Source organism: Synergistaceae bacterium, assembly GCA_017444345.1.
Classification (GTDB): Bacteria; Synergistota; Synergistia; order Synergistales; family Aminobacteriaceae; genus JAFUXM01.
Genome location: JAFSWW010000080.1, coordinates 1 through 57,671, shown reverse-complemented (window position 1 = coordinate 57,671; position 57,671 = coordinate 1). Strand labels below are relative to the sequence as shown.

Genomic DNA, 57,671 nt, shown 5'->3' with positions numbered 1-57,671 from the left:
GCGTGAAATTTTCTGATAAATATTTTCTTAGTGCAGGCAATGAAATATCTTTCACGGATTTATAGCCCGACTCAGCCTCGCCCCTGATTCCTGTTATATTATAGTCAATAAAAATTTTCTCCCCTTTAGTGAGTTCATTTCGTGATTTCTTTCTTGATTCCGCAAAATCTCTCGCGCATAATCCCTCGCAAATCTTCCCGGCCAAGCTCATGACCGAGTCAGAGTCTATATTTTCATTCATTCCCGATAAATAACCGGCCGCCGCGCTTAAGACTCCCAGTGAAAAAATTTCTCCCTTGTGAGTGTTCACGCCTTGAGTCGCTCTAAACATGTCATTTTCTGCAATTATGCCGATTCTACGCAGTTCCGGAAATAGCAAAACGGGTAATAATTTTTCTTGACCTGCAATGACTCCAGCCTGTGCAAAATCTTCAAAGCATGAATTAAGACTCGCCGCACTCTTCATAAAAGTAAAGAAGCCCATATCTCTATGAGCTCCTGAATTATTACGGTCAATTAATCCCGGCTTGGGAGTTACTGACACTTCTATTAACATTGACTCAAGTGCCAGACTCCCTAAATTTTTGCTTGCTTTACTCGTCCTCATCGTCGTCGTCGTCATCGTCTGAGTCTGATTCAGCATCATTAATATTTTTGCCCCTTATCCTTGCCCATAAGTGCCGGACTTGCCAGACACATTTATAAGCAGCAGGAATTGACAACATCGCGAGCATACCTCCGGCGATAAGTCCTCCTATAGCAACAACTGCGATCGGGCGTTTCATTTCCGAGCCTCTGCCGGTCGACAACAACGGAACGAGCGACACAACAGAAGTAACTACGGCCATTAACAGCGATTTAAATCTAACGTGGCAAGCCTCCTCGACTGCCTGATATGGATTTGTGCCCTTGAGCCTCAAGACTTCCGCATAATCTATAACGACTATTGCATTATTTACGACCATTCCGACAAGCATAATCATGCCGATTAAAGCAAATATCGAAATATTTACGCCACTGATTAACATCGCAGGGACGACTCCAATTGCCGCCATAGGAACAGTAGCGAGAATTATAATACTATATGTCCAGCTCTCAAGAATTGCAGCAACGACTAAATATGTAACTACAATTGCAATAATTAACGTGCGCAGTAACTCCGTGAAGTTCTCGGCCATGTCTTCCTGTTCACCGCCGAAATTTACACTTACACCCTCAGGAAGAGTCATACTGTCGACGACCTGACGCATTAAAGCATTGCCCTCGCCTGCTGTGATATAACGTACTCGTCCGGTTACAACTACAGCGCGTTGACGTTCGACTCGTCTAATTTCAGTAGGTGAGTCGCTCCATGATATATCGGACATCTCATCAAGCGGGACAAGTCCGTAACTCGTCATAATTGGCAGTTCATGAGCGTTAAAAATATCGCTTGCTTTCTCGCGTTCGATTCTTGCCATTATGTCATATTCATAACCGCCCTGTCTGAATTTGCCCGCCTCACGTCCTATTAAGTAGCCTCGTACAATGCTCGCTAAATCTGAAATATTTAATCCTAATGGAGATAAACGCCATCTGATAGGCGCAACTTGTAATTCAGGCTTACCCATTTCCATTTCTATTTTCAGGTCTCGGACTCCGGGAACTTTTCGGCCTCTTGCTCTGACTTCTTCAGCAATTGTATATAATTGATTCAGGTCTTGACCCTTAATTTGAATCTCTATGGGATTCCCGAATCCTGAACGAGTCGCAGCAATGGAAATATCAACGCCCGGCAATCTCTCAAGCCATGGACGAATTTTATCGGCTAAATCTTCAGTTGAAGGCCTGTCAGGGTCATTATTTAAATACAGCGCGATTTGTGCCTCACTGATTGATTGACTTCTCATTGAGCTTGCAACAGTTGAGACTACATTTTTTATATATTTTCTGTCTGATAAAGTATTAATATAATCTTCGACCTTGTAAACTAAATCAGCAGTCCTATAAATCGACGAGTTATTATCAAGCGTGAGAGTTATTCTTACTGTTCCGTCATCAGTTGAGGGCGTGAATTGAGTTCCGAGAAAGCCGCCCAGTTTCAGAGATCCATATGTCGCTAAAATAGTTAATAACACTGTAGTAAATGGGAATCTCATAGCTAAGTGCAGAATTATAAAGAATAAATCTCTGAATCCGTCAAATATCCAGTTCCACCAGCCTGTTAAAATTTTGCCGATTAATGGCAGCTCGGCCGAGTCCCCTTTTTGTTTCTTGATTCTTGCTGCTAAACAGGGAGTAACGGCCATTGTTACCCATAATGAAAACGCAGTAGCATATACAATTGTAATAGCATAGGGCTTCAAAAATTGTCCTGCTATAGTGCTCATTAAAGCAACGGGCATGAAGACTCCCAAATTTGTTAAGACTCCTGCAAGAACTGACATAGAAATTTCGACCGTGCCTTCTTCTGCGGCCTCAAAAGGTTCGTAGCCCATATCACGGAATCTATAAATATTCTGAATTATTAATATAGCGTTCATTACAAGAGTTCCCATTGAAAGCGCGAGTCCCAGTGTACTCATTAAATTTAACGTGTAGCCGTGAACCTGCAACGGGACAAATGTAGCCGCAAAAGCAACCGGCATTGAGAACGCGACTATAAACGTAGCTGAGAATCTGCCAAGAAATAAATATATAACAAGTGCAGTGAGTGCGATTCCTATTGCTGTATCACGAATAATATTTTTTACGGCTGACTCGACAAATCCCGTGTCATCATAAGTGTATTCATATTTGAAATCGGGATAATCTCTCATAGTTCGAGCCATTAATCTTTTAATTTGCCGGCCTGCTTCGACAACATCAGCATTTGAACGCGGGCTGATTCTTAACTGTACAACCGGCTGACCATCTGCACGCGCCATACTTCTTTGATCTTTTTCGCCGTCTGTAACTGTTCCCAGCATTGACAATCTCACAGGCTGCCCGTTCGGAGTAGGAATTAATATATCTTCTAACTGTTCGACTTGATTAAATTCTCCCATTAAGCGCAAAGAGACTTCATCTTTTGTCTGAGTGATATAACCTGAAGGCGTTGTTTGATTGTTAGCTGCTACGACATTGCAGACTTGCATATAATTAATCCCGTAATCGCTCAAAGCAGCAGGATCTAAATTTATATGAATCTCTCTATCTCTTCCGCCTGTTACGTCAACGCGCCCGACTCCTTCAACTCTTGCTACAACGGGTTGTATTCTGTCTTCGATCATTTTCTTGGCAGTCTTCTCCGGCATCTCTGAAGTGAACGAGACAATCAAGAAAGGCTGTGCATTAATATCAAATTTACTCGCAACTGGTTCGTCAGCATCATCGGGCAAATCTGGAATCTTAGCTTTGACTTTATTATTTACGTCAACAAGTGCTAAATCGGGATTAGTGCCTGACTCCATTTCTACGGCGACCATTGATATACCTTCAATTGAATACGTATTAATTGAGTGTAAATTTTCGAGGTCTGCTAATGCGTCTTCAAGCGGCTTGCTTATTAACTGCTCGATTTCGTTAGGGCCTGCTCCTGTATAAGTCGTGCGGACTAAGACAAACGGCAATTCTACATTTGGATAAAGAGTAACTCCGAGTGTGAAATAACTTGAGATTCCCAGCAAAATCCATATAACAACAGAACACCCAGTAAAGACTGGGTGCGTGATACAAAATCTTATAAATCCTCTCATGAAATATTAACCCTCGTTAGAATTCTTGTTTGTAGTAGTGCCTGCTAGATCGCGTTGATTTATTATATTAGCTCCGTCATAAAGTACTCTATTTCCGCTAGTGATTAAATTTTCGCCCGGTTTGAGTCCTGAAGTAACGACGACCCGGCCTTCCCGTCCTTCACCTGTAGTAATATTTCTGATTTTAGCTGTATCATCTTCTGCGATATAAACTGATTGAGTATTTCCGCGATATAACACGACATTTGAAGGAATTACAACGACATTTTTTTGACTGCTGACCATAAAGCGGCCTTCTACATAAGTTCCCGGCAAAATTCCCGAATTCTCCGGCAGTCCTACAACAACAGGATATAAGCCTGAACCTTTTTGAGCTTCGGGGCTGATTCTTTTGACTCGTCCGATATGTTTTGAGCCGTCTACGTAAATTTCAACGGGTGTTCTTGTGTTAATTTTCGTGATGTCCTTCTTTGAGACCATTAACTCGGCTTCCATTTCTTTAGGGTCAACTATTGCTAATAAGACTGCTCCGGCCTCTGCTACTTCTCCGGGCTCAACATTGCGGGCTGATACGATACCGTTAATGCTGGCTTTGAGACTCGTGCGCTGTAAAGTTGACTGCGATGATCTTAATGATGCCTCAGCTGATTTAAGTCTTGAATATGCTGCGTCTACTTCACTTTGAGAAATTCCGCCCTTCTTGTGTAACTGCCTGAGTCTCTCATAATTTAATTTTGCCTCGTCATAAGCTGTCTTGCCTGATTGAACCTGCGCGCCCCTTGCTGCTGCCTGAAGAGTTATTACCGTCTGACCAGCTTTAACAGGGCTTCCCACGTCAACAGTTACATTTTTTACTATTTCGCGCTCAAAAGTTGTAATATTTTGTGTATGTGCGCTCTTTGCCTGACCGTAATAGCTCCGCCAAGTGTTCCAATCTGAAGTAGTTACATTTTCTGTCTCAACGGGATATACTGTTACTGTTTGAGTTTCGAGCGAACGTAAATTTGCTTCAGCCTGAGCCAGTTTTGCACGTACTTGAGTGCTGACAAGAAAGCCGACCCCGACTAAAGCTAACATCCATAAAAGAATTCTTACACGCGTAAAAAATTTAAGCATTAAGTGAATCACCTCATATAAAAATCATTAATTCATGTGATTTTGCATTATATCATAGTGATTCATAACATATCAGTATGAATAATTTGTGAATGAATCATAAATGCCGGCATAAAATCGAGTCTCTTATTGCAAGGAGGTCATATATACGGTAAAAAATAAATTCTCTAACTTTACTTTTTACAGCTAATAAAGGTTCTCTTATAATTTTGGGAAGGAATGATAATGATTTAAAGCTCTTAGTTGAGTTATTGCAAGGAGTCCCCCCCCCTAGCTAAATTAACGTTAAATAATTCACTTTTTGAGCGCACAGTAATCTTATTTTCAAATGGCATGTTATCTAAAGGTACATAAAGATAAGCCGGAGTAAGAATTCTAAAATTACGATTTTCAAGTACATATCTGTTAAAGTATGATTCGTCGTCAATTTTAGCAATTATTTTATTATGTAAATCTCTATTAATTCTAGCTTGCAGAATTTCTGACATCTGCAAAAATTTATCTGTACGTCCGCAGAAAAGAGCCGCCATTATATAACGTCCTTCTATGTTATAAGGAACATATGCAGTTGATTTCTTGTCGCGTTCATATGCGAAATAATATCTAGCTTTTGTATTCCATGCCCAAGGACATATAACTGCAGAGATCTCTTGTTCTTCACTGGGCAAAAATTCTTCCTCTGTAACTATTTGCGAACATGCCAGATTAGAATTAGCAAACATTAAATAGTCATTATTCTCTATTTCTTTTCTGAATCTAGTAAAAACGTGGAATCTCAGCAAAGTAACTAAAGGCCAAGGCAAATGATCTATATAATAAACTTTTACGCGCTCATCTTCGGGGATATTTTCAACTTGATCTGTGAATACGTAATAATTCTTTATTGTATTGGGCAAAAAATTTTTCTCAAAAGATTCGTGAAAACCTTTCCAGCATAAATAATAATCGCCTGTACATAGATATAATATTCCTATACTTTTTTTGTTCATGCGAGAATCTCCTAAAATAAAATATATAATTTAATCGCATTATAACATGTTTGAGTGAGAAATTATTAACTATGCTAGAATATATAACAGTTCCGGCGGTAGTGGAACAGGATGACCCCGAGCGATAATGCCGGGGGTTGTTGCAAGGGTAGAAAATTACTCCCCCGGCTAGTTTGGGGGTGAGATTATGAAAGGTTTGGCCGATTTTATTCGAGCCGTTGCTATGCTTGTAAAAGCTGTTGCAGACCTCATAAACTCGTTAAAAAAGTAAGCATCTTCGATTTGGTATAAGTCCGATTGAGGGTGTACAGCCCTTAAGTCGGCAGCCAATTTTCTTCTAGTCCGCGTCATCCCGGACTCCTCGTATATATTATAGCATTACGAAAATTTTATATCTCCCCTGTTAATTATAATTTCATAGCCTATTTTTTGCATTCGGTTATTCAGGCAATTTTTACACTGTGCGCTCTCTTCACCGGTGCAAATTTTATTGTCATAAAGCATGTATTTTTTCCTTACACTGACAGGCGATAAATTAGGCATAACGACATTTGCACCCGATAAAATGCCCTTCTCGCGTCCTAATGGGTCAATAGTTCCCAGTGCAGTCGTAGCAGGCAGCAATACAGGCGGATAAATTAATCTTATAATCGCAAGCAAGTAACAAGTAAGCTCAAGACTCCCGGCCTGAAAATTTCTAAACGGTGTATCTTTATGCGGAATGAACGGCCCGATCCCGCACATGTCAGGCTTGAATGTCTCAATAAACTTTAAATCTTTTGCCAGAGTCTCACTCGTCTGAAATGGAGAACCTACCATAAAGCCGCAGCCAACTTGATAATTTAATTCACGCAAAATTTTTAGACACTCCATGCGATTTATAAATGAAAGATTTTCAGGGTGGAGTCGTGAATAATGACTCGAGTCTGCTGTCTCATGCCTGAGTAAATATCTATCTGCTCCGGCTTCACGGAGAAATTTATAACTTTCTCGCGTCCTTTCTCCCATTGAAAGAGTTACAGCGCAGTCGGGATAACTTGATTTAATTTCGCGAATAATCCCGCCTAAAACTTTATCACTAAAATATAAATCTTCTCCGCCCTGTAATACAAACGTCCTGAAGCCGAGTTTATAACCTTCATTACAGCATGAAAGAATCTCATCAGGAGTCAATCTATAACGTTCGCAAAAATTATTACTCTTTCTGATTCCGCAGTAAAAACAATCATTCCTGCAAATATTAGTAATCTCGATTAAGCCCCTGACGTAAATATAATTTGAATAAATTTTCTCCCTGACTTCAACGGCCAAATCGCGAGAAAGTTTTATAGAGTCCTCGTTCCTGTCATTTATGAGTCTCTCATATTCAGAAAGAGTCAAAGAATGAGTCTCAGCAAGTTTGTAAATTAATTCGCGCAAAATTAATTATCTTTCGAGAATGCAGTTTTTACGCTGACTCCTTCAAGATTGCCGATTTTTCCGGATAATGCAGAAATAATATCTTGAGGCGCGTCAAGTGCGATGCTGATAATATTTATTTTCTTAGGTCGATAAGGCAGACCCATGCGGCCGATTATATAATCCCGGTATTCATGCAAGATATTATTTAGAGTCTCTATTTTTGTAGTGTCTTCTACGATAATGCTCATAACGGCGACCCTTGTTTCCATTTTTATAATGCCTCCTGATAAAATTTTTTATTCATGAATTATATAATATTTTACATTGATTCAATGGAAATATCAGAAATTTTTATACGCATAAATTATCGAATTAAGACAAAATTTTTTATCGCAAATTAATAACAGCAAGAAAATTTTTTCACTGACTCACAAATTTTTACACACGCAAAAATAATCGCATTCAAGCAAAAATTTTTCTATGAATCATCGCGCAAAAAATTAACAACATACAAAAATTTTTATACTCGTAAATCATTGCAGGGGAATAAATTAGATTAATTTTTTGTAGCTGTAAATGTAGCTGTAAAAATCGCTTTCTCATAATAAAATAATTAAGTAATTATTATAATATTCACGGTAAAATTTTCCTCATAAATTCGCGCAAAACTCCGAGATTTATACGAGACAAATATAAAACTGGTAGAATATAATTTATTAATTCACTAGCTTATATTTTATATATTTATGGAGGGAGAAATTTTTATCATGGTAAGTCTTAACAGTTACGACAAACTCGGGCAAAACGGACTCGCTTTAATGCAGAATTCTTTAAACACAGCCAATGCAGCAAGCGCAAAAGTTCTCGAAAGCGGCGCAGACCCTATGAGCATAGCACAAGCATCTATGGACTTGAGTCAAGCAAAAGTTCAAATGGCTATGGGAGCATTTCTCGTTAAATCGCAAAATGAATTAATGGAGTCAGCTCTGCAAATTTTCGGAATAGGCACAAAGCACAGCGGGTTATATTAAATGCAGTCTCAGCAGGAAAGAATTTCACTCGTAAACGGCCGGATTCATACACCGCTGAATACTGCTACAAATATCACGTTTGAGCATGGCCGCATAGTTTCAATTGATGACGACGCAAGCAGCCTAACAGGGAAGATAATAGATCTTCACGGGCGGACAGTTTTGCCGGGATTCTGCGACTCTGGACTAAATTTTTTGTCATGGGCAGAAGGTCAGGAGCGTTTGAGTCTCGGCAGCGTCAAAAATGTTAAAGAATTCAGCGACTCACTCAAAGCCTACACAAATGCGAATCCTAAGCCGTTAAGAGGCTGGTATATTGCTTATGACTTCCCGGAAAATATAATTATTTCGCGTGATGAGCTTGACTCGATTGTTCCTTCAATGCCCTGCGCCATAATTACCCGGGCAAATAATCAGGCCGTATTAAATTCTCAAGCAATGAACGCTTTTAATATGCCGCAGAATAATGTCGAGCTTGACGAATTCACTCAGCATTTACCGGCACTAAGCGACGAAGATATTTTGTATCTTGTGAAGACTTATGCGCCCAAAATTAACGCACTGGGAATTACTGAATTATGGATGAATTTTCACGATGAAGCAGAAAGACTCTGGGAGATTTTCTCGACTCAAGCTTATTATATGCTCACATTTAGATTGCGTTGTAATTTCGGCTTTGATGATGTCAATAATCTAAATGAATTTCTTGCAACGGGACTAAGAACAGGGGACGGCCTCCCATTTTGTAAAGTCGGAGGGATTCTAATTCGCGGGCAGCTTGATCAGACCGAACAGAACAAGATGATTTATTCGGCTCATTTATCGGGCTGTCAGGTCATAAGCGATAACAATAAATCCTGCGTCAATGCTTTAGAACGGGTAATCAAGAGAACGCGCAAGAACTCCCGGCACTTGTTAAATAATTTCAGCGGGAATATTTTAGACCGTATGAATTTATTAGGACTGGGCGGCATTGTTTCTCTGAATCCAAGCAATGAACAAGAAAATAATTATATTCATGAGGCATTCCAAAATGGTATAGTGATTTCAGGTTCGAGCGGAGAAAATTTAATAGCTCCAGTAAAAATTATGAGCTCGCTAATATCAGGGGGCTTGAATACTGCTGAGGCTTTGAGCGTCTGCACGTGGGCTTCATCATGGAACGGCGGAAATGAATCAAGGCGCGGAGAAATTGCGGTCGGGAATGATGCGGATTTTGTGATTCTCGAACAAGACCCGTTTTTAGTCAGTCCCGAAGAAATTGCAAGCATTGATGTAACTATGACATTTTGTGCGGGTTGTGCTGTGTATAACTCAGGCGCAATATAAACGAGTATTTATATAATGAAAGGTGTTAATTATTTATGAGCAATAAAAAACGTTCAGCGGGAATTTTACTCCCTATAACTGCACTGCCCTCGCAATATGGTATAGGAGATTTCGGCCCTGAAGCTGTGAAATTTGCTAAATTCCTTCATTCGGCGGGTCAATCAAAGTGGCAGGTTTTGCCGCTCACTACAATAGATCCGGGCTGCGGGAATTCGCCTTATAGTCCGACAAGTGCATTTGCAGGAAATTATTTACTTGTGAGTCCTGATTTATTAGTCGAGCAGAATTTAATCACTCGTGAAAATTTACGCAAATTATCAGCAAAATATGATTTCACAAAGACTCCCGAACACGTAGACTATGAACAGGCGCGTGCGTTCAAAATTGAAGTCCTTAATGCTGCATACTCTGAATATGTTAAGGGCGACACCAGCAAATTTGAAGATTTCAGGCAAAAAACGGACTGGCTCGAAGGTTTTGCGATGTTCAGCGTAATTAAAGCAGCAAATAACGGGCTGGCTTGGTACGAATGGCCGGAAGATTTGAGACATAGGGACTCGAACGCACTCAAAAAATTTAAATCTTCACATGAGAACGAGATAATTTTGCAGGAATTCTACCAGTTTATTTTTTTCGAGCAGGCCAAGAATTTACGCAAGACTCTTAATGACTTAAAAATTGAATTAATCGGCGACATTCCATTGTATGTAACACGAGATTGCGCGGACGTTTGGCTATATCCGGAATATTTTGATTTAGACGATGATTTGAATCCTGTAACAGTCGCAGGAGTCCCACCTGATTATTTCAGTGAGACCGGGCAATTATGGGGCAATCCTACATATAAGTGGGACGCTTTAGAGAATCATAATTTTGACTGGTGGGTCAGGAGGCTTAAGAATTTATTTGAAATTTTTGACTGTATCAGAATAGATCATTTTAGGGGGCTTGCTGCTTACTGGTCAGTGCCATACGGAGAAGCTACGGCAAAAAATGGGAAGTGGGTAGACGTTCCATATAAGAAATTTTTTAGCGTGTTGAAATCTAATTTTCCTGAAATGCCGTTCTGGGCGGAGAATCTGGGAATAATTACTCCTGATGTTGAAGAACTGCGGCAGGATATGAATGTGCCGGGGATGCTTGTATTACATTTTGCGTTCGGGAATCCTTCTGATAATCCATATGCGCCACATAATCATACAAGAATGAACGTTGTATATACGGGGACTCATGATAATAACACTTCTCGCGGATGGTTCGAGAATGACGCGACGGAGAACGAGATAAAAAATTTCTCGTCATATATCGGCCGTGATGTGTTAGACGGCTATATTTTTACTTCTGAAGTAACAAGAATCGCATTAAGTTCAGTAGCAGACATTGCAATTATACCTATGCAGGATTATTTGAGGCTCGGCTCTGAAGCAAGAATTAACGTACCTTCTACTCCTTCAGGAAATTGGGCGTGGCGAATGTTGAAGGACGCTATACCGGACGGACTTGCTGACAGAATCAGAGCGGCCTGCATTCTTTACGGGAGGGCTTAAACTATGAACGAATTAATAAGAATTAACGCAAATGACTCAGTAGCTGTTGCATTAAGAGCGTTAAAAACTGGTGAAAAAATTTCAGTTGCAGGTGCAGATTTTGACGCTGAAGTTCTCGAAGATATACCTATGGGACATAAAATCGCGCTTAGAGACATTCACGAGGGAGAAAGCATTATTAAATATGGATTCCCTATAGGGGCGGCCAAGTGCGAAATAAAAAAGGGTCATCATGTTCATACGGAGAACGTGCACACTCTTTTAAGCGGAGCTCATGACTATGAATATCACCCGACTCACCCGAATTTAGAAAGCGTAAATCCCGAAACTTTTGACGGTTATATAAGATTTGACGGCCGGGTCGGAGTTCGTAATGAATTATGGATTATTCCGACAGTCGGCTGCGTAAATGATATAGCTTTGACTCTTGAGCATGAAGCAAAAAAATTTATCGGTGATAGTGTAGAAAATGTTAGAGCTTTTACACATCCCTACGGCTGTTCACAAATGGCCGACGATCAGGAGAATACAAGAAAGATTTTAGCTGATTTGGCGACTCATCCGAATGCAGGCGGAGTCTTAATGCTCGGTCTAGGCTGCGAGAATTCCGGAATCGACACGATAAAGCCTTACATGGGCAAATTTGACACAGAGCGCGTGAAATTCTTAATCTCTCAGGACGTTCACGACGAAATAGAATCAGGCATGAATATAATTCGCGGACTTATCGAGAAAATGAAGAGTGACTCGCGAGTCCCTTGTCCAGTGTCTAAATTAATAGTCGGACTCAAATGCGGCGGCAGTGATGGGCTTTCAGGAATTACGGCAAATCCTACAATCGGTTATTTTTCTGATATGTTAGTTGCTCAGGGCGGCGCGACGATTTTAACAGAAGTTCCCGAAATGTTCGGAGCAGAGACTATATTAATGAATCGCTGCAAAGATGAAGAAATTTACAAGAAAACTGTCAGCTTGATAAACGACTTCAAAAATTATTATGCGTCGTGCGGGATGCCAGTATATGAGAATCCTTCACCCGGCAACAAAGCAGGAGGAATCACGACTCTTGAAGATAAAGCACTGGGCTGCACACAAAAAAGCGGCTCTGCTCCTGTCAATGATGTATTAAAGTATTCGGAGAAAGTCATAACTCAGGGCTTGAATTTGTTATCAGCTCCCGGAAATGATTTAGTTGCGTCGACTGCTTTGGCCTCGTCAGGTGCTCAAATTGTATTATTCTCGACTGGGAGGGGGACTCCGTTTGGCTGTCCTGTGCCGACTGTGAAAATTTCTAGTAATTCAGACTTGGCCGAACGTAAAAGCAGCTGGATAGACTTTAACGCGGGGACTCTAGTTCAGGGCGGGACGTTGCCGGAAAAAGCTAGAGAATTATTTGATTACGTCAAGAGTGTAGCAAGCGGAAAGAAGACTCGCAATGAATTAAATAATTTTCAGGGCATGGCTATATTCAAGACTGGCGCGACTTTATAAAGCTATAAATATATAAGGAGTATTATTTACGTGGCAGAAATAACAATTAATATTGATGATAATATCATAGACGAACTAGAAGAAATTGTCTCGTCAATGGGATTAAATCTATCTATGTTCTTTAACGTCTATGCTGTAAAAGTATTGCGGGATAGGTGCATACCGTTTTATATAGAAGCACCCGAAGAAGACGATCCATTTTACAGCAAAGAAAACATGGAACGCTTGAGAAAGTCCATAGCACAAATAGAATCGGGCAGAGGTCAAGAACACGAATTAATTGAGGTTGACTAATGCGCAAATTATGGTCTGATGAAGCATGGGAAGATTATATTTACTGGCAGGGACAAGACAAGAAAACTCTCAGGAAAATAAATAATCTCCTGAAAAGTATAGACAGAAACGGTTATGAATGTGAGGGACATCTTGAGCAATTAACGAACGATTTATCTAGTTTTTACAGCGTGCATATAGACAAAGAAAATCGTCTTGTTTTCAGGATAGTTAATGAGATACTAGAAATATTTCAATGCGGTACTCATTATAGGGATAAATAAAAATTTTTAAGGAGGAATATATAAATGTCATTCATGGACAAAGATTTTTTGCTCAACCCGGAAACAGCAAAGGCACTCTATCACGAGACGGCAGCAAAATGCCCGATCATTGATTATCACTGCCACATCAGCCCGAAAGAAATTTACGAGAATTTGCACTATGAGAGTATCACTCAAGTATGGCTCGGCGGGGATCACTACAAATGGCGTTTAATGCGCTGTGCTGGAGTCCCTGAAGAGTTCATAACCGGCGGAGCTGATGCACACGCAAAATTCATGAAATGGGCGGGCGTTATCGGCAAAGGAATCGGCAACCCGTTATATCACTGGAGTCACTTGGAATTACGCAAATATTTCGGTTATCGCGGGACTTTGAACGAAAAGACGGCCGAAGAAGTTTGGAATCTCTGCAACGAAAAATTACATCAGGAAGATTTCGGCGTTCGTGATTTAATCAATAAGAGCAACGTAGAAATCATTTGCACGACTGATGACCCTGTTGACTCGCTGAACTGGCACGCAAAAATCGCAGCTGATAAAACTTTCAAGACCCGAGTCCTTCCTGCATGGAGACCCGATAAAGCTATGAACATAGAGCGCAAAGCATGGCAGAAATATCTTGAGAAACTCGGTGAGGCTGCCGAGATGGAAATCAAATCATTTGCTGATTTGAAAGCGGCACTCACTAAACGCATGGACTTTTTCGCGACTCAAGGCTGTAAACTTAGCGATCACGGCCCCGACTATATACCATATGCAATGGCCAGCGATAAAGAAATCGAGTCTATTTTTGCTGCTCGTCTCAACGGTGAAAATATTGATCATTTAGCAATAGATAAATTCAAGACGGCATTTTTGCTTTTCGTTGCCCGTGAATATCACAAACGCGGCTGGGTTATGCAGCTTCATTACGGTTGCAGACGCGACAATCACGCCCCTATGTTCGATAAGCTCGGACCTGATACCGGATTCGACTGCGTAAATAACACTGCTTCAAGTATGACGACTGCGGCATTTCTCGGCGAACTTGAGAAAAATGACGAGCTCCCGAAGACTATTCTTTACAGCTTGGACGGTAATGATAACGCTTCGATTGATACAATTGCGGGATGTTTTCAGGGCGCATTAATTGAAGGTGTCTCAAAGATTCAGCACGGTTCAGCATGGTGGTTTGAAGATCACTACATGGGAATGACTCGGCATTTAAGGACTCTTGCAAGTCTGGGATATTTGCCCGGCTTTATCGGAATGTTGACGGACTCGCGCAGTTTCTTGAGTTATCCGCGACATGAATATTTCAGGAGAATTTTATGCAGGATTATCGGCGAATGGGTTGAGTCCGGCTTCTTCCCTGATGATAGAGAGACTTTACACGAGATCGTACACAATATAAGCTACGAGAACGCGAAGAAATATTTTAATTTTTAGGTGTGAGAATTAATGCAGAATTTTACGTGGCACAATCCGACTGAATTAATATTCGGTAAAGATACAGTCAAAGATTTAGCACCCAGACTCAAAGCTGATAATATTAAAGGCGTTTTGCTTGTGTTCGGCGGTAAGGGTACATTTAAGAGCGGTGCTTATTCACAAGTTACTGAAATGTTAAACAAGGCCGGAATAAATTTTTCTGAAGTCAACGATGTTAAGTCTAATCCCAGAATCGACAAAGTCCGCGAGGGAATTTCACGCGTAAAAGCAGGGGGAATTGACGCGATTCTCCCAGTGGGCGGCGGTTCAGTTTTCGACACTTCAAAGTCAATTGCTGCGGGGTCATGCTATGACGGCGACGTATGGGACTTATTCGAGGATAAATCAAAAATTTCTAAGGCACTCCCTATTTACGGCGTATTAACCGCGTCGGCATCATCGAGTGAAGTAAATAATATCGCAGTCGTCAGCAATCCTGAAAAAGGTCTGAAGATTTCAATTAACAGCCCTGTAATTTATCCTAAAATTTCAGTGATTGATCCCTCGTTTCAAGTTACTTTACCGGAAAAACAGACAGTTTACGGCGGAGTTGATATTATAGCTCATATTCTTGAAAGAGTCTTAGACGGCGACGAGAACAGCGAATTAATTGACGAACTCGGCTATTCTTTGATTCGTACGATGATACGAGTCATTCCTGATTTAATAGAAGATCCGAAAAATTATGATTTACGCTGTGAATATGCTTTGGCGGGTGCTATGGCGCATTGCGGATTTCTCTCAATGGGAAGGACTGCGCGCGGGGATTTTTCCTCACATCGTATGGGACACTCTATCAGCTTATTATTCGGGGCTGCTCACGGTGCGTCACTGTCAATTATTATGCCTGCGTGGGCTAGATATTTATACGAAGATAACCCCGTACCATTTGCGAGGCTCGGCGAGGCAGTATTTGATATTTATGACGGCTCAGACGAAGAGAAGGCACTTGACGCTATTGAGGCACTAGAAGATTTCTTCAAAGATATTAACGCTCCTACGACATTAAGAGAGTTAGGCATAAAAGAAGATGACGTGCAGAAATTAGCCGATAATGCTTCACGGGGCGAGTCATTCGGAGTATTAAGCAAATTAGAACCTGAAGACGTACTAGAAATTTTCAAGTTAGCATATTAAATTTTTTAGCAGGGAGAGTCATTATTTATTCTTGATTCTTCCTGCTATTTTTTACGAACAGCCACGCCTGCCAGACCCCGAATCCAGTTATAACAGGAATAACGCATAACGAAATCAATAAATTATAATTATTATTTATAAGCCAGTTGCAAGCCCATATACTCAGAAATGCATAACACGCAATTAATAATCCCGCTGATAAGACTTTGCCGAATAATATAACCTCACGCAAATTTTTTAGCTTCATAATAAATCACTCACTCCCAAAATTTTTTTATGCTTGCTTGGCCTGCTTTTCTCGGATAAATGCCAGGACACTTTGAAATTTTCTCCCATATAACTAGGCATTTATTAGAGTCATTATTCCCGTAAAATTTTATTTCAGGTTCAGAGAGTCCCAGTTTATGCCATTTATTATTAACCTCGCTGATCTCGTCGTGAACTTTTTCGCCTTTGAAAGTTATTATTTGTCCTGAAATTTTCACAAGTGGAGCTAATAATTCCGCAGTTACTCCAGCACTTGCAACAGCCCGGGCGCAGGCTATATCAAATTTTTCACGGTGATTAACTGCAAAATCTTCACTTCTCGCACAAATTATATTTATATTATTTATTTCAAGAGAGTTAATTATTTCCTGCATGGCCTCACATTTTTTATTTATGCTGTCGATTAAAGTAATTTGCGATTCAGGCCTCATTATTGCCCAGACTACACCGGGAAGACCGCCCCCGCTGCCGACATCTATAATATTTCTTACTTCAGGCAAAAATTTTAGAGACTCTAAGCAGTCAATAATTTGCAGGTTATAAATTTCTTCACTGCCACGAGTCCCTGTGAGTCTCGCCCGCTTGCATGAATTCAGTAAATCAGCAAATTTATATAACGTGGATTCTTGAGGGCTCATATCTATCTTCTTGAGGGTGCTTATTAACCGGCCAGCCAACGGGAATAATAGTAAACGCTCTAAAATTTTCGGGTAACTGTAAAATTTTTTCTACAGCTTTCATTCTTTCTTCATCCGGAGCTATACCCAGCATTACAGCACCGAGTCCGAGTTCTTCAGCCTCAAGTAAAATATTTTCAACAGATATAGCCATGTCAATATTTACCATTTCGGGAACTCGTAAATTCGCGATATTATAGCAAGGCACTATTAAAACAGGGGCATTTGCTGCGGGCTTTGCATACGGTGTAGCTTGTGAAAGCCGCATGATTAAATCTTTGTCAGTAATTACCCAGAATTCCCACGGCTGTTGATTCATTGCACTGGGAGCGGCCATTGCTGCACGTAAAATTTTGATGATGTACTTGCTTTCTACTTCACGGGACTCAAATTGTCTCGTGCTGACTCGTGTAAAAATTGCGTTCATAAAATTTTCTTCCTCCTTTGTAATTTCTGCCCAGCGTGATTCTAAATACGGGCGAATCATGTTAATAATTTTTTCCGCGCTATTTATCTGCGTTTGAACTTCTTTTTTGCTGACAAGATAGAAATCATCATAATCTGCATAATTTCTTAATCTAAATGCAGAGTCTATTAATTTATATGTATCTTTATCAAATATTTCAGTTCTAATATATTCGCGATTGAAATAAGAAATTATTTCCGAATGCTTTTTTGAATCAAAATTATCAAGAATAGTTACAGCTCTCAATGCGTCAAAGATTGCATAATAAGACCGATTTAATGAAGATTTAAGCCGTTCTTCCTCGAAATCTTTTTTTGAATCAGATAGACATTCATTAGCGAGATCTAAACGATATTTTGAATAATCTAGGCGCGGTGATTCTTCCAAAGTATTATTCCCTCCTTGTTTACATTTCTATAAAAAGGTATTTCGTACTTACGTACAAAAAATTTATATGAATCAATCAATAATACAGAAAATAGAGTATCATATTTCAAATTAAGCGAATCAACTGCATCAATTACTTTCTCTCTATCGCGCCAATCATGCTGTGTTGCTGTAATCACTGCAATATCGACATCTGACTCCGGCGTGTTATCTCCTCTTGCTACTGATCCATAAAGAATAATTTTCAGAGCGTCATCTCCTAAGACTGATAATATAGCGTCAATTACTTCTTTAAAAATTTCTTTATCGTCAATGCTAATTTTTTCGCCGTACATTTTTTATAGCACGCCCTTTGTCGAGGGGATTTCAGTTATATAATCAAGATTAATTTTCACGGCCTGAGCTATACTCCGGGCAGCTGATTTAAAGGCGCATTCTATTATATGATGTGCGTTAGTTCCTGATAACTGCTTAAAATGTAGAGTGCTAAGAGAATTTCTCACAAAGCCGAGCCAGAACTCCTGCGCAAGTTCAGTGTCAAAATCTCCCACCTTTTGAGCGTTTATATTCATGTCCCAGCCCAAATAAGCCCGCCCTGAAAAATCTATAGCAGTGAGAATTAATGCCTCATCCATCGGCAAAATTATATGTCCGTAACGAGTTATGCCGCGTTTTTCGCCGAGTGTTTTATTAAATGCCTGACCGAGCGCGATTCCTATATCTTCGACTGTGTGATGATAGTCAACAAAAGTATCTCCATCGCAGTGAATATCTAAATCAAATTTTCCATGTGAAGCAAATAAATTCAACATGTGATCAAGAAATCCGCAGCCAGTTTTTATATTATTCTTGCCTGTGCCGTCAAGATTTAAGCAAAGTTTTATATTTGTCTCGCGTGTTTCGCGTAAAATTTCGCAATGTCTCATTTTGTTTATTATGACCTCCCTGATAAATTATATATAATGTGATAGTATTTACAAAATAGTTAGGGGCATTGGCGGACTGCATTTCGGGTGTAGGTCGTTATCGGACGTAACCACTCAGGACTTAACTATTTTTACTATAAAATTTATTATGAGAATAAGGCAGGCACTAAAATATTTCAACGCATAACGCATAATATAATTTGGCAGTAAATCCCGGCAAAAATTTATACTCACAATAAAATATTTTCCAGCAGTCAGCACTATTTACACTAAAATATATGAATCCCGGCAAAAAAATTTATAATATTTCTCTTACATGATGCACTATTTACGTGAAAAATTTTCATGACTATATAATCTAGCAATAAATCCCGGCAAATTTAATACTTGCAATAAAATATTTTCCAGCAGGCGGCACTATTTACGCTAAAATATATAAATCACGCAAAAAATTTTTATATTCACGAGTCATTATATAAAATAATAAATAATTTTATCGCAGTCAGGAGTGTATTATTTATAAATGGAATTAAGAACGCTAAAATATTTTCTTGAAGTAGCCGAGCAGGAGAGCGTAACAAAAGCTGCCTTAAAATTGCACTTAACACAGCCGACTCTTTCACGTCAAATCGCAATGTTAGAACAAGAAACCGGCAAAAAATTATATATACGCACAAATTATAATATCAAGCTCACAGAAGACGGCATATTACTCAAGGAACGGGCGCGAGAAATTATAGAACTTGAGGCAAAAACTTTAGCGGAACTTGTTAATTCAGATAATGCAAATATTACCGGAACTGTTTATATAGGCGCAGGAGAAACATCAGGAGTCAGGCATTTAGCGAAAATAATAAAATCTTTGCGTGAAGATCACCCCGGCATAAAATATCGCATGATTAGCGGCGACTCTGAAGACATAACGGAAAAACTTGACAAGGGATTAATTGATTTCGGCTTATTTGTCGGTAAAGTCAATCTCGATAAATATAATTGCGTCTCTCTTCCTGATTCAGACAGATGGGGCGTAATTGTGAGACTCAGCGATAAATTATCAATAAAAAGTTTTATTACCCCTGAAGACTTGCGCGGGCGTGAATTATTATTCTCTCATCAGGCAAAATCACAGGGCGAATTCTCTAACTGGCTGGGCTATCCACTTGAAAATTTAAATATTATCGGGACTCATAATCTTGCATTTAATGCGTCAATAATGGTGCGTGAGGGGCTTGGTCTGCTCGTTACAATCGAGGGAATAATAAGCACTCTCACTGAAAACAAGTTAAAATTTATACCGTTTAGACCTGAAATTAAGGCCGGACTCGTTCTAGCATGGAAAAAGGACGCATATTTCACTAAGGCAGCTAGAAAATTTCTTGAATATTTCTCGATAATATAAAAAATGTGATTGTGATAGAATAATTTATAATTTCATGATTTCAAGACTCAGGGGGCGGAGAATTTTGTCATATCAAGAATTTAATGCGGACTCTAAAAATTTGTCGGGAGCTATGGAATTTATTTATAACGAGACAGGAAAATATATCACGAATAACAGAGAATTAACCCGCGCTCAATTAATGTCTGAAGAGTGTATTAATAAATTGCTTGAACACTCGGATAATACAGCAAATAATAAGATTCTCATAAATATCAAAAAATTTTTTGGCAGCGTCAAAATAAATATATCAGTTAAGGGACAAAAATTTGACTTTGAAGACAGCCTAAATCTTGGTATAGACTTCAATCAAGAGAATATTTCAGACGAAACGGCCGACGCAATCTCGAATTTACTTATTAAATCATTTGCCGGAAAATTGCATTATAAACATCACAGGGGCACGAACTCTATAATTATAACCGCGTCAAAATCCCCCTATACTTCACTTTATTATACCGGAGCGGCTTTAATTCTTGCGTTAATAACCGGCTTTCTCATGAAAAATTTTGCGTCTGAGGCTGCCTGCGTTTATTTTAATGACATGTTTTTATCGAGCGTGAATAAAATTTTTATGAATTGCCTTAAATTATGCGCTGTAGCACTTGTATTTTTCTCCGTCGCGTCATGTATTGCCAATATCGGGAATCTTTCAGACTTGAAGAAAATCGGCTGGACTCTGTCAATATGTTTTATTTTGCTGCAAATTCTCGCGCTTATTACAGGCATGATAACATTTTACACTTTAAAGCCGGGCGCAAATATAGTAACAAATTCAATAAATACAAGTAATATTATTTCCGGCTCGGTCTCAGTCCGCGACACAATTATAAATATATTCCCTGACAATCTTGTTAAACCTTTCTTGAACGGTGATATGCTGCAATTAATAGTCCTTGCTGTTTTCTTGGGCTGGGCTGTGATTAAAACAGGAACTAGCACATTTAAAAAATTTCTCGACGAGTGCAATACAATTTTTATGCAGATTACTACTTTAATAATGAAATTTATTCCCTTTGTAGTATTCTGTTCTGTAACGTCGCTGATTATTACAATAGGCGGCAAAACTATGACATCACTAATCGGGATATTAATAGCGTTCGAGACAGCTTTTATTGCGGTAATTATAATAACTATTCTGCTGGCTGCCTTCATAGGAAGATTAAGCCCTGTAAAAATTTTGCTTAAAACAATGCCGGTTATCGTTACATCTTTTGTATCATGTTCGAGCAGTGCCGCAATTCCCGAAAATCTTAAATCCTGCGAAAAAATGGGAGTCAGTCCTAAACTCTACACGATTTCTATATCACTGGGAACTGCAATAAATAAGCTCGGAAGCTGTATACAATTATCACTGGGAACTCTGACACTTGCTTATATATACGGGATAAATATAGAGCCTTTAACAGCGCTGTCAATGATTTTCACGTTTTTAATGCTCGGTCTTGCTGCTCCAGTTATACCGGGGGGGACGTTTATATCAATTTCTGCGATTCTAGTAATGATAGGCTGCCCTATTGAAGCAATCGCGCTTTTAATGTCAATTGCCCCGGGAATCGATATGGTAAGCTCGATAGTAAATGCTTACGGGTCTACAATGGCTACACTTATAGCGGCCTCTCATGAAAATATGATAGATAGACAAATTTTTAACTCGTGATTTAACGGGAGTCGGCTCATAATAAATAATGCCAGCTGCTTAAGAACTCGTGAGTCTTAATGTGTGAGGAGTCAGGGCTTAATAATTTATTCCTCACACAAATATAAATTTTTACAGCGTAAGAGTCTCTAAATCATCGGGTATAAAAATATTGCCGGTGAAATAATTTTTTGCTTCTTGAGTGTATAATTCGCGCCGGTTTAATAAATTCTCGTCTTCAGTGTGATATAACAGCAAATTTTTAACGTGTAATCTTTGTGCTAGCTCGCTTGCGTCCTTCACTGTCGAGTGATTTTTTTCATAGGGCTTGAATCTATCAGCTTGAGAATATAAGCAAAACGCCTCATGTAAAAGCCAGTCAGAATTATTTACGTAAATCTCGCTTTCTTTCTTGCATGGCTCATCACCGCAGCAGGTTAATTTTTTCGAGCCGTCATATTTCACGCTGAACCCGAATTGTTTAGTGCGATTTGAGCCTATATCAAAAAATGTGAAGTCAAGCCCCGCTATCTTTCTTGACTCGTGATTGTCGATATTTATTAAATGAATCCGCTTCCCGATAAAACCGGCCTGATACGGCAATAATAATTTATCAGCGAGTTCAATTATAAGATTTAACACTTTATCATGAGAGTAAATATTTATATTCCCGTCAAATTTATTCTTATTCATGCGCTGGGCTGAGATTCTTATTATCCAAATTAGGCCTAACAAGTGATCTATATGCGAATGAGTTATAAAAATGTCGTGAATATCCTGTAAATCAAGATTAGCGCGCTTTAACTGATGCAAAATATAATTTCCGCCGCCTGTGTCAATTAAAACATTGCCGGAGTCAGATCTCATAACAAAGCAGGTATTATAACATTCAGTAACGAGGGCGTTTCCTGTTCCTAACATAGTTAAGCGCATAATTACACCGCAAATTTTTTAGAGAGTTCACGAGCTTTTATTCTCGCATTATTAAGACATTCTATAGCGTCATCAAGACTACCCGGCTCGCTCAAGCTGCAATTATTTAAAGTCTCTTCAACGAGTGCCGCAATATCATTAAATCCTATTTGTCCCGATAAAAATAAATTTACCGCTATCTCGTCAGCACCTACCATTACAGCCGGAGCAGCTCCCTTTATGCGCATGACTTCACGGGCGATTCTCATTGCGGGGAATCTCGTAATATCAATATCAAAAAATTTTATCTCATGTGAGAGAAAATCGGGCCGCTTGAAACTTTCACACGGGAAGAATCTTTCAGGCCAGAAAATAGCAGAGGCAGCCGGCAATTTCATATCAGGTTCAGCAGCTAATAATTTCACGCTCCCGTCTTCAAATTCTATCAAGCCATGAACGAATGACCCCGGCGAAATAAACGCGTCGACTTGTGAAGACTCGAGTCCAAATAAGAACATTGCTTCTATTAATTCTATGCCCTTATTCATGAGTGTAGCACTGTCAATCGTAATTTTTGCGCCCATGTTCCAAACCGGATGATTTAAGGCCATTTCCGGAGTTACATTTTTTAGCTGCTCATGATTATAATTTCTGAACGGCCCTCCCGATGCTGTTAAGAAAATTTTGCGGATAAATTTTTTATTTTCACCGTGTAAACATTGCCAAATCGCATTATGTTCGCTGTCAACTGGGCGCAGTTGTTCAGGATGATTTATTAGGGGCATTACCCATTTACCGGCTACTACGATACTTTCTTTATTTGCGAGTGAAATATTTTTACCTGATTTTAGCGCGGTGCATAGTGCTTTTATTGCGTCAGTTCCTGAAGACGAGAAAACTATATGATTTATTTCAGGATCATTAGCTATCTCTTCAAGCCCTGACTCGCCGGATTCCTGATAGATATATACTTTTTTTACATTAAATTTTCCAGCGAGATTTAATAATTTCTCTGATCTTGAATTAGCCGCGATTGCCTTCACGCAGATTTTATCGGGCCAAGCCTCACACACTGACATTACAGAACTCCCGACACTGCCCGTCGCTCCTATTACTGCAAGATTTATCATAGTATCACCCTCAGTGCTAAGTAAGTTAACAGCCCGTTAAATAAAATACTGTCGAATCTGTCAAGCATTCCGCCATGTCCGGGGATAATATTTCCTGAATCTTTCTGCCCGGCCTCACGCTTTATTAATGACTCGGCCAAGTCCCCGAATTGTCCGGCAATACCGCATATAAACCCGATTAATATAGTCGGATAAGTAGGCAGACTATATGAATAAATTAATACGGCATTTGCAAGAAGACTCCCGATTATGCCGGCGACAAATCCCTGAATCGTCTTACCCTGACTCACATACGGACATAATTTTATAGTCCCGAAAGATTTGCCCCCGATATAAGCTCCTACATCACAAGCCCAAGTGCAAACAAATAAAGTTATTAACATCTCGCGCCCGAAAGCATATTCACGCAGCATTATCATACAAGTCCAAGGAATCGAAATATAAATCACTCCGGAAATAATTCCGCCTGAATTAGAAATTGCGTAACTCGTGCCCTTTGTCGTCTGCCGCCTGAAAACTTCAAGCATGAATACAGCAAACACACACAAAGAAAGAATCATAGCTAATACTATGGGCTGCGGATTCTCTCTCATTGCCGCAATTAAGAATATCAACGAGAAAATATAGCCGATTCCCGGTGAAAGTCTCACGCCCTCAAGCCTTCCTAAAAGTTTATAGTATTCACTGAGTGAAATAATAGCTATTAATCCCGCTAAAATTTTCCAGAATAATCCGCCCGTGTAAATCGCAAATATAATGACTCCGGCTATAACTATACTGCTAAGAGTCCTCAAACGCAGCTCGCGATCAACTTTTAAGCCCGCCATAACGACGCTCCCTCCCTGCGTAATCGTCAAGTGCCTTCTTTAATTCTGCCTCGTCAAAATCAGGCCAGTGTATATCCGTAAAATAATATTCGCTGTATGCTGATTCCCATAGCCAGAAATTGCTTAGTCTTAACTCGCCGCTCGTTCTAATTATTAAATCAGGGTCAGGAACATCGGGCAAATAAAAATGTTTTCGCAAATCCCCTTCTGTAACTTGGCCGGTATGACCTGAATTTATAAGAGAGTTCACAGCGTCAAGAATTTCAGCCCGCCCGCCGTAGTTAATGCACAGAATAAAATCTAAAATTTTCTGATCGGCCGTGTAGTCTTCAGCCCATTTCATTTGAGTTAATAAATCTTCAGGGAGTCTGTCTTTACGTCCGCAAAATCTTATTCTCGCGCCTTCTGATTTAATCTCGTCAACTTTTCGGCGGATATAATAACGAAATAGGCTCATAAGGCCGGTAACTTCCATTACTGGGCGATTCCAGTTTTCAGTCGAGAATGCATATACAGAAAAATATCTGATTCCTTCACGTTTAACGAGTCTGACCATATTTTCAAGTTTTCGCAGGCCTGCTCTATGTCCCATTAATCGAGGGAGTCCCCGTTTCTTTGCCCAGCGTCCGTTGCCGTCAAGAATTATTGCGAGGTGCTTAGGCTTTCTTATTGAGTTATCATTATTTGTGATTATTTCTGTCAAAATATTTCAGCTCCTTATTTATAAATTATTTCAGCGCGTCGAGTTTCATTCTAACTGAGGCGAAATCTTTACGCACTACACTTACTAATTTGTCGTAGTCTTCTCTTGCGTGCTGCCGTAATAAATAACTTGGGTGAAATGTCGGCATTAATTGAATCCCCCGCCAGTCTACCCAGTTCCCCCGCAGTTGAGTTATGCCCTTACTTGTATTTAGCAGGCTTTGTGTTGCGGGCTTGCCTAGTGTTACGACAAGTGAAGGGTGCAATAATAATAATTGAGACTCGAGAAATTCGCTGCATAAGAAAGACTCATTTTTTGACGGGTCTCTATTGCCCGGCGGTCTGCATTTCACTATATTTGTTATGTAAATTGAGGCGCGGTCTATTTTTGCGTCATTGAGAAAACGAGTCAATAAAATGCCTGCATTCCCTACAAATGGGCGGCCTTGTTCGTCTTCAGTTTCGCCGGGGCCTTCTCCGACTATTACGAGCTTGCAATTTTCGCGCCTGCCTTCACCGACTACGACATTTTTGCGGGTCTTGCATAAAACGCACTTATTGCAATTTTTAATTTGATTGCTTAAATCTTCCCAGATTGAATTAATATTTATATCAGCCATGATTCATAAAAAAATTTCGTTCACTCGAATATTTACGCGTCTAACGTCCATGCCGGTGAAATAGCTTATACTTGACCGGAGTCTGCGCTGAAGAGTTTTCGCGATCGATAAAGCGTTCATGTTAGCAAGAATTAAATCAAGCTCTATAGTGATTTCTATTTTGTCGTCATAAATATCAAGATCAATATCACGTATTTTCTTGACATGCCCGCGGAATTCTAAAAGTTTTCTGCACATTTCGATAATAGCATTTGACTCGATACTGACTCGGCCGTTAAAGCTAAATAAAGGCTTCACTATAGTATTGCTGCTTTCTTCTTTGTCGCGCCCTCTGAAGAATCCCCGAATTTGACTCACGAGTTTGCCCGCAAAATTCTGCTGTATTTGTGCCTTAGCTACCGGGACAACATGCTGTTTTTTCTCCCGTCTCTCACGTAAAGCCGCGTTAATCTCTTCAGGTGTAGAAATATCAGAAATATATATAAATTTTTCCGGATAATTAAGCCCCAGCCTTGAAATAATTTTCACGATCATATCATCAGAAGTAGCAAGAATCATTAATCTTTTAGGGGGATTCTTTGTGAGATACTTGACAACTTCATCGCGGTGATCCTGATATTCAAAAATTGCGCGCCTAATTGCCCGGAGTCTGTTAATTTCTGATTTTGCGCTGCGTCCTGCTAAAATTCGCCCTCGTGAAATTAATAAACCGTCATCGATTATAATATCAATCCCGTTTTGTTTGGCAACATGAGTCGCACGATGACTCTTGCCTGTTCCTGCAGGTCCGACAAATGCAAAGATTTCTATATTTTTAAGCGAGTCACATGAGTTCAACTTTTGCTCCTAAGTCCGTTAATTTCTTGTCAATGGCCTCATAACCGCGCCAAACGTGTATCATATCTTCGACTCGAGTCTCGCCTTTCGCAGCCAGTCCCGCAATTATCAAAGCAGCCCCGGCCCTCAAGTCAGTAGCTTTTACTGCCGCACCGTGTAAATTTTCGACTCCGCGAATTATAGCAACATCCCTCGAAATCTGAATATTTGCGCCCATTCGATTTAATTCCTGAGCATAAAGAAATCTTGCTTGAAATACGCTTTCTTCAATAGTGCTGACTCCTGCGGCCAGTGAAAGAGCTGCGGCCATTTGAGGCTGTGAATCAGTCGGGAATCCGGGATATGGCATTGTCTTAATAGTAACAGGGTGAAGACGTTTAGCGGGGAAGACTTCAACGACATTTTTCTTGACTGTAAATTTTGCGCGGGCCTCTTCCATTTTTGCGAGAATTGCATCAATGTGAGACGGTATAACATCTTCGACTTTAATATGCCCGTTAGTCATTACTCCTGCAAGAATATAAGTACACGCCTCTATTCTGTCGGGAATGACTTTATCACGGCCCGAATGAGCTTTCTCGATCCCCTTGATTCTGACACCGCCGACTCCTTCAAGCTCAACAGTTACGCCTATACATCTAAGAGTTTCAGCTAGATTATCAATTTCAGGTTCACGCGCAATATTTTCTATGATTGTCTCACCTGACGCGAGAGAAGCAGCCATCATTAAATTTTCAGTAGCTCCGACTGATGGGAAGTCAAGATAAATTCTCCGGCCCCGCAATCTGCCTTTTACTCGTGCATGAACGACTCCGTCTTTAATGTCGATTTCCGCGCCCATTTGCTTTAAACCTTTCAAGTGCAAATCTATGGGTCTAGCTCCTATAGAACAGCCCCCCGGCAATGGCAGAGAAACCCGCCCGCAATTTGCAAGCAACGGCCCTAACATGAGAGAAGAAGCGCGCATTTTACGAGCGAGAGACTCAGGGACTTCCCATTTTAGTTCGTCGGGGACTCTGAAAATCGCCTGTGAATTCCTGCCGTCGTGTTTATATTCGACATTAACGCCCAGAGTCCTCAAAATTTCCATCATTGAGTGAATATCATACAAATCCGGGACATTATCAAGCGTCAGAGTCTCACCCCTCAATAACAAAGCAACAGCCATAACGGGCAAAGCAGCATTTTTCGCGCCTTGAGTCTTAATTGTGCCTTTGAGAGGAATTCCCCCCGTAATCTTCATAACATTTAAATTTTCTATGTCAAATCAGCCTCCTTCATAGCAAAATATTTATTAATTGCCCCGTGAATCTTTTGCGAGGCTGTACCATTTCCGAACGGCATTATATTTTTTGCTAGAATTTGCCGCATATACTCCGAATCATTCAATAATTTTAATGACTCATCGCGTATAGAGTCCCTTTTTGTGCCGACTAATATACAAGTTCCGTGATTCACTGCCTCCGGACGTTCTGACAAAGTACGCATTATTAAGACAGGTTTATTAATTGCGCTTGCTTCTTCTTGGACTCCTCCGCTGTCTGATAAAATGAACGTGCTTTTATTCATTGCATTAACGAATTCGGGATAATTTAGCGGCTCAGTAAATATTATATTTTGCTGGTAATCTTTCAAGCAATCTCTAATAACTTCACGCACAACCGGATTTTTATGCAAGGGAATCAAGAAAATTACATCAGGTCTTGCAAGAATAATATCAATTACTCCCGCGCAAATGCCCTTGAGAGTCTCCCCCCATGATTCGCGCCTGTGTGCTGTCATTAGGATTAACGGACGATTATTTATATTTTGCAAGTATGAAGGCTGATTCACTTGTTTTGCTAGAATCTTATAAAGCGCGTCAATTACAGTATTGCCGGTTATAAAAATTTTATCGCGTGAGATTCCTTCATTTATTAAATTATCATAATCGCCCTGTGTAGGTGCAAAAAATAAACTCGCTATTCTGTCAGTTAATACCCTGTTTGCTTCTTCAGGAAATGGCAGATTTAAATCATGGCTTCTGAGTCCCGCCTCAACATGTCCGACTGATATATGACGATTAAAGCCAGCCAAAGCCGCCGCAAAAGTTGTTGAAGTATCGCCGTGTACTAAAATCATATCTTGAGAGTCAGAGTCAAGAATTTCGCCGACACCTGTTAATACGCTCGAAGTAATATAATCAAGTGATTGACGAGCCTTCATAATGTTTAAATCGTAGTCTGACTTAATATCAAAATCGTCAAGTGCCTGCCTTAACATGTCAGTATGCTGACCAGTCGCAAGAGTCTTCACGCAAAAATTTTTATCCGCCTTCAATTCCTGAATAACGGGAGCCATTTTTATAGCCTCTGGTCTTGTGCCTATTACGCAAATAATTTTCTTTATCATCATAGCAGCCTAAAATAAACGCTTAGTCCCGCCGCCAAAGTCAGAACTTGAAGAATTAATAATATACTGACTGTAACGACATTTGAACCTGTCAGCGAAATCAAAATGTGATGTAAATGTTTCTTGTCCGGGTAAAATGGCGACTTGCCCGAAAGAATACGCCGCGAGAATGCTATAACCGTGTCAATTACTGGAATCCCTCCGAATAAAATTAATAATAATAATATATCTAGGCATCTCGCATTAGTTAAATTCGGCATCGCGTTTTTCAGGAAATGAGACGCAAATAAATATCCTAAAAGGGTGCTGCCTCCATCGCCTAAAAAAGTTTGTGCCGCAGGGAAGTTCCAGCATAAGACTCCCAGTGCCATAGCTCCCATACAAATTCCCGCGTAAGATTTGCCGAGAATATATAAAGCTCCTGAAGACGCTATAAACATTGAGATACATAATCCGTTCATACCGTCAATTAAATTATATGCGCTTGTTACTCCAGCGAGCCAAATTAGAGCTATTATCGTGTGAGTTATAGGCAGTCCCAGCGGAAAAACTACAATTGAAGCAGCTATGAAATGCAGGCCGAGTCTCAAAAATGGACTTAGCGAACACATATCATCAAGATAACCGCAGAAAAATATAATAGTCGCTCCGGTCGCAATAAATCTTAATTCGGGCATTGACTCAGACATAATAACTGACATGAGCAAATACCCGACCCATAGGCCAAGACCTGCACCGCGAGGCATTTTGCCTTTATGAATCTTTCGAGCGTCCGGAATGTCAATAATTCCGAAGATTCCTGCCAGCTTTATCGAAATAGGAGCAGTAAAGCCCCCCCAGAAAAAGCCGATTATCAGGAAAATTAATGCTTCAACGTCTATATCTGGCAATTTATTTTGTCCCGAATAATCTATCGCCGGCATCCCCGAGTCCGGGCACTATGTAGCCGTGATCGTTCAAATTTGTATCTAATGCAGCAATAAAAATTGACACGTCCGGATGATCTTTATTGATTCTGTCAATTCCTTCAGGCGCACCGATTAAGCAGACGAGCGAAATTTTACGGCCTCCCCTTTTCTTGATTAACGAGATAGCCGCGCTTGAACTCCCGCCAGTTGCAAGCATGGGATCAAGTACAAATATTTCTCGTTCTTCAATGTCAAATGGCAGTTTGCAGTAATATTCTACAGGCTCAAGTGTTTGAGGATCTCTATATAATCCTATATGACCGACTTTAGCATTTGGCACGAGCTGTAAAACTCCGTCGACCATTCCGAGTCCTGCTCTCAAAACTGGGACAATCGCGAGTTTTTTCCCTTCAAGAGTCTGAACTGTAGTTTTTGCTATAGGTGTAGTAACTTCTTTATCAGTCAGCGGCAAATTTCGTGTGATTTCATAGACCATCAAGCCGGTTATTTCGTTGAGTAATTCTCTAAATTGCTTGACGCTCGTATTAACGTCCCTGATTATTCCGACTTTATGCTGTACTAACGGGTGATTGAATATAACGACTTTCCCGCCGCCCTGATGCATCATTGTTAAAGTCGCCTTCTCAGCCTTAGCGATTTTATTAATCCTGCGTATATGCCGCCCGCCCTCGAATTGAGTATCAAGCCACATTTGCAGAATCGGGTCGACATCTTCAGGCTTTATGACACTTCCGCCCAGTGCGATAATATTTATATTATTATGAGCTTTGGCCATTCTTGCGTCGTTCACAGTATGACAGGCAACGGCACGAATTCCGGGAACTTTATTTGCTGCGATTGAGATTCCGAAACCTGTTCCGCACATTAAAATCCCCTCGTCAGCTTCCTCGTCTAAAATTGTGCCGGCAACTTTAAAAGCCGGGTCTGCGTAGTCGTCATCTTTATTGTATTCATAAGCTCCCATGTCAAGAAATTCAAGATTATGGGACTCTAAGAATTTCACAACTGCATCTTTTAAGACATATCCTGCGTGATCGCAACCGAGTGCAATTTTCATGTTGTTTAACTCCTTTTTTGTAAGTTGAGAAATTTTCTATATTATAGCAACACTTTTATATTAATCTGCCAGATTTTATTTATTTTGTGTGAGAAAAAATTTTCATGAGCTTTATTCACTTTGCGCGGTGGATTTCTATACAATAGCAAACGAGAAAAATTTTATAATTCGCTGTCATAGTTAATATATTTGCAAGTTACGAGAAATTATAATACATAGATTGTGAGTGATTCTATAAGCTGCTAAATCAAGAAAAATTTTATAATTCGCTGTCATAACAGGTGCAAAATTTTTATCAGAGTGTTAATATATTTTCTGCTTATACTCACTGCTTAGAATATTGCTTACTGGATTGAGCTTTATTCCCAGCTTTGAAGATTAAATCAGGAGGAAAAATTTTCATGATCCAGAAGGAAAAGAAACAGTCAGTAATTGAAGAGTACAAGACTCACGAGAAAGACACGGGATCTCCCGAAGTTCAGGTCGCTATTTTGACAGAACGAATCCGCGAACTCACCGAGCATTTGAAGATTCACAAGAAAGATTTTCACTCAAGACGGGGACTCTTAAAGATGGTCGGCAGCCGCAGGAGATTATTACGTTATCTCATGAATAAAGATTTTAACCGCTACCGTTCGTTAATTGAGCGTCTTGGACTCAGACATTAATATTTTATCTTTACCCGGAGGAATTATTTACTATGAAGGAAAAAATACATCCTGACTATCAGGAATGCAAAGTTACATGTGCGTGCGGAAATACTTTCATGACTCGTTCAACAATGAAGGAAATTAGAGTCGGCGTATGTTCAGCTTGCCACCCGTTTTATTCAGGCAAGAAGGGCAGAGTTTTGACTGAAGCAGGCCGCCTTGAGAAATTCCAGAAAAAATATCAGGGAATCAATTACGGCCAGAAAACAGACGTATAATATTTTGTCGTTCCAGGGGCAAAATTCAAGCCCCTTTTTTTATTATCTTGATTAATAAATCATGAATGTAATTCTATTAGCTCATACTCCCGAACCCGATCAAATTGTTGCAGCAGCCGCTAAGATTTGTTATAGCGACACAACAGCAAGTAATTTATTGCAGGCTCAGGAAGAAAATTTATCACGCAAATTAATTGCTGATTTATTCAAGAGCGGGCATTTATCGACATTTGAGCACGTTAATTTTACGTTTGGAATCGACGGATTAAGCCGAGTCGCTTCTCATCAGTTAGTGAGACACAGAGTCGCAAGTTTCAGCCAGCAAAGTCAACGCTACGTAAAAATGAATTTATCACAGGACTCTATAATTATTCCGCCTTCAATTCAAGAGAACCCGGAAGCATTAAAAATTTTCATGGAACAGGCCGAGTCAGCGCAGAAAACTTATCAAATTTTGACGGAAATGGGAATCTCAAAGGAAGACGCAAGATTTATTTTGCCTCATGGACATTCTACGAGACTAGTAATGACTATGAACGCGCGCGAATTACATCATTTTTTCAGCTTGAGACTTTGCAGACGCGCACAATGGGAGATTCACGAACTCGCACGGAAAATGTTAATACTTGTGAGAGAGAAAGCACCGGTTTTATTTGAGAAGGCCGGCCCCTCGTGTATATTCGGTAAATGTGAAGAGACACGCTCATGCAATCAGCCCTATAAAAATATGGAGGATTTATTACTTGTTTAGCAATTTATTATTTGTTATAGCGATTAATTTATTTATTTTAGAGGCCGAGTCAAATATTAAGAAAATCCCCGTCGGAGGTCAGGCAGTTATTGAAGGAGTCTTAATGAAGGGGCAAAATTTATGGGGACTCGCAGTAAGAAAGCCGGGCGGCGATATATTCAAAGAAAATTGGCCGCATAGTTCACGCACTCAAAGATACCCGTATAAATTGCCGTTAATTCGCGGAGTCGTTACAATGTGCGAAATGTTAGCGACAGGATTTAAGGCTCTATCACGTTCGGCAGAAGTTGCACTTGAAGAGACTCAGGAAAAATTGACTTTCAAAGATATTTTATTGTCGATTGCGCTTGCTGTTTTCGCAGTCGGAGGGCTGTTTATTGCGCTTCCTTTATGGCTGGCCGGTTATCTTGCGAGTACTCCCCTTTACGTGAACATAATAGAAGGCGTTTTGCGAGCAGTAATATTTATTGCATATGTAGCGATTATAGGACTCTGGTCAGATATTCGGGAAGTCTTTAAATATCACGGTGCAGAACATAAGACTATTAACGCATTCGAGAGCGGCCAAGAAATGACTCCGGAAAATATTATGAAGTGTTCACGAATTCACCCGAGGTGCGGGACTTCGTTTTTATTGATTGCCGTGATAGTAAGCATTATAGTTTTCTCGCCTGTAAAAACTTTTATAGCCGGAGAAAGTTTTATTTTGCAAGTTCTAGCGCGTATTATATTAATTCCTGTTGTAATAGGGATTTCATACGAGATTATAAGACTCGCGGCAAATTCGGGCAAACTTGGATTATGCATTATAGCACCGTTTTTGACTCTGCAATTTTTGACGACAAGAGAGCCTAATATAAATCAAGCTGAAGTCGCGTTAATTTCACTTGATACTGCACTTGACGGGGGGCTGTTGTCATGAAGTTAATAATATTTACATGCGGGGGATTTCACACAGTAAAAACTTTTTGCAGATATTTAATAAATATAGCCCTGAAATTTGCGAACGTTATTAAAGCCGTTATCATGAAAATTTTTGCACTTGGCCGGATAATAACGTGTCAGGGATTTCACGCATTAAAAAATTTTTGCAAATATAATAAATCTATAATCTATAAATAGAAAAGTGGTGTAATAAATGAATATCGAGCCAAAATTACAAGCTATCGAGCAGGAATATATAGAAGTCGGCAATAAATTATCAGATCCGGCTATAGCAGCTAACCCGAAAGAATTGCAGACACTCGGCAAGAAACGCGCCCAGCTCGAACCGGTTGTAAATAAATATCGTGAATATCAGGACGCTTTGAAGTCCATATCTGAAGCAAAAGAGTTAATCAAATCAGGTGATTCAGAACTTGAGACTCTAGCGCGTGAAGAACTCGCAAATCTTGAACCTAAAATCGAAAATTTTACGCGAGATTTAACTCTGTTATTACTGCCTCAAGATCCTAATGACGAAAAAAGCGTAGTTGTCGAAATCAGAGCAGGAACGGGCGGCGATGAAGCTACTTTATTTGCTGCGGATTTATTCAGAATGTACGTGAGATTTTGCGAACGTCAGCACTGGAAAATTGAAATTATTGACAGCTCGACTAATACAGCAGGAATCGGCGGCTATAAAGAAATTATATTCAGAATCGACAGCAAGGGCGCATACAGCAAAATGAAATACGAGTCCGGTGTTCATAGAGTCCAGCGAGTCCCCGTTACTGAAGCAAGCGGACGAATTCACACGAGCGCGGCAACTGTTGCTGTTATGCCTGAAGCTGATGACGTAGAAGTCGAAATCAGGCCGGAAGATTTGAAAATTGACACGTACAGATCCAGCGGTGCAGGCGGCCAGCATGTTAATATGACTGACTCAGCAGTGAGAATTACGCACCTTCCGACGGGTATTGTCGTAACTTGTCAGGATGAACGCTCGCAAATTAAGAACAGAGCACGGGCAATGTCATATTTGAAAACTAAATTATACGATTTGGAGCAGCAGAAACAGAATTCAGAAATGGCCTCAGAACGCCGCGGAATGATAGGATCAGGCGACAGGAGCGAAAGAGTCAGGACTTATAATTTTCCGCAAAATAGAATCACGGATCACAGAATAAATCTGACTCTCTATAAACTTGAGTCATATCTTGACGGCGATTTATACGAGATGATTGACGCGATGTTACTCGCTGAACAGACTCAGAAATTGCAGGATTTAGAAGGCTAGAATCTTGCAAGTTATTAATTATTTCGCGAAAAAATTAGAGTCCGCTGGCATATCAAATTTTTATCAGGAGTCTATTTGGCTTATGTCGGCGGCTCTTAATATGAGTCATTCGCAAATTTTTACCCGTCAAAATTTTTCATGTGAAGAACTCTCAAAAATTGACTCGTTCATATCACGACGCGAGTCCGGTGAGCCGTTGCAATATATTTTAGGCGAGTCAACTTTTTACGGGCGTGATTTCAAAGTCGGCCCCGGCGTATTAATTCCCCGTCAAGACACTGAATCACTAATCAATGCCGCAAAATCTTGCTTTAATCCTGACGAAAAATTTTCATTTCTTGATTTCGGCACCGGGTCGGGGTGTATTGCCCTAACTATTTTACTTGAATTTGCTAACTCGTTTGCTTATATGATTGATATTAGCGAGAAGGCTTTATTTTATGCCCGTGAAAATATCTCGCGTTATAATTTGAATCACCGCGCAAAATTTGTGAATTCTCTTGACGGCTTTAATGAAAATATAAATCTATTAATCAGCAACCCGCCCTATATAGAATCTCAAGAAATCGCAAAACTTGACTCAAGTGTGAAAGATTATGAGCCATTGAATGCACTTGACGGAGGTACTGACGGAATGAAATTTTACCGGAGAATTTTCGCAAATAATTTAAAGCCTCGTTATATAATCTTAGAAGCTGGGAATATTTCTCAAGTCAACGCGTTAAAAAATTTGAGTCATGAATATAAATTTACTCGTGAATTTCTTGACTCGGGCAAATTTCCAAGAGCCTTATTATTTGAGAATATATTATATAAATGGGAGTGATTTATTTTGCGTAAATTAAAAGCTGAAACTCTAGTAGAATTCATTACGGCAATGGCAATTTTTTCGATTCTAATGCTGGGAGTATTTAATTTCATGGCCAATCAGACAAGCAACACAGCGCGATTACTAGACCGGGATTTTTTCGTGTTTCATGCGCAAAAATATCTTAACGGCGATACGTCAACACAATCAGAACGAGGGACTCTCACATTTTCAAGACAGGGCGATAATTTAATCATTTCTGACGGCTCGAACTCTATGACATTCCAAATAAATTTTGACCTGCAATAAAACGCGCTCCCCCTGAGTGCCTGTATTTCAGGGGGAATCCTTAAAAATTTCTGTGCCGCTTTATATCCTGATAAATTTTCATGACTTCTTCAACGAGTTTATACACGTCCGGCTTTAACACGTGAATAATCTTCAGCGACTCGGCCCTGTCAAGCAAATCTTTTACCATGATTGACGAGAATAATATAACCGGTAAATCCGCCGCTCTCTCGTCCTGCCTCAAAGTCTCTACTAAGCTCAATCCGTCAAGTAATGGCATCTCTATATCTGAAATTAACAAGTCAAAATTTTCGCCCTGATCAAGTAATAATTTTCTAGCCTCGACTCCGTCTTTAACTGGGTAAATGCTCGTAAAGCCTGATTGTTTCAGCACGTCGCACGTCTGCTGCCTCAATAATGGCGAGTCATCAGCAACAAGAATGTGAAAATCTTCAACGTGGCCGATTTGTTTCTGGTAGACGCTTAATTTATTTTGATCGAACATGTGTTCAGCAACGGCCGGCGCAGTCTCTTGTATAATCGCTTCATAGTCAAGCAATAAAATATTTCTCTCATCGCGTTTAATTATATACAAGACCCATTTTAGAGACACTCCGCGCATCTTTGACGAGTCCAAATCTTCGGCGTTCACCTGTCTAATTCTCTCTACTCCGTCAACAAGAAAGCCTAATTTTATATCATTGAATTCAACGACCATTACTTTAGTTTGTTCAATAGGGACGGGCGAGTCTATTCCTAGAAATATACGCAGGTCAATTAACGGGAGAGTCGCTTCTCTTATCGTAGTAATTCCTATGAATGCCGGAGTCTTTGTCGGTATGGGCCGGCACCCTGTCCATCTCAAAATTTCGCGGGTCTTGTTCACGTTTATAGCAAATGCATCTTTTCCGAGAGTAAATACAACTACTTCCCATTTACGGCTGGCAGCTGCAACGGTCTTCTTTTCTTCCATGATGTAAAAATTTTTGCCTCCCAATTTTATATTATATTTATTATAAACTTGTGAAATAATTTCTCTAGTTATTAAGTTAGTCAGATAGATTATAGCAAAGATTAATAGTTTATTATGCGCTGTGTAATAAATAAAAAATTTTTTGCTGCAAATTATGACTCTCTCGATAAAAACCTGTAAAAGTTTGTAGTTTATCCCATAAAATACGCGCTATAATTTTATATAATTTCAACAAGAAAGGAATGTATAAATTGTTTAAGCCTCACAGAATTTTTCTGACACTTTTGATTCTCCTGATGAGCGTAAATTTAGCATATTCAGCTCCGGCACGTTCGGGATTGCCCGCAGGAGTTCAAAGTTTCGCGCCTACTGGTACAGTTCCTGAAAATGTTTCATTTAGAATCGTCTTCAGAAATCCCGTAGTCAATCGCAATCAAGCAGGAAAATTAATAACTCCCGAAAATAATTTATTCCCGTTTGAAGTGAATCCCCCTTTACAGCTTGAAGGACGCTGGCAGAATGAACGGACTTTTACGGCGAGACTGCTTGCTCCGTTAAAGGGTGCTACGACTTACACGGCAACTTTACGCGATAACTTACGAGACAGACGCGGAAATAATATCGGTCCCGGTTCGTTCAGATTCCAAACTGAAGGACTCTCGCCTACTGATATTCAAGCCTCAATGGGTAAAGACGGCAACGCTTATTTTACGTTAAATTTCAATATGCGGATTGACCCGGCAAGACTCAAGGGCTTTATGCGGATTAAGAATTCAGCAGGCCGGGAACTTGCATATAATATTAACGGTGCTTTACCTTCACGAACTATCAGAGTCGCCGTTCCTGTAGAAAAAACTTCGTCGAGACAAAAATTTACTGTTACAATCGCAGCAGGACTCAAATCCGGTGAAGGTGATATGGGAATCGACCGCGATATTTCAGAAGTTGTGATACTTGATCCCGTTTTAACAGTGCAAAATTTACGTCCCGACAATGAGAACTCAATCAGGGCATCATTTAATTTCGGAGTCGATGTCAAGACCGCGAAAAATTATATAAAAATTGATCCCCCTGTCAGTGATTTAGATTTTGAATCAGGCTGGAGCGATGAGTATTTCATAATTAACTCTAAAGAATTCAAGCCGAGAAGCAGATTTGTTATTACCTTCAAAAAAGGATTCCCATCTAAGGGCGGACTTGTTTTGAAAGAAGATTTCAGACAAGCAATTATAATGCCTGACTTAGAGTCGCGTATAAGTCTTCCTGCTTCAGGAACTTATTTGACGGCCCTAGAAAACAGCTTGATTCCCATAGAATTGCGCAACGTCAAAAAATTACAGCTCGATTTATGGCGCATGTATGAGAATAATATTCCCTATGTTGTCGGCAAAGAGTACGACAATTTTGAGCGCGATATTGCACGCAGAGTCTTCACAAAAGAAATTCCGTTAGACCTCCCATTAAATGAACAAGTAAGGCGATCTATACCTGTTCAAGAAATGGTAAACGGCGAAAGAGGTTTATTTATGCTCACAGCAAGGGACTCAAGCAAAGGCTGGTGGGATGAAGAGACTCAAGTAATAAATTTAAGCGACATGGCAGCCACTGCCAGACTCTGGGAAGACAGCATATTAATCTGGGTGAATACTCTTACAACTGCGAGGGGGATTCAGGACGCTGAAGTAAAAATTTTCTCCGACAAAAAACAGCTTTTAGCACAAGGGAAAACAAATAACGGCGGAGTATTTTTCTATGAACTCCCGAATAAAGCTACATGGGACTCGGATAATCAGCCCTCACTCGCTATAGTTTCTAAGACTCAAAACGGACAGACTGATTTAACATATGTGCAATTAACTAGAAATTTATTAGACAGAGAAATTTTTGACACTTCCGGGCGTGATTGGCTTAGAAAGGGTTATGACGCTGTTATTTTCTCACCTAGAGACATTTACAGGACGGGCGAACTCGTTAATTTCAAGTCCATTGTCAGGAACGCTGATATTTCAACTCCGGAGTCATTCCCTGTGTTGTTTATAGTGCGTGATACTTTAGGGCGTAAAGTCAAGCAGGAGACTCTAACTCTTTCAGACAAGGGCAGCGCAGTAACAAATTTGCAGTTACCTTCTAATGCACTAACAGGACTCTGGACAGCGTCTATAACAATCCCCGGCCAAGAAAGTAAGCCCCTTGCTGCGTATAATTTCCACGTTGAAGATTTTGCCCCGCCTCGTCTTGAAGTCAAGATGAATACTTACAAGAAATATTTATTGCATAATGACAAATTCACGGCTGATGTTTATGCGCGCTGGCTTTTCGGGGTTGACGGTGCAGGACTGAATTATAAAGTTTCATGGACAGCACGTGAAGGCAAATTTACTCCGACTCAAGACAGGTGGAAGGCTTATAATTTCGGGGATCCGTCGAGAAGATTCGCACCTGAAGAAGACACAATCGGAGAAGGACAGCTTGATAATTTCGGCAAATTAGAAGCGAGCTTGACTCTTGATGCAGACTGGGAAGCACCGACTTTAATAAACGTAACTATGAAAGCTGAAATAATGGAAGACGGCGGCCGCTGGGTATCTAGCACAATAACTAGGCCGTATTATCCTGCTCCGTGGCTGTTAGGAATTGCACCCGTTAAAGAAAGTTTTACAGCACGTGAAGACGCAAAATTTAGAGTCGCAGCAATCAACCCCGAAGAAGAACCTGCAGACCCCGGCGAACTCAAAGCAGAACTCTATAAAATCACGTGGGATTACAACATTGTAGAGATTGACGGCCGTAAACGCTGGCAGAGCACAGAAGAAATTAATCAGGTCGCGGAGAAAAATATAACTCTGAAAAATGGAGTCGCAGAATTCGCATTCAAGCCTGAAAGTTACGGCTCATACATGGTAAAAATTTCAGACGGCGATGACATTGCAAGGGCTGTATATAGATTTTACGCGTCAAGTTCACAATCAGCGGGCGGAGGTTCGCAATTAATTGACAGAATCGAAATCAAACCGGAGAAGGACTCTTACAAACTCGGTGAAAATGCAGTAGTTAATGTCAAAGTCCCATTTGAAGGCCTGTTAATGCTTACTCTTGAGAACTCGAATTTAATCACACGTAAAATTCAGCGCGTTGACGAATCAGAAGTAAAATTTGACTTTAAAATCGAGCAGAATATGAGGCCGAATGTCTGGGTTACTGCGTGGCTTGTAAGACCTGTTAAACAGGAGGACTCCAAAGGCTGGGCGACTCATAGGGCAATAGGACTCGCGCGTGTTAAAGTTGATATTTCTGATTATAATATCGCAGTAAATATTGACGCTCCCGATAAAATTGAGCCAGCTTCAAAATTGCCGGTAAAATTGACTCTCAAGTCTAATTCACAATCAATCACAAATAATGCTGATGTATCTATTGCGCTTGTTGATGATGGAGTATTAGGCCTCACTCGTTACAAGACACCGGATTTGCTTAATTATTTCTGGGGGCTCAAGAAATTAAATTCTCAGGGATTCGACATTTACGATCAAATTATTCCGGTTGAAGATCAGGCAACTGAGCAGTTACACCCCGCCGGAGATGAAGGACTCGCAGCACTCGCAGGGGACTCAAACGTTCAGAGATTCAAGATTCTTTCACTCTTTGAAGGCACACTAACGCCCGACAAAAACGGAGTAATTACTACTGAGCTTGATATACCGGAATTCAGCGGACGGGGCCGGCTTTGTGTTGTTGCTGCATCGGGTAAGAATTTCGGGAATGCGGAGAAAAATATTCAGATTGCCCGCGAAATAGTAACAGAGACGGGATTACCGAGATTTGCCGCACCTGATGACTCTTTCACAATTCCCACTGTAGTATTTAACACGTCAGGACAGAATCGCAGCGTAAAAATTACTCTTGTACCTGAAGGATTATCGCTCAAAGAAACATTTGCGGATTTGAATATTTCAGCAGGCGGGAACGCGTCATTTAACACTACAGCAAAGGCACTCGGAGGTTCAGACAGAGCAGCACTCAAGATTATTACTTCATGGAACGAGAACGGGAAGCAGCGCGAATTCACACAAGAAATCGAAATGCCGATTAGATCCGCTTGGCCGGTTGTAACAATGGGAGGCTCGGGAATATTTGAAGAGGGCCGTACAAGATTGGAGCTGCCATTAAATGATTTTGCCGGAAAAATAACGGGATCTCTTACTCTTGCAGATACTCCGGCGGTGAGTCTCAATCAGGCCGTGAATTTCCTGCGCAATTATCCATATGGCTGTCTTGAGCAGACTATTTCAGGAGCTTGGCCGTTCTTGATACTTCCTGACGCTTTAGCAGAGATTGACCCCGACACGATTAATGACGAGGCTATTAAATCACGAGTAGACAACGCAATTATAAGAATTCAATCAATGCAGCTATATGACGGCTCATTTGCGATGTGGCCGGGAAGTTCTACGCCGTTCAACTGGGGGAGCGTCTACGCAGCTCACTTCTTACTTGAGGCCAAGAAAAAAGGAATCAACTTCCCTGAAGAGATGTTCACGGGCGTTATTAACTGGATGAGGCAGTATTTACCGTCAATGCCGGCATATGATTCAAACGATGACGAACGCGACGATTTAACAACTAAGGCCTATGCTGTATATGTCTTGACTCTCAACGGAGAAAAGCCGCTCGGATGGATTGAATATTTACGCGAGAATCACAGGAGATTAAGACCGTCCGGACATGTTTATTTGGCAGGAGCTCAGGCACTTATTGACGGGAATTCAGACTCGTTAAAGAATTTGCAGCTCGGCAGCGTGAAATCATCAGGCGGGACTCTTGAGTCAGACGCAAGAAACACAGCATTATTATTATCTATGTGGCTTGACGTTGAACCGCGGGCACCTGAAGTAACAGAACTTGCTTCACGTTTATTAAATCTCGGCAGTAACGGCGGCTGGTACAGCACACAGGATAATTCAGCGTCATTAATTGCCCTAGCTCGCTATAATGTCGAGGCAGTCAGCGCAAAGAGTGATATTACTGCTCATGTGAACACAGAGACGAACGACTCGGCGATTTTAGAATTTGCGAATCACAAGGCAGCGTCTATAAAAATTAGCGAACTTCCTAAAGACTCGGCTATCTTAATCGAGGGCAAAGGAACGGGGCAGGGCTGTTACTCATGGAGCGCGACAGGATACACAAAGAGTCAGCCTAAACCTGAACGCAAAAATATTAATATCGAGTGCGTTTACTTTGACGAGAAGGGGAATATATTAAATCCTTCACAGCCCATTAATCACGGGACTATAGTGCAGGCAGTATTGACTATCAGGCCGTCAATGACAGTAAATAATCTCGCGTTAAGTTATTTATTGCCGGCCGGTTTTGAGCTTGAGAATCCTAGACTTGACGACGGCGAGACTAATTCAGGCTACGGAGTTGTGAGTGATATTCGCGATGACAGGCTTGTATTATTCTTTAACAGAGTCAAGGGTGAAAGATCATACGGCTTCAAGATGAGGGCAGTTACTCGCGGAACGTTCAAAGTTCCTCAAATAAGCGCGTTCGGAATGTATGACTCTTCAGTGAGATTCACAGGGTCAGCACAGCCCGATATAGTAATTAAATAGTTGAATTAAAATTTTCCGTCCCCTCTAGTAATTAATTTGCTGGAGGGGAATTTTTTTTTTGCGGGAATTAAATAATTTTGCCGGCCCTTGTTACAGTTTTTACGGTGAAAGCTATATTTTTGCCTGAAATTTTCAAAGCCTCGTTAATCATTCTTTCAAGACCTCCGCAGCATGGAACTTCCATTCTTAAAAGTGTTATGCTATTAATACTATTTAACGCAAAAATTTGTGAAAGTTTTTCAGCATAATTAACGCCGTCTAATTTCGGACAAGCAATTAATGTAACGTGATTCTTGATAAATTCCCCGTGAATGTTCGCATAAATAAATCCCGTGCAATCAGCAGCAATTAATAAATTTGAATTCCCGAAAAATTCCGCATTTACCGGCACGAGCTTAATTTGTATGGGCCATTGAATTCCCAGTGAAAGCATTTGACGTGAAACTTTTGCGCGTTCGACTGCGATTTTGTCATATTCCGGAGCCTCACGTTCTATAAAGCTAATAGCTCCCGTCGGACATTCAGGCAGACAATCCCCGAATCCGTCGCAAAAATTCTCGCGCGTTAATTTCGCCTTCCCGTCAATAATTTCAATAGCTCCCTCATGACAAGCCCGGGCACACAAGCCGCAGCCGTTGCATTTTGACTCGTCAATATTAATAATTTTGCGAATCATATAAATCCCCCTCAATAAATATAATTTACATGATTATAGCGTTTACAGTGAGATTCTCAATAACGGGATTACGTTAATAACCGGCTCTTCATAGGGATGAATTTTTTTGACAGCTTGAATAATTGAGTCTAAATCTTTAATCTTGCAAGTTACTTCTACTTTGATTTCACTCTCTGTGCTTAAAATATTTGCCTCGCCTATATATGGACTCGTGTTCTCTAAAGGCCTCCACGTGCTTATAACATGACTATACGACAAGCAAGAGTCATAATTTCCGATATGTCCCGCGTCCGAATCTCTCAAAACTTGCTGTAAAATTTCCAAGTGAGACTCCGGTATAAATATTTCAAGTTTGCAGAATTCCATTTTATATAACACCTGAATATTTCTAAAAATTTTATTTCATTTGCCGAGTTAATTTTTTGCTGACATTATAATAACTGCGAGTAAATAGGCCCGCCCGGTGTCAATTCACTGCGCATTAAGAATAACTCATCACAGAGCCACGAAAAATTTTGTACAGTTCCGAGTTTTCTTACAAGTTCTTCCGGCAAAAATGAATCCTTCAATCTTGCAAGAGTCAAATGCGCTCGAAATTTTTTGTCATCAATCGGCAAATCTGCTTCACTGTATAAAATATCATTAATTTTGCGTGAAAGTTTTGCGAGTTCCTGAGAGCCTTTATCTCCGCCGAGCCATAAGACTCTGGGAGCGTTCAAATTAGGAAATGCCCCGATGTGATTTAATTCTATAGTGAAGGGCTTAAATTTTTTCATGGGCAATAATAGATCCTGCACGAGTCTTATAATACTTGGCTCAAGTTCACCGAGAAATTTTAATGTTATGTGAAATTGATTTCTCCTGACCCATTTTATGCGAGAAAGCGGCCTTAATTCCGACAAGAAATTTTCAAGTGAGTCGGCGACTTGACCGGGAACTTTGACCGCTATAAATGCACGTATTAATTCAAGCATTATAAATATTTAACGAGTTCGTCTAAATTTTTCCTGATAAAATGTCTCTCTGCAGGCTGTGCATCTTCAGCAGGATAACCGATCGGGAATAACGCGACAAGATCAAAATCTTTCATTTCCGGGAATAACTCTTTTAACTTTTCAGCGTCAAAGAATCCTACCCACGTAGATCCTAGCCCTAAATCATGAACAGCCAGCATTAAATGAGTCGCTACAATACAAGCGTCAACATCTTCATAATTTCTGCCGTCAGATCTGACAAATGCCCCGTCTTTAGTGCCTCCCACTGCGAGAATTACAGGCGCATTAAAGTGGCACGGAGTAACAGTTTTAACTTTTCCGATTGAGTCATTACTCTTGAATACCCAGATTTTAACTGGCTGAACGTTCTTAGCAGTAGGAGCGAGATTTGCGGCCTCTAAAATTTTTGTGAGTTTATCATCTTCTACGGGCTTATTTGCAAATTTCCTGCATGAATAGCGCGCTTTAATTAAATCAAAGAATTCCATTTTGAATAAATCCCCCTTTTAGCATGAGTGAATCACAGCCGCCGTCGGGGTGGGTGGGTGGGAGACGGCGGCAGGAAAAAATTTTATTATTCGTTCGTCCAGTTAGTATCTTTGAAAGCCTCAGCAAATGGATTATAAATGACTCCTTCTTCGTCGTCTTCATAACCTGCTGACTCTTTAAGTGCTCTTGCTCGTGATTTGCCGCGTTTTTCGCGTTTCTCACGTTTTGGCTGATCGGGACGTTCTGAGCGTTCAGGCTTAATTACTTCCTGTTCTTCCTGAACTGGTACCGGTTCGGGTTCCGGCTCAAGTTCTCTCATTGAGAGTCTCATTCTGCGCTGTTCCGGGTTAACTTCGAGGATTCTTGTCTCTACTTCCTGACCTTCGCTTAAGACATCGCCGGGTTTCTCGACTCTGCTGCGGCTGATCTGTGAAATATGAATTAAAGCCTCGACTCCCTCTTCAACTTCAACGAATGCGCCGAAATCTGCCAGTCTCACAACTTTGACCTTAATATCTTGTCCGGGCTGATAACGTTCAGTAATATTGCTCCACGGGTCATTAAGCTGTTTGCAGCCGAGACTGATACGCTTTTTCTCGGTGTCGACTTCAAGCACTAACACTTCTACTTCTTGGCCGCGCTTTAATACGTCGCGAGGTCTCTTGATTCTGGTCCAGCTGATATCGCCGACATGTACAAGTCCCTCGATGCCCGGTTCAAGCTCAACGAATGCCCCGAACTCCGTCAAATTAGTTACTACACCTTTCATGACATCGCCCGTGTGAATTCTCTCGCTCACAGTGTCCCAAGGATCTCCGGAAACCTGCTTAATACTCAGGGAGATTCTGTCATTCTCTTTGTCGATTCCGATTACTTTAACAGTAACTTTATCGCCCTTCTTGAACATTTCGCGAATCTTGATATTTCGCTTCCAAGTCAATTCAGTAACATGAACAAGTCCGTCCATTTCGCCGAGATTCACGAACACGCCGAAATCAGTTAAGCTGCTGACTTCACCCTCAAGAATATCGCCCTCGTGGACTCTCTCATAAAATTTTGCTTTGCGCTCGTTTTCTGCCTGCTCAAGTAATTCGCGCCTTGAGAATACGAGTCTATGCTTGCGTCTGTCATGATCTAACACTTTGACGGTTAAATTATGCCCGACGAAATTTTGAGGATTAACGCCCTTCCCTGTGATAGTTAAATGCGAAATCGGTATAAAGCCTTCGAGTCCGCAGCAATCTACCATAAGACCGCCTTTGACTCTGCTGATTCCCTTAACTTGCATTGAAGGACTCTCTGCGATTTTTGCCTCAAGTGCCTGCCAGCGTTTCTCAAATTCATGTCTCCAACGGCTTAGAGTTAATTGTGCTTCTTCACCGTCGCGCACGTTAGTAACTTCGACCTCGATTTGATCGCCCGGTTTAGGTTCTTCTCCGCTCTCAATGAGTGAGTGATTAGTGTACTCTTTTTCGGGTAATAAACCTTCACACTTAAAGCCGACATTTACGAGCCAGCCCGCATCTGTCTTACTTACGACTGTTCCTGTGAGAATTTCTCCCTTACGTAAACGTACAGTGCTTCCGTATTGATCTAAAAGCTCCTGCATCGTCTCAGGCTCTTTCACTGATTCTGATTCTGTTTCTGGAGCCTGATTACCTTGTCCCATTGTGCTGGGATTTTCCTGTGTCTGCGCTGCGTCTTGTGTTAATTCTTCTTGACGCTCAAAATTTTCTTGCTGATCCATAATGAATCAATCCCCCTTGACTGCCTTTGTTTCCGCAATACTAAATTTTATTTTATCGATAAGCCATGCCGGAGTACTTGCTCCTGCGGCTATACCAATCACGTTTTTATCTGCGAGCCAGTTTTTATTATTATCAAGTTCGCAGTTATCTTCGAGCCATAAGACACTCACGCCTTCTGACTCTATAATGTCGCGTAACTTCCCAGTGTTCGCGCTGGATTTGCCCCCGATCAAAATAACACCGTCAACGTGATTATTTCTCACGAGTGAACGCGCCGACTCCTGTCTTTCTGAAGTTGCCTTGCAAATTGTATTACATACTAGTAAATATTGAGTTTTACCCGTTAAGATTCCTGCGACTTTAGCGAGTCTTTCTTCACGTTGAGTAGTTTGTGAGATAAGCGCAATTTTTGAATGTCTTGTAATTTTTGCGGCCTCGTCTTCATTTGCTATAACTTGAGAATCTTGTCCCGGTTCAATATGTCCTAGAATGCCTATGATTTCAGGGTGATTCTTATCGCCTAGTAAGACAATAAAATAATTTTCTCGTGATAACTGCCCGGCCAAGTCTTGAGCTTTCTTAACAAATGGGCATGTCATATCAATTACTTCAATATTTCGAGCCTGCAAATTTTTTATTACATCAAGAGATTCACCGTGCGCCCTGATTAATACTTTAGAGCCTGAAGGAATTTCACCGGAATCTTTTGCGACTCTTAATCCCAGAGACTCAAGCCTCGCTACTTCCTGCGGGTTATGAATGGGAAGCCCTATAGTCCAGACTTCTTTATTTGTCAGTAACGAGCTTTCTATAGCGTCAACTGCCCGCTTTACTCCGAAACAAAATCCGGCATGTTCAGCCATTATTATTTTCATTCGGGCGAGTCTCCTTCCTTATTACTATAAATATGATTCATAGCGAGATTAATAATTTCGTCTTCATGATTAGACTCTGACATATTGAACCATATGGCCGGCTCAAATTTTTTAAACCAAGTTTGCTGCCGTCTGCAAAATGCCTTAGTCCGAGCTATTGAATTCTCAAGTGCTGAGTCAAGACTTATTTTGCCGCGATAATAGCTGATTAATTCACTGTAGCCCAAACCTTTTAACGGTGTGAATCTCTCATCAAAGCCGTTATTAATGAGCCACTCGACTTCTTCAGGGAAGCCCGAATTAAATTCCTGTTCGAGCCTTATTGCAATTCGTGAAAATAATTCTTCGCGTGAACGAGACAGCCCGATATAAAGCACGTCAAAACCGTAATCGCGTTTAATTCCCTCGTTATAAATCTGTGAAGGAGCTTTGCCGGTCAAGTCCCATATTTCAAGCGCGCGCGTTACTCGTTGAATATCATTCTTGTGTAATTTGCCGGCTGTAACTGGGTCAACTTCTGAAAGTCTCATGTGCAATAACTCGGCACCTTGTGAATTTGCTAGAGCTTCGTATTTTTCGCGAATATTATCATCCGATGGCAAATCTTGATTCAAACTTGCATGAAACAACGCATTATAATAAAACGGAGTCCCTCCGACGAATAAAGGCACTTTACCTCGTGTTGAGATTCTTTTTACGGCTTGAGCTGCTAATTCTGCAAAATCTGAAACCGTAAATTTTTCGTCAGGGTCAACTATGTCTATCATATGGTGCGGGATCTCATGCCTGAATGAGTGCGAAATTTTATCAGTGCCTATATCCATGTATCTATAGACTTGACGCGAGTCTACTGAAATAATTTCCGCGTTCAATTTTTCTGCGATAGATAAACTCAATGCCGTCTTTCCTACGGCTGTAGAACCTATTAAAGCAACCACTGAATGGCGATTCATTATTAAAGCTCTCTATACCCCTTGTTAAAGCAACATGATTAAATTTTTATTTAATGCCCCTGATTATAACATATCTTTAAAATTTGCAAGTGTATTTTTTCGCGAAATTTATAAATTGTCGGCTGATTTTATGAGATTTTAATATAAATTTTATTTATGCACGAGAAAATTTTTTGTATTTATTAATTTTTTGCGCGTTTATAGTGTAAAATATGCTTAATTTCAGGTTAGAGAAATTACACAAAAGAGGAGAGATTGATTTTGCAGAGGGCTTTACGTTTATTCCTGTCAGCAATCCTGTTGACGTTGATATTTACAAGTAATATTTATGCTTCAACAGCGGGCAATACGGGAATGACGGGACTCTGGGAATATCCGACGGCAGAAATTCCTGATGATGGCAGCGGAAGATTCGGCTACACAAAGAATTCACCATATAATTATTACTTTCTTGATATGTCGTGGCTTCCGTGGCTTGAAATAAATTCGCGCTTAACTACTTTCGACACAATTACGATAAATCCCTACAGCAGCGGGCCGAGCGGAGAAGTTCTAGGACGTAAATACATGGACAAGGCTATAGATTTAAAGGCTGTCTTATGGCACAACAGGGCATCTAATAAAAAATTATGGTATTTGCCTTCTATTGCATTCGGAATTTATGACGTTACAGGCACTGAAATAATGAAAGCTCATTACGGTGTTGCTACATGGCGGTGGGATAAAGTCGCTTTGACTCTCGGTTATGGCTCAGACAGGTTAAACGGCTTTTTCGGAGGCATTGAATACGACGTAACGAACTGGCTGACTATTAAAGCCGAATACGGAAAATTAGATTACACAAGAGATGCAGCAAACGGGTTCAATATATTAAACGAGTCTCCCAAGAAAAAATATAATGTCGGTCTTGTATTAAAAACTCCGTTCGGTCTTGAAGGTTCTGTAAGCTGGCAAAGGGGTGACGAATTCGCGTTTACTATTTCACAAAAAATTAATCTCAGAGGCCCATATATCGGAGGCAGACGCAAAACAAATTACGAGACTCCCGGAGATCCCCGCCCTGCTAACTGGGAAGATATAGACTCACAAGAATTAATTTCGCGGATAAAATCAGGTCTTGAAAAATTTACACGAGTCCGAGATGTAGATATTACTTTATTAGAATTAGATCACGGCCATAAATTAATACTCGCTTATGAAAATTACGGTTATGCTTCACACGCTGAGGCAATGACAAGAGTCTTAGTTGTCTTAGCTGCTGTTATGCCGGAGACTGAAGAGTTATTATTAATCGCGAAAAATGCCGGAGTTCCCATTGTGCAGGCTGAATTCCCCGGAACTATTTTATTTGACATTAGAGCGAGATCAATACGCAGTGATGAATCATTAAAAGCAGCATTATTTAACTGGGCAGAAGGAAACCCGAATCACGACGCAAATATTTTGAAATCTAAGGCCAAGCACGAAATCAAAGCAATGATTACATATGATCCTAGAATAGATCAGACTATAGCAAGGACTTACATGGATCGTTGGAACATAGATTTAATTTACAAGGGGAGATATTCAAATGGCTGGCAGTCAGTAATAGACGTAAAATTCCCGTTCGCAAATAACATAGATACAAGCGACTGGCCCGGACTCTGGTGGGAGAAGGATTTGAACGACAAAATCAGAATCCAGCAAGCGGGCTTTACATATGCGCGTAATATATTTAATAATCGCACATGGATATTCGGGGAGGCCGGTTATCTCGATGAAGAATGGTTCGGGGCTAATTTCTGGGGGCGAGTCTACGCTAAAAACGGATCTTGGTGGCTCGGTGCGAGATTTGCGGCTATTCACGATAGAGATCCGTACTCATTCGGGGGACTCACTGACGGCGTATATGTTTATTATCGCGGCAGTACTTACGATGTTGACATTGACAAATCATGGCGCGGGCTTTACTGGGCTCAGGCTGGTATACATATAAGCCCGTTGGATCTTGATATTCAGGCAGACTGGGGCAAATTTGCGGACGGCGATAAGGGCTGGAAAATTTCAGCTACTCGACACTGGGATGATACTGCTATAGGATTCTGGTACATGGATACGGACGTTCACGCACCCGGAAAAAGTTACACAAAAGCGGGCGTACATTTAGAGATACCTGCTGATAAATGGTTCGGGACATGGTTCGGGAATTCTAGCGCGCATGTTTGGGAGCAAGATACTTTATTAATTTCTGCGTGGGATATTCAATCAGGGCGTGAGGGCGGAAAAATCAGGACTCCTGAAAGATTCATGGATCAATTAAGGCCGGTTGCGCTAAAATTGAACGTACAGAATTTATTACAAGAATATTGTTCATATGATGACGGAGATAATAGCGGGGATACTCAAGAAATAAGAAGCATTCTCGATTACGTAATACATAAATAATAAAAAATTTGGAGTGATTATAAGTTGAAAAGTTTTATGCTTAAAAAATTTTGCTGGATTACACTAATATTTGCGTTGTGTACGAGTTCGTTTGCTGCCGAGTTTGGAAGCGGCTTTATCGGGGGCGGCAGTCCTGTTGGAGGCTCTGCACAGACTCCCGGAGCTGTTGATATTCCTTCGATTCCTAATGCTCCTTCAGTGCCTGTTACACCTAGGGTCCCTACTACAGGCAGGAGCGGTATTGATTTATCAGGACTTGACTCAACTAGACCGGGTAATAACATCGAAAATGTTGACTTAACGCGCGGACAAAATAATTTATTTCAGCAAGATACGAATCAGCCCAATCAAAATTTAACGCAGCAAAATTTATTAAATGATGTTGATGCTCCATTAAGTGCGCAGGAAATTGACGACTATTTTAATCAGATTTTATCTTCTCGAACATTCGGCAGTCCCATGTATCAATTAATGCAAAGATTGCCGCGTTATGGCATGTCATTTTTCAGAAATCCGCCGTCAACATATGCCCCGCAAAATTCCTTACCCGTTACTCAAGGCTATAGAATCAACGTAGGCGACGAGATAACATTAACTTTATGGGGGATTCCTGAAGAGGGTATCTACAAAGTTCAAATTAACCGCGATGGAATGGCGACAATTCCGCATATCGGAGTCGTTCGTTTGGCAGGATATACTTTGACAGAAGCCGAGAGAGTTTTGCAGTCCCGCCTAAATCAATATTACACCGGCTATCAAATGAATTTATCAATGGGACAATTAAGTTCAATCATGATTTATGTTACAGGAAATGCACGCAGACCCGGAGCTTATACTGTGTCATCATTCTCGACTCTGATAAATGCCTTGCTTGCTTCAGGGGGGCCATCACCGACCGGATCACTGCGAAAAATTGAACTCAAACGCAACGGCCAAACTATAGCAATATTAGATATGTACGCAATGTTATTACAGGGCGACCAGACTCAAGACGCAAGATTGCAGGCAGGGGACGTTATTTATATTCCACCGGTCGGGCCATTAGTCGGACTCGCTGGAGAAATCCAGACTCCCGGCGTTTATGAGCTTAACGGAGCTACGAGGCTTAAAGATTTATTATTCATAGCAGGAGGACTCAACGCTCAGACTTTCAAAGGCCGAGTCCAGTATTACAGAATATTTGAACATGCTTATGCGAGCGCACTTGAAGGCACTATTGACGAACTAGAGAATACAGAATTGCAGGACGGCGATATTATCAGGCTTTATCCAGTCTATAATTTCACAGCAAGCGCAACAATAACAGGCCCATTAATGCGACCCGGCCAATATGTAATCATTCCCGGACGTACAAAAATTTCAGAAATTGTAGAACGTGCGGGAGGACTCGGACCTACTGCTTCAGAATTTGCCGAAGTTACACGCGTTATGCCTTCACTTAGCGGACCGGTCAATCAGCGTTTTACAATCAACATTCAGCAGGCTTTACTCGGAGATCCTGAAAATAATATGACTCTCCAGAATAATGACCATATAACAATTTTAATGATTCCTGACTGGAAACAGCAAATTTACGTTACTATTAACGGCGAAGTAAGCAGGCCGGGGACTTATGCGATGTTCACGGGCGAAAAAATTTCGGATTTAATCGAACGTGCGGGCGGGTTCACTTCAAAGGCGTTTTTACGTGGCTCAATATTTACTCGTAGGAGTGTAGCAGAAGAGCAAAGAAAAGCAATTAACAGAATGGCCGACCAAATGGAGCGCGATTTATTGCAGAGTGTTCAGAACACAGTCAGCGGGAGAAGCAGTGCAAGCTCTGCAAACGCTACAGCAATGGACGCAGAATTCAGACGGAGGCGCGAATTAATTAACAGTTTGCGGGAAATGGACATAATGGGACGAGTCATTACAAAAATTGATACGCCTGCAAATATAAGAAATACAGCATGGGACTATGAATTACAGAACGGGGACGCTTTAAATGTTCCTACAGTGCCTATTACTGTAAATGTAATGGGAGCTGTTTACTCGTCATCATCGCAGACTTATAGACCAAATACGAGCATAAATGCTTATGTCAACGCCGCAGGAGGTCCAGTAAAGAACGCGCATAAACGCATGTTGTATTTACTCAAGAGCGACGGATCTACAATCAAACTTACCCGCAATACGTCTCTATTATCGTCTAAACAATGGACACCCCCGCAAGGTTTCTCGGCAATAGTTGAGCCCGGAGATACTATAGTTGTGCCGCTGAAATATGTAGACAGGACTTCAATGGAGATGCTGAAGGATACTATAGATATGATCTATAAAGTAGGAACTTCTACAGGCGTAATAATTAATGCGACAAGAAAGAACTAAACGAGGGCTTAATCATGCGAAAATTTTTATTATCACTCTTAATGATATTATGCTTGACTTGTCCGGCTTTATCGGCTGTAAAATATGAATATAAAGTAGTTCCGCTCGGGTCTCTAACTTCATTGCAGAAAAGCAGGCACGCGGCATCGAAAACTGCAGAGGTTGAGCAGATATTAAATAAATACGGTGCAGAGGGCTGGGAAATTTCCGAAATTTTTGCAGTGAGAACTACTTTTGATCCGAATGTATTTTTCGTGATTTTGAAGCGCGAGATTTAATAATGAGCTTGAAATTTTCAAGAAATCATGTAAAATATTGAGCGTTTTCGGGATGTAGCGCAGTCTGGCTTAGCGCATCTGCATGGGGTGCAGGGGGTCGGAGGTTCGAATCCTCTCATCCCGACCATAAAATCAAGAATATAACCGGGGGCTTTCACTCATTCAAACAGTGAGAGCCTCTTTTCATGTATAATAAATATTTCACTCACAAAAAAATTTTTTTGCTTATATTATGCTATAATTCATTTTGCCCTGCCTCTTGTGATTATTCGCACTAACAGGAGGCCGAAGACCATAGGGAGGAGGTGTAGAAGAGTGCGTAAATACGAAATGCTTGTAATTCTCGACGCTGCTTCAGAGTCAGATCAGGCGGGAGAAATCGCTAAAATCGACGAGTTATTAAAGAATCTCGGCGGCACTGTTTCAAAAATTGATGACTGGGGTAAAAAGACCCTTGCTTATCCCATCCGTAAGAAAACAGAAGGATATTATGTATTATTTAATTTCGAGCTTGAACCCGCGCAAACTTTTGAGCTTAGACGTGTGCTTGGCCTGCGTCAGAATGTTTATCGCCAGTTAGTATTAGTACTTGACGATTAATTAAAGTGGGAGGGACTTTGCGATGAGAGGTTTTAACCGTGCTATTATTGCAGGAAATTTGACTCGAGATCCTGAACTCAGACAGACTGTTAATAAGCACTCAATTGCAAGATTTGGTGTTGCTGTGAATAATAATTATAAGGACAACAACGGAGAAATAAAAGAAAGCACAGAATATATAAATGTTGTAGTCTGGGGTGCAATGGCTGAAAATTGCGGAAAGTATTTAAAGAAGGGCAGGCCGGTTTTAGTTGAAGGACGTATACAAACAACTAGTTACGATGCTAAAGACGGTTCAGGCAAAAGATACAATACCGAAATTAACGCCAGCAATATAATTTTTCTCGGTCAGGGACAAGGCCAGCAGGGAAGCTCAAATAATGATTTCTCTTCACAGCCTTGGCCGGAAGAAAATGACCCGAATTTTGGCAGCAGCATAAGTGATAGCGGCTTTGGCGACAGTTTAGCAAGTAAAGCAGAGAACGCCGAGCCGGTTAATGAAAGCGACATACCATTTTAAGATTTAAGATTTATAAAAATTTTATTATCATGAAAGGAGATATTTACGTTAATTATGAACGAACGCGAAAATAATACATCACGCGAGCCGAGAAATGCAGCACCTGCACGCAACGGAACAGGCGCGGGAACTTTACGTAGCGGACGAGGAAATTCAAGACGCAGGCCGAAATTTTGCTATTACTGTGTCGAGAAACAAGAAACAGTCGATTATAAGGACGTTGACAAGTTAAAGAAATATATCAGCGAAAGAGGAAAAATTATCCCCCGCCGAGTTACTGGTAATTGCGCAAAACATCAGCGTCTATTAACTGAAGCTATCAAACGCGCTAGATACATGGCGTTATTGCCCTATTCACTTGACTAATTAAATTTTTTAGGCCATGAAGGGGAAGAATATAATTATTTGTGTAGTAATTACACTGGCACTTATTTTAGCGGGGACATTTTTGCCTGTACTGGGCTTTATCGGGTTAATGATTTGTCCGCTGCCTCTTGCTGTTCTCGGCTGTCTTGAAGGTTATAGATCTTCAGGAATTGCAGAACTCTTAATAGAAGCGACGTTATTTTTTGTGCTGTCTCCTTCAATGGCTTTATATTATTTGCTTGGGTGCGCTCCACTTGCGGCAGTAATATTTATGATTTCTCGCAGCGATATTAAACAAGTCAAGAAATTCACAGCTCCTGAAAGTCTATTATTTTGCGCAGGAAGTTCGCTCTTGATGAAAGTTATATTGCTTGTAGTCTTCTGGCTATTTGCCGGGAGAAATATTTTATTTCCTGATATTTCACAGATGGACGCTGTATTATCACAGTTATATGCAGAGCAGCCTGCATTACAGCAAGCAGTCAGGCAAATTTTATTTATATTCCCGTATATGCTGCCAGCAATGTTAGTTATTTATATCGCAATCGAGTCATATTTGAATTACTCAATGACTTCATCAATAATGCGAAAATATTTCAAGTCATGCAAGAACTTCCCGCCCGTTCTCCCCGATTTCAAATTATGGAGATTCCCCGTTTCATTAATGCCCGCGCTTGTATTTTCGCTCATAATGGGATATTTTATTGATCCTGATAAATATTTCATAGCGTCAACTTTTGCTATAAATCTGCAAATTATTCTTAATATATTCATGTTCATTCAGGGCTTGGCGTTAATATTCTGGCTTATGTCAGGCTTTAAATTAAGACGAGTTACAAAAATTTTAATCTGCTTAGTATTAACAATTCCATTTTTCTGGCCGTGGCTTATAATTGCGGGAATGTGCGACATGGCCCTAAATCTCCGTGAAAGAATCAAGACAAGAGAATAAATAATATAATTTGACATAAAATTTTCTGAGTGTTATATTTCACGCAATTTTCGCAAAATTTTAATTCTGAAAGAAGGATATTTTTTACATGAACGGATTAACACTCGTGGGCATTGCTATAGTAGTGCTTGTGCTTGCGTATTTATTTTATGGGCGCTGGCTCGTTAAGACATGGGGAATAGACCCGGACGCAAAGACTCCCGCATATCGTTTTGAAGACGGTCAAGATTATGTGCCTGCATCGCGTTTTACTGTATTCTCCCATCAATTTAATTCTATAACCGGAGCCGGACCAGTTACAGGACCGATTATTGCTGCAATGTTCGGCTGGCTTCCTGCTTTCTTATGGCTGTTAGTCGGCGGCGTATTTTTCGGAGCTGTTCAGGATTTCACGTCTCTATATGCTTCAGTCAAGAATGAAGGCAAATCAATGGGTTTAATTATTGAGCGTTATATAGGCAAGGCAGGGCGTAAATTATTCTTGCTTTTTTGCTGGCTGTTCACGCTTTTAGTAATTGCTGCGTTTGCTGATATTTTAGCAGGGACGTTTAACGGATTCACTAAGGACGGCGGACAAAATGTTGCGGGGGCTGCTGCTGCCTCGATCTCAATGATTTATATTTTCGTTGCTATGGGATTCGGCTTCTTTATGCGTCATAACAAGGCCGGTGAACTCGTAAAATTTGTAATCGGAGTAATGCTCGTTGCGTTAATTTTATGGGCTGGAATCGTGAATCCTTTATATTTTGACTCAGCTGCTTGGCGTTATGTAGTATTCGCATATTGCTTTATCGCGTCAGTACTGCCCATGTGGCTGTTAAAGCAGCCTCGTGATTATTTGAGCGTCTTTCTTTTACTGGGAATGATTCTCGGCGGCGCAGTAGGAATTATTGTAGCGAATCCAGTTTTAGAGATGCCCGCATTTGTCGGCTGGGAAGTCAAGAATCAATCTTTATTCCCGATATTATTTATTACGATTGCATGCGGTGCTGTATCAGGCTTTCACAGTCTAGTATCTTCCGGCACGTCGTCTAAATCGATTTCAAATGAGCGTGATATTTTGCCGGTCGGTTATGGTGCTATGTTAGTTGAGACTTTACTCGGAGTTGTCGCGCTAGTTATTGCATGTTCAGCTTCACAGGGCGGCGGCCTTCCCACTGGTACACCGTTCCAAATTTTCAGCCGTGCAATCGGGGGATTCTTTACTATGTTCGGGCTCCCTGCTCACGTTGCCGAGTGCGTTATAACAATGTGCGTTTCAGCTTTGGCAATGACAACTATAGACGCAGTTACGAGAATCGGCCGAATGTCATGGCAGGAATTCTTTGCGCCTTCAGAAGGTGAAGAAAACAGCGCGCTCGTTAAATTAATTACGAATAATTATGTAGCTACGATTATAACTCTTGTGCTTGCTTATGCTTTATGTTTGGCCGGTTATTCGAGCATTTGGCCTTTATTCGGGTCAGCTAATCAATTATTATCGGCTTTAGTGTTGACTGCCCTAGCTGTATTCTTGAGAGTTACAGGCCGGCGCGGATGGATGCTCTATGTGCCTATGACATTTATGTTTGTCGTTACTATGAGCGCACTTGCAATCAGTGTATATAAAATTGTCATGAAATTATCTCAGGGCGGTTTTGTCTTTATGGTAGACGGTTTGCAGTTAATAATCGCACTTGCTTTAATGATTCTTGCTGTCTTAGTCGTGTCGAATTGCTGCAAAGAACTTTTCTCGGATAAGGCTGCACATAACGCGGCATTGAGCAAATAAATAATTATAAATATTCGGCTCTCTTGTCGAGATATTCAGACGAGGGAGCTTATTTTTTACGAACGAGCGAGAAATTTTGGGGGGCGG

At 40.6% G+C, this 57,671-nt stretch carries 55 protein-coding genes, 1 tRNA gene and 1 pseudogene (1 of these 57 running past the window's edge); 28 read left to right on the top strand and 29 right to left on the bottom strand.

Annotated elements, in window-relative coordinates; genetic code table 11:
- The 6 genes from citG to IJS99_05585 all read right to left on the bottom strand — a co-directional run.
- Positions 1-646: the 5' portion of a triphosphoribosyl-dephospho-CoA synthase CitG gene (gene citG, locus IJS99_05610; protein MBQ7561290.1), read on the bottom strand. The gene continues 260 nt to the left of window position 1, outside the view; the window shows 646 of its 906 coding nt (coding positions 1-646); the start codon lies at positions 644-646; the stop codon falls past the left edge of the window.
- Entirely contained in the window at positions 594-3,716 is a 3,123-nt protein-coding gene (locus tag IJS99_05605) for an efflux RND transporter permease subunit (protein ID MBQ7561289.1), read from the bottom strand. The genes citG and IJS99_05605 overlap by 53 nt, the downstream gene beginning before the upstream one ends.
- A 6-nt stretch (positions 3,717-3,722) precedes the next feature.
- The gene (locus tag IJS99_05600; GenBank protein MBQ7561288.1) at positions 3,723-4,832 is read right to left on the bottom strand and encodes an efflux RND transporter periplasmic adaptor subunit; all 1,110 of its coding nucleotides are present in this window, start codon (positions 4,830-4,832) and stop codon (positions 3,723-3,725) included.
- A 248-nt stretch (positions 4,833-5,080) separates the two neighbouring features.
- The gene (locus tag IJS99_05595) at positions 5,081-5,821 is read right to left on the bottom strand and encodes a hypothetical protein (protein MBQ7561287.1); all 741 of its coding nucleotides are present in this window, start codon (positions 5,819-5,821) and stop codon (positions 5,081-5,083) included.
- 378 nt (positions 5,822-6,199) lie between these two features.
- Positions 6,200-7,243 carry a [FeFe] hydrogenase H-cluster radical SAM maturase HydE gene (gene hydE / locus IJS99_05590; protein MBQ7561286.1) on the bottom strand — a complete coding sequence of 348 codons (1,044 nt, stop codon included), beginning with the start codon at positions 7,241-7,243 and terminating at the stop codon, positions 6,200-6,202.
- Positions 7,243-7,491: an iron-only hydrogenase system regulator gene (locus IJS99_05585; GenBank protein MBQ7561285.1), complete on the bottom strand. Its 249-nt coding sequence runs from the start codon at positions 7,489-7,491 to the stop codon at positions 7,243-7,245. Before IJS99_05585 ends, hydE begins: the two co-directional genes overlap by 1 nt.
- A gap of 498 nt (positions 7,492-7,989) precedes the next feature.
- Between IJS99_05585 and IJS99_05580 the strand changes: the two genes are divergently transcribed.
- The 8 genes from IJS99_05580 to IJS99_05545 are packed head-to-tail and all read left to right on the top strand — an operon-like array spanning position 7,990 to position 15,784.
- The gene (locus IJS99_05580; protein MBQ7561284.1) at positions 7,990-8,253 is read left to right on the top strand and encodes a hypothetical protein; all 264 of its coding nucleotides are present in this window, start codon (positions 7,990-7,992) and stop codon (positions 8,251-8,253) included.
- Positions 8,254-9,582: an amidohydrolase family protein gene (locus IJS99_05575; GenBank protein ID MBQ7561283.1), complete on the top strand. Its 1,329-nt coding sequence runs from the start codon at positions 8,254-8,256 to the stop codon at positions 9,580-9,582. It begins immediately after the preceding gene.
- 35 nt (positions 9,583-9,617) lie between these two features.
- On the top strand, positions 9,618-11,129 hold the full coding sequence (gene malQ / locus IJS99_05570; protein MBQ7561282.1) for a 4-alpha-glucanotransferase: 1,512 nt from the start codon (positions 9,618-9,620) through the stop codon (positions 11,127-11,129).
- Between the two features lie 3 nt (positions 11,130-11,132).
- Positions 11,133-12,620 carry an altronate dehydratase gene (locus IJS99_05565; GenBank protein MBQ7561281.1) on the top strand — a complete coding sequence of 496 codons (1,488 nt, stop codon included), beginning with the start codon at positions 11,133-11,135 and terminating at the stop codon, positions 12,618-12,620.
- A gap of 30 nt (positions 12,621-12,650) precedes the next feature.
- Positions 12,651-12,914, top strand: coding sequence for a type II toxin-antitoxin system RelB/DinJ family antitoxin (locus IJS99_05560; protein MBQ7561280.1), 264 nt, complete (start codon positions 12,651-12,653; stop codon positions 12,912-12,914).
- On the top strand, positions 12,914-13,177 hold the full coding sequence (locus tag IJS99_05555; protein MBQ7561279.1) for a Txe/YoeB family addiction module toxin: 264 nt from the start codon (positions 12,914-12,916) through the stop codon (positions 13,175-13,177). Before IJS99_05560 ends, IJS99_05555 begins: the two co-directional genes overlap by 1 nt.
- Positions 13,178-13,201: 24 nt before the next feature.
- On the top strand, positions 13,202-14,605 hold the full coding sequence (gene uxaC, locus IJS99_05550) for a glucuronate isomerase (GenBank protein ID MBQ7561278.1): 1,404 nt from the start codon (positions 13,202-13,204) through the stop codon (positions 14,603-14,605).
- A 12-nt stretch (positions 14,606-14,617) separates the two neighbouring features.
- Positions 14,618-15,784: an iron-containing alcohol dehydrogenase gene (locus IJS99_05545; protein ID MBQ7561277.1), complete on the top strand. Its 1,167-nt coding sequence runs from the start codon at positions 14,618-14,620 to the stop codon at positions 15,782-15,784.
- Between the two features lie 25 nt (positions 15,785-15,809).
- Here the strand turns inward: IJS99_05545 and IJS99_05540 are convergent, their stop codons facing one another.
- From IJS99_05540 to hisB, 5 genes are read right to left on the bottom strand one after another with little or no spacing between them, the layout of a single operon-like run.
- Complete coding sequence (locus tag IJS99_05540) at positions 15,810-16,031, bottom strand: hypothetical protein (GenBank protein ID MBQ7561276.1); 222 nt, start codon at positions 16,029-16,031, stop codon at positions 15,810-15,812.
- Between the two features lie 10 nt (positions 16,032-16,041).
- Positions 16,042-16,689, bottom strand: coding sequence for a 16S rRNA (guanine(527)-N(7))-methyltransferase RsmG (rsmG, locus tag IJS99_05535; protein ID MBQ7561275.1), 648 nt, complete (start codon positions 16,687-16,689; stop codon positions 16,042-16,044).
- Entirely contained in the window at positions 16,661-17,581 is a 921-nt protein-coding gene (locus IJS99_05530; protein ID MBQ7561274.1) for a nitroreductase family protein, read from the bottom strand. The genes rsmG and IJS99_05530 overlap by 29 nt, the downstream gene beginning before the upstream one ends.
- Positions 17,560-17,916 (bottom strand): nucleotidyltransferase domain-containing protein, encoded by a 357-nt coding sequence (locus IJS99_05525; protein ID MBQ7561273.1) that lies wholly within the window; start codon positions 17,914-17,916, stop codon positions 17,560-17,562. Before IJS99_05525 ends, IJS99_05530 begins: the two co-directional genes overlap by 22 nt.
- Positions 17,917-17,919: 3 nt before the next feature.
- On the bottom strand, positions 17,920-18,507 hold the full coding sequence (hisB, locus tag IJS99_05520; GenBank protein MBQ7561272.1) for an imidazoleglycerol-phosphate dehydratase HisB: 588 nt from the start codon (positions 18,505-18,507) through the stop codon (positions 17,920-17,922).
- Positions 18,508-19,030: 523 nt separating this feature from the next.
- On the opposite strand from hisB, the gene IJS99_05515 reads away from it, so the two are divergent.
- Both IJS99_05515 and IJS99_05510 read left to right on the top strand, forming a co-directional pair.
- Positions 19,031-19,906: a LysR family transcriptional regulator gene (locus tag IJS99_05515; protein MBQ7561271.1), complete on the top strand. Its 876-nt coding sequence runs from the start codon at positions 19,031-19,033 to the stop codon at positions 19,904-19,906.
- A 64-nt stretch (positions 19,907-19,970) separates the two neighbouring features.
- Entirely contained in the window at positions 19,971-21,605 is a 1,635-nt protein-coding gene (locus tag IJS99_05510) for a dicarboxylate/amino acid:cation symporter (GenBank protein ID MBQ7561270.1), read from the top strand.
- Between the two features lie 111 nt (positions 21,606-21,716).
- Here IJS99_05510 and IJS99_05505 read toward each other — a convergent pair whose 3' ends face one another.
- The 10 genes from IJS99_05505 to upp are packed head-to-tail and all read right to left on the bottom strand — an operon-like array spanning position 21,717 to position 30,989.
- Positions 21,717-22,517 carry an MBL fold metallo-hydrolase gene (locus IJS99_05505; protein MBQ7561269.1) on the bottom strand — a complete coding sequence of 267 codons (801 nt, stop codon included), beginning with the start codon at positions 22,515-22,517 and terminating at the stop codon, positions 21,717-21,719.
- 2 nt (positions 22,518-22,519) lie between these two features.
- Positions 22,520-23,626, bottom strand: a complete 1,107-nt coding sequence (locus IJS99_05500) for a 1-deoxy-D-xylulose-5-phosphate reductoisomerase (protein MBQ7561268.1) — start codon at positions 23,624-23,626, stop codon at positions 22,520-22,522.
- The gene (locus IJS99_05495) at positions 23,623-24,453 is read right to left on the bottom strand and encodes a phosphatidate cytidylyltransferase (GenBank protein MBQ7561267.1); all 831 of its coding nucleotides are present in this window, start codon (positions 24,451-24,453) and stop codon (positions 23,623-23,625) included. The genes IJS99_05500 and IJS99_05495 overlap by 4 nt, the downstream gene beginning before the upstream one ends.
- Entirely contained in the window at positions 24,434-25,156 is a 723-nt protein-coding gene (uppS, locus tag IJS99_05490) for a di-trans,poly-cis-decaprenylcistransferase (GenBank protein ID MBQ7561266.1), read from the bottom strand. The genes IJS99_05495 and uppS overlap by 20 nt, the downstream gene beginning before the upstream one ends.
- 25 nt (positions 25,157-25,181) lie before the next feature.
- Positions 25,182-25,775, bottom strand: coding sequence for a uracil-DNA glycosylase (locus IJS99_05485; GenBank protein ID MBQ7561265.1), 594 nt, complete (start codon positions 25,773-25,775; stop codon positions 25,182-25,184).
- A 3-nt stretch (positions 25,776-25,778) separates the two neighbouring features.
- Complete coding sequence (locus tag IJS99_05480) at positions 25,779-26,585, bottom strand: hypothetical protein (GenBank protein ID MBQ7561264.1); 807 nt, start codon at positions 26,583-26,585, stop codon at positions 25,779-25,781.
- 13 nt (positions 26,586-26,598) lie between these two features.
- Positions 26,599-27,855 (bottom strand): UDP-N-acetylglucosamine 1-carboxyvinyltransferase, encoded by a 1,257-nt coding sequence (murA, locus tag IJS99_05475; GenBank protein ID MBQ7561263.1) that lies wholly within the window; start codon positions 27,853-27,855, stop codon positions 26,599-26,601.
- Positions 27,856-27,869: 14 nt separating this feature from the next.
- Complete coding sequence (wecB, locus tag IJS99_05470) at positions 27,870-29,006, bottom strand: UDP-N-acetylglucosamine 2-epimerase (non-hydrolyzing) (protein ID MBQ7561262.1); 1,137 nt, start codon at positions 29,004-29,006, stop codon at positions 27,870-27,872.
- Positions 29,003-29,893 carry an undecaprenyl/decaprenyl-phosphate alpha-N-acetylglucosaminyl 1-phosphate transferase gene (locus tag IJS99_05465; GenBank protein ID MBQ7561261.1) on the bottom strand — a complete coding sequence of 297 codons (891 nt, stop codon included), beginning with the start codon at positions 29,891-29,893 and terminating at the stop codon, positions 29,003-29,005. The genes wecB and IJS99_05465 overlap by 4 nt, the downstream gene beginning before the upstream one ends.
- 1 nt (position 29,894) lies before the next feature.
- Positions 29,895-30,989: a uracil phosphoribosyltransferase gene (gene upp / locus IJS99_05460; GenBank protein MBQ7561260.1), complete on the bottom strand. Its 1,095-nt coding sequence runs from the start codon at positions 30,987-30,989 to the stop codon at positions 29,895-29,897.
- Positions 30,990-31,390: 401 nt separating this feature from the next.
- Here upp and rpsO point away from each other — a divergent pair, with 401 nt between their 5' ends.
- The 8 genes from rpsO (at position 31,391) to IJS99_05420 (ending at position 36,003) form a co-directional block, all read left to right on the top strand.
- Positions 31,391-31,657 (top strand): 30S ribosomal protein S15, encoded by a 267-nt coding sequence (gene rpsO, locus IJS99_05455; protein MBQ7561259.1) that lies wholly within the window; start codon positions 31,391-31,393, stop codon positions 31,655-31,657.
- A 32-nt stretch (positions 31,658-31,689) separates the two neighbouring features.
- A complete protein-coding gene (gene rpmE, locus IJS99_05450) occupies positions 31,690-31,917 on the top strand; it encodes a 50S ribosomal protein L31 (protein MBQ7561258.1) in 228 nt (75 codons plus the stop codon).
- Between the two features lie 61 nt (positions 31,918-31,978).
- A complete protein-coding gene (locus IJS99_05445; GenBank protein ID MBQ7561257.1) occupies positions 31,979-32,668 on the top strand; it encodes an FAD-dependent thymidylate synthase in 690 nt (229 codons plus the stop codon).
- Positions 32,669-32,771: 103 nt separating this feature from the next.
- On the top strand, positions 32,772-33,590 hold the full coding sequence (locus IJS99_05440; GenBank protein MBQ7561256.1) for a DUF1385 domain-containing protein: 819 nt from the start codon (positions 32,772-32,774) through the stop codon (positions 33,588-33,590).
- Entirely contained in the window at positions 33,587-33,790 is a 204-nt protein-coding gene (locus tag IJS99_05435; protein ID MBQ7561255.1) for a hypothetical protein, read from the top strand. Before IJS99_05440 ends, IJS99_05435 begins: the two co-directional genes overlap by 4 nt.
- A 16-nt stretch (positions 33,791-33,806) precedes the next feature.
- A complete protein-coding gene (gene prfA, locus IJS99_05430) occupies positions 33,807-34,886 on the top strand; it encodes a peptide chain release factor 1 (protein MBQ7561254.1) in 1,080 nt (359 codons plus the stop codon).
- A 4-nt stretch (positions 34,887-34,890) separates the two neighbouring features.
- Positions 34,891-35,712 (top strand): peptide chain release factor N(5)-glutamine methyltransferase, encoded by an 822-nt coding sequence (gene prmC, locus IJS99_05425; GenBank protein MBQ7561253.1) that lies wholly within the window; start codon positions 34,891-34,893, stop codon positions 35,710-35,712.
- A gap of 6 nt (positions 35,713-35,718) precedes the next feature.
- Positions 35,719-36,003, top strand: coding sequence for a prepilin-type N-terminal cleavage/methylation domain-containing protein (locus tag IJS99_05420; GenBank protein MBQ7561252.1), 285 nt, complete (start codon positions 35,719-35,721; stop codon positions 36,001-36,003).
- A gap of 40 nt (positions 36,004-36,043) precedes the next feature.
- Here IJS99_05420 and IJS99_05415 read toward each other — a convergent pair whose 3' ends face one another.
- Positions 36,044-36,955: a chemotaxis protein CheV gene (locus tag IJS99_05415; protein MBQ7561251.1), complete on the bottom strand. Its 912-nt coding sequence runs from the start codon at positions 36,953-36,955 to the stop codon at positions 36,044-36,046.
- 242 nt (positions 36,956-37,197) lie between these two features.
- Here IJS99_05415 and IJS99_05410 point away from each other — a divergent pair, with 242 nt between their 5' ends.
- Complete coding sequence (locus tag IJS99_05410) at positions 37,198-42,570, top strand: hypothetical protein (GenBank protein ID MBQ7561250.1); 5,373 nt, start codon at positions 37,198-37,200, stop codon at positions 42,568-42,570.
- Positions 42,571-42,637: 67 nt separating this feature from the next.
- Here the strand turns inward: IJS99_05410 and IJS99_05405 are convergent, their stop codons facing one another.
- From IJS99_05405 to miaA, 7 genes are all read right to left on the bottom strand, one after another.
- Entirely contained in the window at positions 42,638-43,246 is a 609-nt protein-coding gene (locus tag IJS99_05405) for a 4Fe-4S binding protein (GenBank protein ID MBQ7561249.1), read from the bottom strand.
- Positions 43,247-43,288: 42 nt separating this feature from the next.
- Positions 43,289-43,612 carry a hypothetical protein gene (locus tag IJS99_05400; GenBank protein ID MBQ7561248.1) on the bottom strand — a complete coding sequence of 108 codons (324 nt, stop codon included), beginning with the start codon at positions 43,610-43,612 and terminating at the stop codon, positions 43,289-43,291.
- A gap of 65 nt (positions 43,613-43,677) precedes the next feature.
- Complete coding sequence (gene thpR, locus IJS99_05395) at positions 43,678-44,220, bottom strand: RNA 2',3'-cyclic phosphodiesterase (GenBank protein MBQ7561247.1); 543 nt, start codon at positions 44,218-44,220, stop codon at positions 43,678-43,680.
- Entirely contained in the window at positions 44,220-44,729 is a 510-nt protein-coding gene (locus IJS99_05390) for a nitroreductase family protein (protein ID MBQ7561246.1), read from the bottom strand. Before IJS99_05390 ends, thpR begins: the two co-directional genes overlap by 1 nt.
- A gap of 86 nt (positions 44,730-44,815) precedes the next feature.
- Positions 44,816-46,399, bottom strand: coding sequence for a S1 RNA-binding domain-containing protein (locus IJS99_05385; GenBank protein ID MBQ7561245.1), 1,584 nt, complete (start codon positions 46,397-46,399; stop codon positions 44,816-44,818).
- 84 nt (positions 46,400-46,483) lie between these two features.
- Positions 46,484-47,353 (bottom strand): 4-hydroxy-3-methylbut-2-enyl diphosphate reductase, encoded by an 870-nt coding sequence (gene ispH, locus IJS99_05380; protein MBQ7561244.1) that lies wholly within the window; start codon positions 47,351-47,353, stop codon positions 46,484-46,486.
- Positions 47,350-48,306 (bottom strand): tRNA (adenosine(37)-N6)-dimethylallyltransferase MiaA, encoded by a 957-nt coding sequence (gene miaA / locus IJS99_05375; protein ID MBQ7561243.1) that lies wholly within the window; start codon positions 48,304-48,306, stop codon positions 47,350-47,352. The genes ispH and miaA overlap by 4 nt, the downstream gene beginning before the upstream one ends.
- Positions 48,307-48,567: 261 nt before the next feature.
- On the opposite strand from miaA, the gene IJS99_05370 reads away from it, so the two are divergent.
- The 9 genes and pseudogenes from IJS99_05370 (at position 48,568) to IJS99_05330 (ending at position 57,584) form a co-directional block, all read left to right on the top strand.
- On the top strand, positions 48,568-50,730 hold the full coding sequence (locus IJS99_05370) for a YjbH domain-containing protein (GenBank protein MBQ7561242.1): 2,163 nt from the start codon (positions 48,568-48,570) through the stop codon (positions 50,728-50,730).
- Between the two features lie 24 nt (positions 50,731-50,754).
- Positions 50,755-53,097 (top strand): SLBB domain-containing protein, encoded by a 2,343-nt coding sequence (locus IJS99_05365; protein MBQ7561241.1) that lies wholly within the window; start codon positions 50,755-50,757, stop codon positions 53,095-53,097.
- 14 nt (positions 53,098-53,111) lie between these two features.
- Entirely contained in the window at positions 53,112-53,375 is a 264-nt protein-coding gene (locus IJS99_05360) for a DUF4177 domain-containing protein (protein MBQ7561240.1), read from the top strand.
- A gap of 48 nt (positions 53,376-53,423) precedes the next feature.
- Positions 53,424-53,502 (top strand) — tRNA-Pro (locus IJS99_05355).
- Positions 53,503-53,705: 203 nt separating this feature from the next.
- On the top strand, positions 53,706-53,975 hold the full coding sequence (gene rpsF / locus IJS99_05350; protein MBQ7561239.1) for a 30S ribosomal protein S6: 270 nt from the start codon (positions 53,706-53,708) through the stop codon (positions 53,973-53,975).
- A 22-nt stretch (positions 53,976-53,997) separates the two neighbouring features.
- The gene (locus IJS99_05345) at positions 53,998-54,495 is read left to right on the top strand and encodes a single-stranded DNA-binding protein (GenBank protein ID MBQ7561238.1); all 498 of its coding nucleotides are present in this window, start codon (positions 53,998-54,000) and stop codon (positions 54,493-54,495) included.
- Positions 54,496-54,651: 156 nt separating this feature from the next.
- Positions 54,652-54,861: pseudogene (locus IJS99_05340) on the top strand (30S ribosomal protein S18).
- Positions 54,862-54,877: 16 nt separating this feature from the next.
- Positions 54,878-55,813 carry a DUF2232 domain-containing protein gene (locus IJS99_05335; protein MBQ7561237.1) on the top strand — a complete coding sequence of 312 codons (936 nt, stop codon included), beginning with the start codon at positions 54,878-54,880 and terminating at the stop codon, positions 55,811-55,813.
- A gap of 88 nt (positions 55,814-55,901) precedes the next feature.
- Complete coding sequence (locus IJS99_05330) at positions 55,902-57,584, top strand: carbon starvation protein A (protein MBQ7561236.1); 1,683 nt, start codon at positions 55,902-55,904, stop codon at positions 57,582-57,584.
- Positions 57,585-57,671 lie beyond the last annotated feature (87 nt).

Coding starts and splice junctions, on each gene's coding strand:
- IJS99_05525 (MBQ7561273.1), bottom strand. CDS start 17,916: ATGTACGGCGAAAAAATTAGCATTGACGATAAAGAAATTTTTAAAGAA.
- malQ (MBQ7561282.1), top strand. CDS start 9,618: ATGAGCAATAAAAAACGTTCAGCGGGAATTTTACTCCCTATAACTGCA.
- IJS99_05505 (MBQ7561269.1), bottom strand. CDS start 22,517: ATGCGCTTAACTATGTTAGGAACAGGAAACGCCCTCGTTACTGAATGT.
- IJS99_05400 (MBQ7561248.1), bottom strand. CDS start 43,612: ATGGAATTCTGCAAACTTGAAATATTTATACCGGAGTCTCACTTGGAA.
- IJS99_05415 (MBQ7561251.1), bottom strand. CDS start 36,955: ATGGAAGAAAAGAAGACCGTTGCAGCTGCCAGCCGTAAATGGGAAGTA.
- IJS99_05330 (MBQ7561236.1), top strand. CDS start 55,902: ATGAACGGATTAACACTCGTGGGCATTGCTATAGTAGTGCTTGTGCTT.
- IJS99_05405 (MBQ7561249.1), bottom strand. CDS start 43,246: ATGATTCGCAAAATTATTAATATTGACGAGTCAAAATGCAACGGCTGC.
- hisB (MBQ7561272.1), bottom strand. CDS start 18,507: ATGAGACATTGCGAAATTTTACGCGAAACACGCGAGACAAATATAAAA.
- IJS99_05385 (MBQ7561245.1), bottom strand. CDS start 46,399: ATGGGACAAGGTAATCAGGCTCCAGAAACAGAATCAGAATCAGTGAAA.
- IJS99_05500 (MBQ7561268.1), bottom strand. CDS start 23,626: ATGATAAATCTTGCAGTAATAGGAGCGACGGGCAGTGTCGGGAGTTCT.
- thpR (MBQ7561247.1), bottom strand. CDS start 44,220: ATGCTTGAATTAATACGTGCATTTATAGCGGTCAAAGTTCCCGGTCAA.
- wecB (MBQ7561262.1), bottom strand. CDS start 29,006: ATGATGATAAAGAAAATTATTTGCGTAATAGGCACAAGACCAGAGGCT.
- IJS99_05580 (MBQ7561284.1), top strand. CDS start 7,990: ATGGTAAGTCTTAACAGTTACGACAAACTCGGGCAAAACGGACTCGCT.
- IJS99_05515 (MBQ7561271.1), top strand. CDS start 19,031: ATGGAATTAAGAACGCTAAAATATTTTCTTGAAGTAGCCGAGCAGGAG.
- IJS99_05565 (MBQ7561281.1), top strand. CDS start 11,133: ATGAACGAATTAATAAGAATTAACGCAAATGACTCAGTAGCTGTTGCA.
- rpmE (MBQ7561258.1), top strand. CDS start 31,690: ATGAAGGAAAAAATACATCCTGACTATCAGGAATGCAAAGTTACATGT.
- IJS99_05445 (MBQ7561257.1), top strand. CDS start 31,979: ATGAATGTAATTCTATTAGCTCATACTCCCGAACCCGATCAAATTGTT.
- IJS99_05495 (MBQ7561267.1), bottom strand. CDS start 24,453: ATGGCGGGCTTAAAAGTTGATCGCGAGCTGCGTTTGAGGACTCTTAGC.
- IJS99_05360 (MBQ7561240.1), top strand. CDS start 53,112: ATGCGAAAATTTTTATTATCACTCTTAATGATATTATGCTTGACTTGT.
- miaA (MBQ7561243.1), bottom strand. CDS start 48,306: ATGAATCGCCATTCAGTGGTTGCTTTAATAGGTTCTACAGCCGTAGGA.
- IJS99_05410 (MBQ7561250.1), top strand. CDS start 37,198: ATGTATAAATTGTTTAAGCCTCACAGAATTTTTCTGACACTTTTGATT.
- rpsO (MBQ7561259.1), top strand. CDS start 31,391: ATGATCCAGAAGGAAAAGAAACAGTCAGTAATTGAAGAGTACAAGACT.
- IJS99_05440 (MBQ7561256.1), top strand. CDS start 32,772: ATGAAGGGGCAAAATTTATGGGGACTCGCAGTAAGAAAGCCGGGCGGC.
- IJS99_05545 (MBQ7561277.1), top strand. CDS start 14,618: ATGCAGAATTTTACGTGGCACAATCCGACTGAATTAATATTCGGTAAA.
- IJS99_05605 (MBQ7561289.1), bottom strand. CDS start 3,716: ATGAGAGGATTTATAAGATTTTGTATCACGCACCCAGTCTTTACTGGG.
- IJS99_05435 (MBQ7561255.1), top strand. CDS start 33,587: ATGAAGTTAATAATATTTACATGCGGGGGATTTCACACAGTAAAAACT.
- IJS99_05555 (MBQ7561279.1), top strand. CDS start 12,914: ATGCGCAAATTATGGTCTGATGAAGCATGGGAAGATTATATTTACTGG.
- IJS99_05600 (MBQ7561288.1), bottom strand. CDS start 4,832: ATGCTTAAATTTTTTACGCGTGTAAGAATTCTTTTATGGATGTTAGCT.
- IJS99_05485 (MBQ7561265.1), bottom strand. CDS start 25,775: ATGGCTGATATAAATATTAATTCAATCTGGGAAGATTTAAGCAATCAA.
- IJS99_05345 (MBQ7561238.1), top strand. CDS start 53,998: ATGAGAGGTTTTAACCGTGCTATTATTGCAGGAAATTTGACTCGAGAT.
- IJS99_05390 (MBQ7561246.1), bottom strand. CDS start 44,729: ATGGAATTCTTTGATTTAATTAAAGCGCGCTATTCATGCAGGAAATTT.
- IJS99_05540 (MBQ7561276.1), bottom strand. CDS start 16,031: ATGAAGCTAAAAAATTTGCGTGAGGTTATATTATTCGGCAAAGTCTTA.
- murA (MBQ7561263.1), bottom strand. CDS start 27,855: ATGAAGATTACGGGGGGAATTCCTCTCAAAGGCACAATTAAGACTCAA.
- IJS99_05575 (MBQ7561283.1), top strand. CDS start 8,254: ATGCAGTCTCAGCAGGAAAGAATTTCACTCGTAAACGGCCGGATTCAT.
- ispH (MBQ7561244.1), bottom strand. CDS start 47,353: ATGAAAATAATAATGGCTGAACATGCCGGATTTTGTTTCGGAGTAAAG.
- upp (MBQ7561260.1), bottom strand. CDS start 30,989: ATGAAAATTGCACTCGGTTGCGATCACGCAGGATATGTCTTAAAAGAT.
- prfA (MBQ7561254.1), top strand. CDS start 33,807: ATGAATATCGAGCCAAAATTACAAGCTATCGAGCAGGAATATATAGAA.
- IJS99_05335 (MBQ7561237.1), top strand. CDS start 54,878: ATGAAGGGGAAGAATATAATTATTTGTGTAGTAATTACACTGGCACTT.
- rpsF (MBQ7561239.1), top strand. CDS start 53,706: ATGCTTGTAATTCTCGACGCTGCTTCAGAGTCAGATCAGGCGGGAGAA.
- IJS99_05595 (MBQ7561287.1), bottom strand. CDS start 5,821: ATGAACAAAAAAAGTATAGGAATATTATATCTATGTACAGGCGATTAT.
- rsmG (MBQ7561275.1), bottom strand. CDS start 16,689: ATGAGCCCTCAAGAATCCACGTTATATAAATTTGCTGATTTACTGAAT.
- uxaC (MBQ7561278.1), top strand. CDS start 13,202: ATGTCATTCATGGACAAAGATTTTTTGCTCAACCCGGAAACAGCAAAG.
- IJS99_05585 (MBQ7561285.1), bottom strand. CDS start 7,491: ATGGAAACAAGGGTCGCCGTTATGAGCATTATCGTAGAAGACACTACA.